Below are 56,554 nucleotides of genomic sequence, written 5' to 3'. Positions count from 1 at the left end.
AAAATACCATGCCAGAGGGGATCCTGATTATACTGTTCAATCAAGGCCAAAAGTTCTTCCTGACTGGTAGACTCCGCTAGACGAACCACTTCACTTCGAAAACCTGCTGCAAGAGCTGAACGCTCCTTATTACGGACATAAACCTGACTGGCAGGATTTTCCCCTACTAGAATAACCACCAAACCAGGCACCTGTCCCGTCTTTTCTCTTAAACGAGCTGTCTTTTCCGCCAATTCTTCTTGTAACTTTAGCGCTAAGGCTTTCCCATCAATTACTCTCGTCATCTCTTTCTCTTTTCTATTCCATATTCTCTCCATTATAACAGATTTACCAAGTTCGGCCTAACATTTCTTGAATAGAACACCCTATAGTTATAAGCTATACCATGATCGATTGTAGCAAAAAAGAGACTAGATGCTCTAGACTCTTGATTGGTACTTCTTAGTACAATAATTCATAGATTTCCATAGCGATCAAGTCAATGCTATCGAATGTATAGGTCTCACGAGCTTCTACATCACGAAGAGTAAATACTGATCCATTTTCTTCATCATAGTTGTAAGCCACTTCAGCAACTACAACTCCTTCACGTTCAAAATTACGTTTTAAGTTTCCACCATCTTTCGTCATCGCTTCTAGACGATTGATAATTCGTACCAAATGTGATTCCATTTTGATTCTCCTATTTACTTTCTACTCTCCTATTTTATCATAAAAGAAGGAGGAAATTCCAATAAAAATCTTACTTTTCCACTATTTTAGCCCTTTTTCCGCTTTTCAAGACAGCATCCATAGTAAATTCTTGCAAACTTTTAGAATACTGATATAATGAAACTATAAAAGTTTGACTATTTTTGACCAATAGCCTAGACGCTTTTTATCCTAGAAGAAAGAGGGAAGAGAATGCTTTGTCAAAACTGTAAAATCAATGAATCAACGATTCACCTCTATACCAATGTGAATGGCCACCAACAGCAAGTGGACCTTTGTCAAAACTGCTATCAAATTATGAAAACCGATCCTAACAATAGTCTTCTTGGAGGATTAAACCAACAAAATCGAGGAGGGCGGGATCCTTTTGAAGATTTCTTTAATCAACTAGGAAACTTCCAAGCTCCGCAAGAACCTCAAACGCCTCCGACCCAATCTGGAGGGGGCTATGGTGGTGGAAATGGCTACGGTTCAAATGGGAACGGTCGAGCTTCAGGATCAAGCAGACCCCAAGCCAAGCAACAGCCCAAAGGCCTCTTAGAAGAGTTTGGGATTAATGTTACTGAAATCGCTCGCCGTGGGGATATCGATCCAGTCATTGGTCGTGACGACGAAATCCTTCGAGTTATTGAAATCCTAAACCGTCGAACTAAGAATAACCCTGTCCTGATTGGAGAACCCGGTGTTGGGAAAACAGCTGTCGTAGAAGGACTAGCTCAAAAGATTGTCGATGGAGATGTTCCTCACAAATTGCAAGGTAAGGAAGTCATTCGTTTAGACGTTGTTAGCCTCGTTCAAGGGACTGGGATCCGAGGCCAATTTGAAGAACGCATGCAACAATTGATGGAAGAAATCCGTCGTCGTGAAGATGTGATTTTGTTCATCGATGAAATTCACGAAATCGTAGGAGCAGGTTCTGCTGGAGATGGTAACATGGATGCCGGAAATATCCTCAAACCAGCCCTAGCTCGTGGTGAATTGCAATTAGTCGGTGCGACGACACTCAACGAGTATCGTATTATCGAAAAAGATGCGGCACTTGAACGCCGGATGCAGCCAGTCAAGGTGGATGAGCCAACGGTTGAAGAAACCATCACCATCCTCAAAGGGATTCAAAAGAAATACGAAGACTACCACCACGTCCACTATACAGACGGTGCGATCGAAGCTGCGGCTCTCCTTTCTAATCGCTATATCCAAGACCGCTTCTTACCAGACAAGGCCATTGACCTCTTGGATGAAGCAGGCTCTAAGATGAATTTGACCCTTAATTTTGTCGATCCCAAAGTCATCGACCAACGCTTAATTGAAGCCGAAAATCTCAAGGCTCAAGCGACGCGTGATGAAGACTTTGAAAAAGCTGCCTACTTCCGCGACCAAATCGCTAAGTACAAAGAAATGCAAGGGCAACAGGTCACTGACCAAGATACGCCTGTCATTAGCGAAAAGACCATCGAACACATCGTCGAGCAAAAGACCAATATTCCAGTTGGCGATTTGAAAGAAAAAGAACAATCCCAATTGATCAACTTGGCAGCTGACTTGAAGGCTCATGTCATTGGCCAAGATGAGGCTGTTGAAAAAATTGCTAAGGCCATCCGTCGCAATCGGGTTGGTCTTGGAACGCCAAACCGTCCAATCGGAAGCTTCCTCTTTGTTGGTCCGACTGGTGTCGGGAAGACCGAGTTGTCCAAGCAGTTGGCTATCGAACTCTTCGGTTCTGCTGACAGCATGATCCGCTTTGATATGAGCGAATACATGGAGAAACATGCCGTTGCCAAATTGGTCGGTGCTCCTCCAGGTTATGTCGGCTATGAAGAAGCTGGCCAGCTAACTGAAAAGGTGCGTCGCAACCCTTACTCTCTCATTCTTTTGGATGAGATAGAAAAGGCCCACCCAGATGTCATGCATATGTTCCTCCAAGTCTTAGACGATGGGCGCTTGACAGATGGACAAGGCCGAACGGTGAGCTTCAAAGATACCATTATCATCATGACTTCCAATGCAGGAACTGGAAAAGCGGAGGCTAATGTCGGCTTTGGTGCAGCTCGTGAAGGTCGTACCAATTCTATCCTAGGTGAACTGGGGAACTTCTTTAGTCCAGAATTCATGAACCGGTTTGACGGCATCATTGAATTCAAAGCCTTGTCTAAGGAAAACCTCCTTCAAATCGTCAACCTCATGCTAGAGGATGTCAACCAACGCCTGGCCCACAATGATATCCACCTGGATGTTACCGATAAGGTCAAGGAAAAATTAGTTGATTTAGGCTACGATCCGAAAATGGGAGCTCGTCCTCTTCGTCGCACCATTCAAGACTATATTGAAGATGCCATTACAGATTACTACCTAGAAAATCCTAGTGAAAAAGAGCTGAAGGCTGTCATGACTAGCAATGGTAAAATTTGCATCAAAGGAAAGAGTAAACCTGCTAACGAAGCAGAAAAAGTAACTGAATAATCGCATTTAAAGTGGCTGGGACAAAAGTCCTAGCCACTCAATTGTCTTTGGATTGTTGAGCAAGACGCAGTGGTTGAGTGGGCTCTACTACGCTGCTTTCATCAGCTTTTACAGCCCTACTCAACTGTGCGGAGGTGGGACGACGAAATCGAATTCTATCGAATTACCGATTTCTGTCCCACTCTCTTATTTTTATATCTTACTGCTTTTTATGTCCATCTATGTTATAATGATAAAAAAATAAGAATTGAGTATCATTATGACTGTTGCAACTTTTGGAATAAAAGAAGAAAATGTTGACTACGTCAATCGTTATGGCGTTTATGCGGTGATTCCAAATCCAACCAAGGATCAGATTATCCTTGTTCAAGCTCCCAATGGAGCCTGGTTCCTACCCGGAGGTGAAATCGAAGCAGGAGAGGATCATTTCTTGGCACTCGAGCGCGAACTGATCGAAGAATTAGGCTTCACTGCGACCATCGGCGAGTATTATGGCCAAGCCGATGAGTACTTCTACTCCAGTCACCGAGACACTCACTACTACAATCCTGCTTATATCTATGAAGTAACATCCTTTGTAGAAGCTCAAAAACCGCTAGAAGATTTTAATAAGCTTGCCTGGTTCCCAATCGACGAAGCCATTGAAAAGTTGAAAAGAGGAAGCCATAAATGGGGCATCAAAATGTGGAAATCTGCCCATAAAATCTAAGTGCCTTCTTTCACAAAATAGAAAAAAGTGCTATAATAAACCTAGCTAGAGCTTAGGAGGATCTCACATGAAGCTTATCAATACGACAAATAGTCATGCCAATCTCGTTAGAAGCCAATTAGAAAGTACCGATGCTACCCTTGTTGAGGTCTATTCAGCTGGTAACACCGATGTTATCTTCACCAAAGCTCCTACTCACTACGAACTGTTGATTAGTAATAAACACCGTTCTATTCGTGAAACAGAACTAGAAACTATTCGTGAGTTCTTTTTAAAACGGAAAATTAATATTGCGGAAGTTGACCAAGCCGCCATGCAAACTCTCCATTCAGACAATCTGATTGAGATTTCTTTTCCCATTACAAAGTAAGGCTCCCTAGCCTTATTTTTTCTTCCCTTTCATGTATTGAAAAATGATGAAAAAACCTTCCAGCTCGAGGATGAGATGGAAGGTTCTTTTATTTTGGATAGATCATTTTTACGTGAGGTGTGGAAGCCAGGATAAAGGGCTCGCTCACCGTTTGAAAACCTAGCTTTTCATACAAGCCAACCACCTGTTCTTGGGCCTCAATTTCAATGGTCCGACCGGGAAACTTCTGCTCGCAGACTTCTAAGATTTTCTCTACGATGGCCTTTCCTAATCCCTTTCCCCTACTGTCTTTTGCCACAGCCACTCGTCCAAAATGAACCGTCTGACCCCTTTCGAAGATGCGCGCATAGCCGTCTATATTTCCTTGCTCATCTTTTTGAAAAAGATGGATAGCTCTAAAGTCAACATCATCGAGATCATTGTAGATTCTTGTCTGTTCCACGACAAGGGTCTCCAGACGCAGATGGACAATTTGGTAAAAGTCTTTCAATTCTAGTTCCTTAAATCCCTTTTGATACCACATATCTTCCTCATTAGTGAAAAGTCGCAAGGAGATTGTCTCCCTGCGATTTTTCATATTCATTTTTCTTCAAATCCTTCTGCAACTGCCTCTGCAAAGTTTTCTTCCACAATGTTTGCACAGTGATCGCAGATGGTTGCGTTATAGCTACGTCCTGCTGTACTTGGATCAATGCGACGGCAACGGTCACAAACCTCACCAGCAGCCCGTTCAACAGTAAAGGCTACATCTTCGAAGGTCACTGCACCTTCTGGAGCTGGACCTTCTGCAATGGTCAATTCTGATACAATCAAGAGTTGAGCAACATTGCTGTTAACAGCCCCAAGAAGAGTCTTCACCACTTCATTAGGATAAACTGTCAAATGAGCTTCAAGAGATTTACCAATTACTTTTTCATTACGCGCTTCTTCCAAGGCTTTTTGAGCTTGACCACGGAAGTCCATAAAGGCTGCCCATGTGTCCAAGATTTCTTCTTGGTTAGGGAAGTTTTGTGCATCTGGTAACTCGGACAATTGAACAAAGTCCTCTGCTTCAAACTCGAGATAAGACCAGATTTCTTCCGCAGTGTGAGGAAGGATTGGTGTCAAGAGTTTGGTGATTTTGACAAGGATGTCATAGAAAACAGTCTGCATTTGACGGCGTTCGAGTGATTTAGCCCCTTCAATGTAAACAACATCTTTGGCAAAATCAAGGTAGAAGGCTGACAAGTCAACGTTGATAAAGTTCACTAGCGCCTTATAGATCGTCAAGAATTCGAAGTCAGCATAAGCATCACGAATCGTCTTAACAAGTTGGTTAAAGCGGATAGTCATGTACTTATCTACTGAACGTAATTCTTCGTAAGCTACTGCATCCTCAGCTGGGTTAAAGTCAGAAGTGTTGGCAATCAAGAAACGAAGAGTATTACGAATCTTACGGTAAGTCTCAGAAACTTGGCTCAAAATATCCATTGAGATACGTACGTCGTTGCTAGAGTCTACACTGGTCACCCAGAGACGCAAGATTTCAGCACCAAATTGTTTTTCAACATCGCTTGGAGCAATGGTGTTTCCAAGTGATTTTGACATTTTCTCACCTTTACCATCTAGGGCAAAACCTTGTGACAAGATTTGTTTGTATGGTGCTACTCCATGGTTAGCCACAGATGTGATGAGTGATGAGTTGAACCAACCACGGTATTGGTCAGAACCTTCTAGGTAAAGGTCTGCTGGGTATTTAAGTTCTGGACGGTTAACCACGACTCCATTCCAAGATGAACCTGAGTCGAACCATACGTCCATAATATCAGTTTCTTTCTTGAACTCACCGTTTGGTGAACCTGGATGGGTAAATCCTTCTGGCAAGAGGTCTTTGGCATCACGTTCCCACCAGATGAGAGAGCCATGCTCTTCAAAAAGTTGAGCCACGTGCTCGATGGTTTCCGCTGTCATGATTGGTGTGCCATCTTCAGCGTAGAAGATTGGAAGAGGAACTCCCCAAGCACGTTGACGAGAGATGACCCAGTCGCCACGGTCACGGATCATATTGTAAAGACGCACTTTACCCCATTCTGAGTGGAATTTCACTTTTTCAATTTCGTCCAAGATTTCTTGACGGAATTTAGAAACTGAGGCAAACCATTGTGGCACTGCACGCCAGATGATTGGTTTTTTGGTCCGCCAGTCAAATGGATATGAGTGAGAGATTTCTTCTTGGGCAAGGAGAAGATTACCAAGTTTCTCGATAACAGTTGGTACAACCTTGTCGTAGAATTGACCTTCGAACTCAGCACCTGCATTTGCCATCATAATACCGCGTTCATTAACCGTTACTGCAACTTCAAGACCATTGGCAACACCGACATTGTAGTCGTCCTCACCAAAACCAGGTGCTGTATGGACAATACCTGTACCAGAGTCAGTCGTAACATGGTCACCAAGGATCACCAGTTCATCTACTGCTGTATCCCATGGGTGCTCTGTCACAATTTGGTTCAATTCTGAACCACGGTAAGTAGCCAAAACTTGAACATCCGCCCAACCAAATTTCTCAGACAAGCTGTTCAACAATTCTGAAGCAACCACAAACTTACGAGATTCGCCAGCTGGTTGGACCAAGACGTAATCAATATCCGCACCAACAGTCAACCCACGAGAAGCTGTGATGGTAAATGGAGTTGTTGTCCAGACAACGATGTAAGTATCTGTATCTAGGACACCCTTGCCATCTTTAACCTTGTTGGCATAGTAAAGTGAAGTTGAAACCAAATCATGGTATTCAATTTCAGCTTCTGCAAGAGCAGACTCAGATGACCATGACCAGTAAACTGGCTTCGCACCACGGTAGATATAGCCTTTGTTGGCCATTTCACCAAAGACACGGATTTGAGCTGCTTCATAGTCTGGAGTCAAAGTCACATATGGATTTTCCCAGTCACCTGAAACACCCAAACGTTTAAAGTCTTCCCGTTGTTTATCAACTTGAGAAAGAGCGTAGTCACGGCAAAGTTTCAAGTACTCAACCAAGTCCATCTCTTTGCGTTTGACACCTTGTTTAGCTAAAACTTGTTCGATTGGCAGACCGTGAGTGTCCCAACCTGGAATATATGGTGCGTAAAATCCTGACATAGATTTGGAACGAACAATGATATCTTTTGAAATCTTGTTCATAGCATGGCCCACGTGGATGTTCCCATTTGCATATGGAGGGCCATCATGCAAGGTAAAATGCGGTTTGCCTTGGTTCAATTCCTGACGGCGTTGGTACAATTTTGCTTCATCCCATTCTTTTTGCCATACTGGTTCTTTTGTAGGAAGACCAGCACGCATTGGAAAAGCTGTCTTCCCTAAATTCAATGTATCTTTGAGTTTCATGGAGTCTCCTATTAAAAATATAATTACACAAAATAAAAGACCACGACCCCGCCAAAAAGGACGACAAGTCGTGGTACCACCTTTATTCAAGAAAGAGAATACTCTCTTTCTCCTCTTTTGTCGCTAACGCTGACTAGCGTTAGTGGTTACTTATTTCACCACTAAGATTTTGTAAAAGGATCAACTTTATAAAAGGAAGTGCAGGTCTTCCACCATCACCTGCTCGCTATAACTATTTTATAAGGTCACTGTTTTTACAGATTATAAAATTGAAACAGATTCACGTTGTTCTTCAACTGTGACAGTTGGAACTGGCTCCTCAACGTGGTTCTTTTCCGCTTCTTCTAAAGCTTCTTGAACTTTTTCATTCAGACCTTCAAAAGCTTGAGTAGCTGATAATTCACGGTTTACAGCTTCAATATGTTTTTGGAGCTCTTCAATTTCAGCGCGAGAGAATTGACGGGTCAAATCAATTGCTTCATCATCGTAATTGTGATGAACGGTCTCATCCAAAGCTTTTTCAACCACTTCACGGAAAGCTTCGTCACTTGTTTGAATGTACATAGCTGTTGGACGAAGGATTTCATCCCATTCAGGTGTATCAATGATACTCAATTGGCTTTCAATGGTTGATTTCAAACGTTGATGGAAGACACGAGTTTTGTTCTTCAATTCTTCTGTTTCTACTGCAACTTTTTTCGCATTATCAGTCGCATGACGAAGAATCTCATTTGCTTTCGCTTTTGCTTCTTCAACTAAGTGATGTGCATCTTGCTCGGCTTGTCGAACAATCGTTTCAGAACGTTCATTCGCAGCATGCTTCACACGTTCAGCTGTATCCTGAGCGATTAATACAGACTGGCTCAATGAATCCTTCATTTCGTCAAAATAATTTAACCGTTCAGCCATACCGCTGATTTTCACTTCTAATTCATGATTTTGACGAACCAAATCTTCATAATCACGGTATACGATATCTAGAAACTCTTCTACTTCGCTAGCGTCATAGCCTCTAAATTTTACTCCAAATTGTTTGTCTTTGATTTCTAAAGCTGTAAGTGCCATAGTTACTCCTTATTTTTTACTGGAAAACACTTCGACAGTTAATTTATGTTTCCCATTTTTTGAAAGGCCATTTTCTGATACCATCTTGAAGCGGCCATATTTACGAACACTAATCAAATCTTCTAATTGGATCACCCGACTAGGATTATCGATTGTAGTATAATTCACCTTCACTTGTCCAGCTTGAATCAGTTGACTAGCTACTGACCGGGACAATTGAAACGTCGCTGCTACTAATTTATCCAATCGAATACTTGTGACAAGCAAATCCTTGAATTTCGACTTTTCTTCGACCATTAGCCGTTTCGAATAGTCTACCTCACGAACCTTAACAGAAACTTTTGCAATTTTTTTCAGGTTATTTTGGAAATAACTTGAAAATCGTTGTTCCACAAATAGGTGAACTTTCCCATCGCCCATAAGGATATCCCCAAAAGATTTCCGTTCAATTCCCAACTGGTGAAGAACAGTCCCCAAGACCTGTGAATGAGTCAAGGTATAAAATTTTGCTGGATAAGTCACTTCTAACAAGCTAATCTCAAAATCTGCTTCCTCTAATATATAATAACTAGGAGCTAGAATAGCCCTGGCATATTCCGATGGGAGGATTTTAGCACTAGAAAATACTTGCAGACCATGATGAGCACCAATTTGACGTAAAATATCAATCTGGTGTGGATTGAGAAAGGAAGTGAGTTCAAAGCTATACCTTTCCTCTACCCTAGCAATCAATTCCAAGGCTCGATCGATAAAAGGATGATCTTCTCGGTTATAATGTTGATAAAATCCCTTGGTCATAGAAATTGTGCCAAAACTTGTAATACAAACCTTTGCAGTCCAGATAAAACTAACAGAGCTACAAGTACTGTGAAATCTAACCCGCCAACTTGCAGAGGTAATTTACGAAATAGGCCCAAAAATGGTTCGACAATTCGTTGAACCATTTTACCTAATCCTGATTCTGGTGCATTTGGAAACCAACTAAGCAAGGCATAGATGATTAGCAACAATTCAAAAACATAGAAGAGATTATATACTAATTGAAGAATAAACATTTTAACGACTGCGTTTCATATCAAAGTCATACTCAGTGACTTCCACATCATTTGGAAGACGAATATCTTCGATGTTAACGACTACTCCAATTGGGGTCAACAAATACATGGTACTGGCTACCCGACGGAGATCACCAGCTAAGACATAGCGAGCACCATCCAAGTAATCCAAACATCTTCTTGCTTGAACCTCTGTCATGTATTGGAAGTCAATCAAGATGCTTTCATTTACCAACAGTAAATTCACAATCTCAGTTGCTTCTTCATACTTACGAGGATATCGAACATCAATCGTAATTTTTTCTTCAGCTACGGAGCGATTCCTCGCCAATTCTTGCTGACGTTCGTGCAGACGTGTGATGTTCTCAGAAGATGATTTTTGTGATGGAGCAGACTCAGCCACGGAGCTAGAAGCTTTTTGTGGACGAGGCGTTGCAACTGGAGTTGGTTTTTGTTCTTTCACAGCTACCACAGTTTGTTGACGCGGTTTCGATGATTGTTGAACTGGTTTAGCAGGCTGTACAGGGTGGCTTTCTCCTACCGCTTTGGCAGGGGCTTCTTGTACCTCATACTCCTCTCCATCCTCAGTAAAATAATCTATAAATTTACCAAATTTATCTTTTAATGACATAGTTCTTTCCTATTTGAAAAATGATGTCCCAATGCGAACAAAAGTCGATCCATTTGCGATAGCCACATCATAATCACGACTCATTCCCATACTCAACTCAGTAAAGGGCATATTTTTCAACTGTTTCTTTTGTAATTCTGTTTGAAGTTGGTGGGTTGCAGCAAAAATTTTCTGCAATTCGTCCTGACTTGCCTCAAAAGGAGCCATCGTCATTAAGCCAACAATCTGTAGTTTATCCAAGTTTTCAATTTCAGGTAAGACAGCATCTAACTCCTCAGGCGCAAATCCATGCTTGCTTTCTTCTCCTGAAATATTAACTTGTAAAAAACATTTAATCGGATGAGTAGCTCTTTTTTGAATTTCCTGAGCCAACTTTACCGAATCCAAAGCGTGGAAGTAGTCAACAAAGTTAATCACATCCTTCACTTTGCGTCGTTGGAGACTCCCGATCAAATGCCAGGTTAGTCTCTCTTCTTTAAGAGCTTGATATTTTTCAAGAAATTTATCAACTCGATTTTCACCAATATGACCAACTCCAGCCCTTACTAAGGCTAAAGCCTGGTCAACACCCACATACTTTGTGACAGCAATCACTTGAACACTGTCTGTGCGGCTTGCCTGCTCCATTGCATGAGCAACCTGAGAAAATACTCGCTCTTTATTCTCTTTTACATTCATTCTTAACGATTACGGAAAAATGGTGGTGTTTCCAATTCATCATCATCTGATGATGAATCCACGTAACGGTCAACTTGACGTCCTGCATTGGTGTCAGATTGACGAACAATGTTTTCACGACGAATATCCCAATCTCCAAAAGCAGAACCACGAGGTGTCTCTTGTTGAGAACGTTGTTGTGGAGCTGGCATTTCGATTTCTTGTTTCAAATCAAAGTCACGATCAAATTGTGGTGATTGTGGCCGTTGTTCGCGAGGGCCGGTTTGATAGAAGCGACCAGAACTTGGTGTATGAGAAGTCATACCACTTACTCTTTCCACTTTATCTTGGCGGACACCAGTCGCAACAACTGTTACACGAATTTCGTCTTTCATTGTCTCATCAATTGATGTACCGAGCCAGATATTCACACCATGTCCTGCTGCTTGGTTAACGATTTCAGAAGCTTCTTCCGCTTCAATCAAGGTCATATCCAAACCACCAGTAACGTTAACGATCACATCTTCTGCACCATCGATAGTTGTTTCAAGGAGAGGTGAGTAGATAGCTTTACGAGCCGCTTCAATCACGCGCTCTTCACCAGTTCCTACCCCAATCCCCATCAAGGCATTTCCTTTGTTTTCCATAACAGTCTTCACGTCTGCGAAGTCAAGGTTAATCAATCCTGGGCTTGTGATCAAGTCAGTGATCCCTTGAACCCCTTGGCGAAGAACGTTGTCTGCTTCACTCAAAGCTTCAAGAAGTGGTGTCTTCTTATCTACAATTTCCAACAAGTTATTGTTAGAAATAATCAACAAGGTATCTACATGCTCACGAAGTTCATTGATCCCTTCGATAGCAAAATTTCCACGTTTTGTTCCTTCAAATCCAAATGGACGAGTAACTACAGCAACGGTTAAAGCACCTACAGATTTTGCAATGCGAGCAATAACGGGAGCAGCACCTGTACCAGATCCACCACCCATTCCTGCTGTAATGAAGACCATGTCAGCACCTTGCAAGGCTTCTGTCAATACTTCTTCACTTTCTTCTGCTGCCTTACGGCCAACTTCAGGTTGACCTCCAGCACCCAACCCACGAGTCAATTTTGGACCCAATTGGATAACAGTTTCAGCTTTAGCACTTGAAAGTGCTTGAACATCCGTATTGGCTGCGATGAATTCTACACCTGCAACGCCTTCGTCAATCATGCGATTGATGGCGTTGCCACCACCACCACCGACACCGATTACTTTAATGACTGCACCTTGTGCTGCCGCTGTGTCAAATGAAAATGTCATAAATACTTACACTCCTTAATCAAACATAGTACCGATAAGATTCTTCATTCGGTCTGTAAAGGTAGTTTTTTCTTGTCCATGTTGTTCGTCTACTGGATGCTCCGCTTCAACATTAATCGCTGGCTCAATCTGATCTTGAACATAGGTTGGGACCGGCTGAGGAGCTGGAGTAGGTTGTTGAACTGGACGATCAAATTGAACAGGTTGCTGGCGAAGACGTTGATCTCCGTGCACAGCTGCCTGGGCAATAATATCCACATCTGTTAGATTTCCTGCATACTCAGACAAGCTAATCACATGAGCAAATGCTGGGTTGCGGATTCCAATTTGATTTGGCACATAGAGTTTGACATTTACACCAAACTGTTCTTGAGCCAATTCTTCAATACCAGGGAGAATAGCACCACCACCGATGATGACAATTCCACCAGGCAAATCAAGCAAGTGTCTTCTTTCAAGATCTTGTTTGATTTGATCAAAGATGTGTTTAATTCGTGCTGAAATAATTTCTGCCAAGTACTTTTCAGTTACTTGAACAGGTTCGATTTCACCAATCACTTCAACATGGAAGACTTCGTCTCCAACTGCAGGGACATACGCTTCTCCATAGTTAAATTTCAATCCTTCTGCCAACTTCTGAGAAGTTTTCAAGACTTTAGAAATATCTTTCGTGACATAATCGCCACCTTCTTGATAGATATTTGTGAATTGAAGTTCTTGATTACGGACAGATGCTACGGTTGTTTGGCCTCCGCCTAAATCAATGACGGTTGCACCAAATTCACGTTCGCCTTCGTTTAACACTGACTTAATCATTGCCAGTGGAGAAATGATAATGTTCTCAACTTGAAGACCTGCGCGCTCAACGGTTTTGCGAAGATTGTGGAGAACTGTTCGAGGACCTGTATACAGAAGGCCTCGCATTTCTAGACGAATCCCCATCATTCCTCGAGGGTCACGAATCCCTTGGAAACCATCCACTGTAAATTCTTCAGGAATAAAGGTAATGACTTCACGATCAGGTGTCATACTCTTCGTCAAGGCAGATTTGACAACATTTTCAACATCTGCATCTGTAATTTCCTTGGAATCACTGGTTACAGGAATCATCCCTTGTGTTGCTTCAATCTGAAGGAGATTCGCTGGTAATCCAACGTTTACAAGATTTATTGAAATCCCTGCTTTTTCTTCAGCTTGACTGACTGCAGTTTTGATTGCATTCGAAGCAGCTTCAATATCGACAATAATTCCATCTTTGACACCAGCACTCTTAGCATTGCTGACTCCAATTACATTCATTTCTCCATTGACATGTTCTGCCACCAATACTTTAATTGAACTAGTACCGATATCTAAACCTGTAAAAAAGCCGTTTCTAGCCATTACACCAGTCCTCTCTCTTTTGTTTTCCTATACATCAATTAATAGCCCCATTTAGTTAGAACTATCCAAATTTCATTATAACACAAATATGCCCATAGTGGGCATATTTTTCTTTATTTATTTCAGATAATTTATGGGGCACTACTCAGTTGGAAGTGTTTCTTGGCCTTCAAGAGGGGCCACACTTTGCTCTGATTCTGTCGAGCTTTCTTCGGATTCTTCCCCTTCTTCCGTTTTCATGGACTTTTCCTCTTGTTCCTTCTCTTTTTTCTCTTGAGCTAAGGTCGCCATCGTTTCGGAATTATAACTATAAATCCCTGCCTCCATATCAATGACACTACCATCTTCTACCAATTTTCGGATCTGGTGGTAATAGGGAAGTTTTCGTTTGATTTGTGAAATAGGTACGAGTACCTTTGTTCCATCTTTCATCGTTAAGGTCACTAAATCCTTGGTAACCTTACTTGGAGTTAGGTCAACTGTTTCAATCTCCTCTTTAATGGACGCTGAAACTTTCCCCATTTGTTTGACAAACTGCCTCACCAAATCACGATCAGAAAATCGGACGATTAAATAGGTAGAAGCTAATTGATCAGAGGCGACTTGGCTTTCCACGACTTCTCCATTTTCTAAGATGGGGTAATGGTCTTCTTCCGTCACATAATAACCAAATACTTGGTACTCAGTGACCTGAACCTTAAAAGTCGTTGGGAAGGCATAATGCATTGAAATATCCTTAATCCATGGACTAGCCGCCTTCATATTAGCCAGATAAATCTCACTATTCAGGAAAGTTGTCAAGGTATAATCTTTGTCCTTGATCTGGCTTTTTTTGAAGAGAAGGTTTTGATCTACATTATTATTCCCAGAAAACTCGATCACCTTTTGCTTAGCTATAGGGGTCATGAGATAAGTAGAGAAGATAGCAACCAAGGTGCTGATGACTAAGATTGGAAGAGCACGATATATATGGCGCTTTGCAATGAGGCGCTCTTTTTTGGATTTTTTAGCAACCTCTTCTTCACTACTTTCCTCAGGAATCTCAGAAATATAAATGATTTTTTCTTCTACTCCCTCTTCTTCCTCAGCTTCTGAAGTCTCCTCATCATCTTGATCAGCCAACTCAACATGCTCAGAATCATCATCAGTTTCTTCAGTCTGATCTTCTGGATCTTCCATTCCGAGAGCAACTTCGTCTATTTCCTGCTCTTCAGAAATAGCTTTTTCTTTTAGAAGTTCCTGTCTTTCCTTCTCTTCTTGTGCCTTCTTTTCTTTTTCTTCTTGCTCTTCTAATTGTTTTTTCTTTTGATACTCCTGATTTCGTCTCTGCCATTCGGACAACTTAGTTACCTCTTTAGGAGTATTCTGTTTCTTTTTATCCGTCATTTTTTCCTTTTATTTATTTCTTGATGGACCAAACTATAAAAGTCATCCAAAGAAAGGAGCTCTTTCGAAGCTTTCATGGCTTGATGATACCGACCCGATTCTTGGAACATTTTTTCTATCGTTTCTTGTAAACGATTCATGCTCAGATTTGGTTCAGCAATAGCTTGCGCATAGCCTTTTTCAACAAAATATTGGGCATTTTCGATTTGGTCTCCACGGCTAGCTTCTTTCCCTAGAGGAACGATGATATGCAGTTTATTCATAGCCAAGAGTTCAAAAATCGTATTGGCACCACCACGAGTCACCACTAGGTCTGCCTTTTGGAGCAAAGGAAGGTAGTGATCCGTCACGTAATCCACGCGATAAAGATGGGGAGCTTGCTCATTCAAGGAGGAATTCCCTGTCAAATTAATGACATTGTAGCTTGCCAGCAAAGCTTCTCGATTATTTGTGACAAACTCATTGAAAACACGCGCACCAGCAGACCCGCCCACAAAAAGAAGGGTTGGTAACTGTGGATCAAATTGAGCAAAAACGGTTTCCAATTCAACTGGGATTGGAACTTGTTCCTGATTGACCTTGGTGACAGCTCCCACATGTTGGGCTTTCACTAGGCCTTTCGCTTGCTCAAAGGTCGTGAACATTTTCGTCGCAAACTTGTAGGCAATTTTATTGGCCAAGCCCATGGAACGATCTGATTCATGCACCAGTACAGGAACGTGACAAAGTCGTGCAGCCACTACAGGAGGAACCGAAACGAAGCCTCCTTTAGAAAACAAAACCTGTGGCCGTATACGAAGCATGATCCAAATCGATTGGAGAATTCCCCAGAAGACCTTGAAGATATCCAACATGTTTTGCCAAGAGAAATAACGGCGGAGCTTGCCTGTCGCAATCGAATGGAAATGGATGTCCAAGCCAGACTTCAAAATCTCTTGGTGCTCAATCCCCTTCTTGTCCCCAATATAATGAACTTCCCAACCATCCTCAATAAAGCGAGGGATGAGGAGAAGGTTCAAGGTCACATGCCCAACTGTGCCTCCCCCTGTGAATACTATTTTTTTCATATTATTTTTTCAACTCTTCTACTGTTTTAAGGAACTCATCGCCCCGCACTTCAAAATTCGCGTACATATCCCAGCTGGCATTGGCTGGACTGAGCAGGACGATATCGCCTGACTCTGCTAATTCAAAGGCTTTACGCGTTGCGTCTGCCACATCCGTCGCATCTAGATAGGCCACACCCGCTTGATCCGCTGCTCGTTTCACCCGTTCAGCAGACTCTCCAAGGATGACCATCCTTTTAAGACCAGTAATATCTGGCACCAATTCATCAAACTCATTGCCTCGGTCCAAGCCACCAGCGATTAAGATGACATGAGCGTTATCAAAGCCAGATAAGGCTTTTTGAGTAGCTAAAATGTTGGTGGACTTACTATCATTGTAGAACTTCACCCCTTCAATCTCAGCTACATACTGCAAGCGGTGCTTCACTCCACCAAAGGCTGATAAGGTTTCCTGGATAGTTTGATTGTCAATGCCACGAAGTTTAGCCACTGCAATAGTAGCTAAAGCATTTTCTACATTGTGGCTACCTGGTACTCCGATTTGATCTGCTCGCATAACGGCTTCACCTCGGAAGTAAAGGACACCATCCTCTAAATAAGCTCCGTCTACCTTTTCTTGGGTTGAAAATGGTACCACAGTAGCCTGTGTTTGCTGAGACAAGTCTTTGGCTAGATCCTGATTAAAGTTTAGCACCACAAAATCCTTGGCCGTCATATTCTTTTGAATCGCCCATTTGGCAGCTACATAACCTTCGAAGGATCCATGGTAATCCAAGTGGGTTGGCATGAGATTGGTGATGACTGCGATTTCTGGATGAAAGGCTTCGATCCCCATCAATTGGAAGGAAGATAATTCCATCACCAATGTGTCTTTAGCTGTCGCTGTCTGAGCGACTTGACTAGCTGGAAACCCAATATTCCCAGACAAGAGACCATTTTGTCCAGCAGCAGTCAATACTTCTCCAATCATGGTAGTGGTAGTTGTTTTCCCATTTGAACCAGTGATTCCGATAATGGGCGCTTCTGAAATGAGGTAGGCCAATTCAACTTCGGTCAAAACAGGGATGCCTTTTTCAAGAGCCCGTTCAACCATAGGATTATTGTAAGGAATTCCAGGGTTCTTCACCATCACCGCAAAGTCTTCATCCAAGAGTTCCAGAGGATGTCCTCCTGTTACGACTTTGATCCCTTCTTCCAGCAAGCTTTGAGCAGCCGGATTTTCTTCAAAGGCTTTTCCATCATTGACGGTTACGATAGCTCCCAGACGATCCAATAGACGGGCAGCAGATTCTCCAGACTTAGCCAAACCCAAGACAAGAACCTTTTTATTTTTAAATGTTTCAATAGTCTTCATTGTTTTTTACTCCAATTTGTTCACCTTCTATTTTACCCTTTTTTAGACAATTTAAAAAGCCCCAAGACAGTAAAAGAAACAACAACTGATCAAATCCCTACAACTGATGTTATTTCGAATTCGTATACCTCTACCTATTCTCCTAACCGTCTAGGAAGCCTTCCTAGCTTCATTCTTGGTTTGTTACTGGGTTCTTTTATTTATAGAACTCTACTCCTCTACCATCCCATCGACCTTGATTATTAAAGGAAACGATGCAATCCAAGGAGCGAATCATTTCATGCGCTTAGGTAGGTGAGCCTCAATCATCATAAGGCTCGATCAATAAAGAAAACGTCTGCCATCACCATTGGCTTCGACTCCTACAGTACGAGTCAAAAAACACCCACCGAAAAGCAATAAGTAATCACTTACCGGTAGGTGTTGTCTTTATTGGGAAAAGAAAGTTAAAGATTCATCTACTTGAACCAGGCTTTCTTTTCTGTATTTCTTAGCAAAAAATTTTAGGGATGATCAATGAGAAGCAAATCAGTGGAATCCGTCTTCCATTCTGTTTTTTCAGAGAGGGGAATGGTGATTCGTTTTTTCACCTCTAAGGTTTCAGCATCAAACTCGACAATGATCCCCACTTCTTTGGTGGAAGCTTTTGCTGGAGTTGCTAGGACTACGACCTTATCATTCGTATAACGTACTTCTTGGACTGTTAGACTTGTGTCACTATAAAGGTTGACAAAATCAGTATCGGATAAATCTTTTTCAGAAATCAGTCTTAAGTCACTTGTGTATTCTAGCAATCGATGATCTGATGTCACAAAGCGAAAGTGATTTTTAATAGGATAGGCAGTGAGGACTCTCTCGGCTTCAAAGATCTCTTCTTTTACTTCTAAGCTAGTTGGGTCAATACTTGTCAGGCTAACTTTATTTTTCTTTTCCTCTCGCTTCTCCTCATCATCAAAGCGACTAAAATGAGGATTCCCAATGGTTATCACTTTCCCGTCTACCAATAAGAGTTCCTGGAAGTCAGACTGAGACGGATCCTGCAACTCAATAAACTCAAATTCGTTCTTTTCCTCATCTAGGTAGAGAAAACTCATATCATCATCAACTAAATCAAATCCTGTAACAAAAATTTTTGAGTTGACTTCGATCCCTTTACCAAGGCTCAGATTAACCTCTGGTGACAGTACCTGCTTGTTTTTAGAGTTAGTGTAGCGAATGCGACTTCTCAACACACCTACCCTCCCATCCTCCACAGATAATCCTTCAATCGACCCTTTCTGTCCCTTTGAAACAAATCGAACAGGATAGTTAGTAAAATCCATAAAGGAAAATTGACTTGGATAAACGGAATAAGTAGAAGGGGACTTGAACACCAAATGAGGTCTAGCTCCAAAAGAGTAGGCATAAATTTCATTTCCTTCTTGGAAAAGCGTACCAACATTATACCCCTTTAGAGAATATTCTTTTTGTTCTCCTTTTTTGTCAATGAAAAAGAGCTTCGTTAGAATATCCCCTTTGCCCTTTGGGCGATAGGAATAGAAGCTAACAGCATATTCATACTGGGAAAAGTCGCCAGAAGATTTTTTAGGGATGGAGTTCCCACTACAAGATCCCAAGAGTAAGACACTGATCCCAGCAAAAATTAGAAACAAATTTCGAATCATTTTTGATTTCATCACTATTCCCTCCTTATTGCTTTCTTTTATTATACCCTTACTACAATCAATTAGCAAACCGACAAAGATGCCCCACTTCTTTCATCATTTGATTATTTATTTGACTCTTGCTAAGCAAAAAAGAGCTACAAAAGAGAAGACTTCCCCTTTTACAGCTCTAAAACTTTAAATCTTTATTAATCTTCTATTGTCTCAGTTTTTTTGACTTGGTTGGTAATCTTGAAATATCTACCAAAGCTAGGTAGCCCACGAAGGACAAGAAAGCTCCAACAAAAAATTCTGATGGCAATTGGAAAATTTGGAAAATCGCTAAGCAGAGTAGAATCACCAAAGAGACCAATAATACGACCAAGGTTACTACATTCAGAGTTCCTCTAATACTCTTTGGAGCTGCAAAAAGGTAAAAAAGGAGGATCAAAATACCTATAATTAAATAAACCATTTTGTCACTCCTTTCTTATTTCTTATTCAGCTGCAGCTGATTTTTTCTTTTTGTTTGCTTTTTCGCGCTCTGCCTTGTTGAGGATTTGCTTACGCAAACGGATAGATTCAGGCGTTACTTCCATGTATTCATCATCGTTCAAGAACTCAAGTGATTCTTCAAGTGTCAAGATACGAGGAGTCTTGATCACAGCTGTTTGATCCTTGGTCGCTGAACGAACGTTGGTCATTTGTTTTGCTTTAGTGATATTAACTGTCAAGTCATTCTCGCGAGAGTTTTCCCCGATGATCATCCCTTCATAAACCTCAGTACCAGGGTTGACAAAGATGGTTCCACGTTCTTCAATCGACATGATTGAGTAAGTTGTTGCCTTACCAGCATCGATAGAAACGAGGGCACCACGGTGACGTCCACCAATTTCACCTGGAATTAATGGCAAGTATTGATCAAAGGTGTGGTTCATAATTCCATACCCACGAGTCATTGATAGGAACTCAGTTGAGTAACCAATCAACCCACGCGCAGGAACAAGGAAGACCAAACGAGTTTGACCGTTTCCAGTTGCAACCATATCCAACATCTCACCCTTGCGCTCTGACAAGGTTTGGATAACCGAACCTTGGTACTCTTCAGGTGTATCGATTTGCACACGCTCAAATGGTTCGCATTTGACTCCATCAATTTCTTTGATAATCACTTCTGGACGAGACACTTGAAGCTCATAACCTTCACGACGCATGGTTTCAATGAGGATAGACAAGTGCAATTCCCCACGACCTGAAACTGTCCATTTATCTGGTGAGTCAGTCGGATCTACACGAAGAGAAACGTCTGTCTGCAACTCAGCTTGCAAGCGTTCTTCAACCTTACGGGAAGTCACCCATTTTCCTTCCCGACCAGCAAATGGTGAGTTATTGACCAAGAAGGTCATTTGAAGGGTTGGCTCATCGATGTGAAGGACTGGCAGAGCTTCAACAGCATCTGTCGGAGTAATGGTTTCACCAACAAAGATGTCTTCCATACCGGATACGGCAATCAAGTCACCAGCCTTAGCTTCTTGGATTTCACGACGTTCCAAACCAAAGAAACCAAAGAGTTTCGTCACACGGAAGTTCTTGGTTGTACCGTCTAGTTTAGAAAGGGTAACTTGGTCCCCAACCTTGACAGTACCACGGAAGACACGTCCGATACCGATACGACCAACGAAGTCATTGTAGTCAAGAAGAGACACTTGGAATTGAAGGGGCTCATCTGAGTTATCAACTGGAGCTGGGATGTGGTCTATAATGGTATCAAAGATTGGCGCCATGGTCTTTTCTTGGTCTGCTGGATCATCCGACAAGGAAGAAGTACCATTGATAGCTGATGCATAGACTACCGGGAAGTCAAGCTGGTCATCGTCTGCACCAAGTTCGATGAAGAGTTCTAAGACTTCGTCCACTACTTCAGCTGGACGAGCAGATGGCTTGTCGATTTTGTTGACTACAACAATTGGCACAAGGTCTTGTTCCAAGGCTTTTTTCAATACGAAACGAGTCTGTGGCATGGTTCCTTCGTAGGCATCTACGACGAGGACCACCCCATCCACCATTTTCATGATCCGCTCAACTTCTCCACCGAAGTCCGCGTGTCCTGGTGTATCCATGATATTGATACGAGTTCCGTTATAGGCAACTGCGGTATTTTTCGCAAGGATGGTGATTCCACGCTCTTTTTCGATATCGTTTGAGTCCATAGCACGCTCTGCCAACTCTGTACGTGCGTCAAGAGTTTCAGATTGTTTCAATAATTCGTCAACGAGGGTTGTTTTTCCGTGGTCAACGTGGGCGATAATAGCTACGTTACGGATATCTTCTCTTAATTTTGTCATGACTTCCTCTTATTTCATTCCTATTTATTTCTAACTGAACAATTATACCACAGTCTTTCCCAAAATACACGGCAAACCCTAGTGTAAATGTTTTCATGGTTTCTTTCGAAAAAGTCAGTTCTCATTCTCAAATTCAACCAGTCCATTCATGAAAATTTTTCAACCCTTTGAGCAAGGTTTGTCAGTTGTTTCGAGGCTTGTCATTCTCTTCGTTTCATGCTATCCTGTTTTTTATGAGATTAGATCAATTACTGGCCCACTACCAAATTCCTCGTAAGGAAATCAAACAATGCCTGGCCAAAAGGCAGATTCTGGTCGATGGGCTTGTTGCAACAAAGTTATCCCAAAATGTAGATACAGGTCTCCAAGAAGTTCGCTGGAAGGATCGGATCCTTACCGACTGTTCCCATCACTATTTTCTTCTTCATAAACCTCAAGGACTGGTGACCGCTACCAAGGATGCCCAACATCCTACAGTGTTGGACCTCCTCCGAACAGAAGACCGGACCCCCAAGACCTATCCTATCGGTCGACTGGATCGGGATACAACTGGCCTCCTCTTACTCACAGACAATGGACCTCTAGGTTTCCAACTCCTTCATCCCCAATACCATATCGAAAAAGAATACGCGGCAACAGTCAATGGCCCTCTCGAACCCGCTCATATAGAGGAATTTCAAGAAGGAATCACCTTCTTAGATGGGAGAAAATGCAAGCCCGCTAAACTCGAAATCCTTAGCTCTAGCCTTACCGAAAGCCAGGCCCTTATCACCCTGTCTGAAGGGAAATTTCATCAGGTAAAAAAGATGTTTTTAGCTATTGGGGTCAAAGTTACTGCCTTAAAACGAGTTCAGTTCGGGGATTTTACATTAGATTCAGAGCTAGCAGAGGGTCAATACCGCCCTTTGAACCAAGATGAATTACAGATTATTAAAAACTATTTAGAAAACAGTTGATAAAACAAAAAAAGCTTTAGTTTTAAAGCTTTTTTTGTTTTAATTAATTCCCGAAAGTTGTGAGATGAATATAAGACAGAAAATTACAGAAAGCACAATCCCTATAATAGAGAGAATTTTTTCTGTCGTATAGTCTAGTCCAGACTCGTTTTGATTTAAAATAGCCAAGGCCAAACCTAAAATACCAAAAATAATACTTAACAATGGAAATATAAAGGCAAGAATAATAGATATGATACCCATAACAAATGAGGAATTGTTCTTTTCTTGCAATTTCTAGAACCCCCTTAACATTAATATCATTATATTATGATACATCAAGCATCTTTAGCAACATTTTCCTTGATCTTAATTCGTCTTGACTTTTCCATCCCAAGAATCCAAACCATAGGACAAGATATAGATATCTTTGTAACCCTGTTTTTTCAAGAAGAGGGCCGCATTGGTCACACGGGAACCACGACTGTTTTCATAGAGCAAGACCGGTTTATCCTTTCGAAGGGCAGCCAGGCTCACTTTTAATTGGTTGGATGGAATATTCCGAGCTCCTAAAATATGCTTAGCGTGGAATTCATTCGGATCACGCAGGTCCACTAATTGGCCTTTGCGAATCAATTCTTCAAACTCTACATTGTCCACAATTTTTGCTGCCCGACGGATACGGAAGTAATTGTAGCCCATCCAGCCGAACATACCAAATACAACTAACCAACCCAAAACATTTAATAGACTCACTTTTCTTTATCCTCTTCTAAATAACGTAATTCCTGTGTGTGTTCTCTACGTAAGACGGCTTCTGCTTCTAGATAATCCAATTTTTCCATCAGCCCAGCGTCATAGATCCTTTTCAATTCAATCTTCATCAATTCAATGTCGTAAAGTCGTTTTCCGATATAAATAATGATTCCAAATTTTTTCAGAAATTGTTGAACATCGTACAGGGTTTTCATGTGCTTATTCTATCAAATCTTTCAAGTATTTTCAAGATGGTCCCTGTTTTATTTACAGGAAAAATCTCCTCCAAAAAACGAGCCCCCCAAGCAAGGAAGGCTCGTTTGTTTAGTTTCAGATTACAAACCTGGTGCTTGTCCTAATTCAGCGGCAATCATCCAGATATGTTTTTCCAATTCAGCTTTTGCACCAACAAAGATATCGTTGGTCACGTCATCTCCTTCAGCATCTGTGATATCCAAGGCTTTTTGATAAAGACTTACCAAGTAGCGGAAGATAGAAAGGACACGTCCCAAACTTTCTTCCATAGAGCGTTCGAATGAACCTTTTTCTTCTTGGATGTTGCTATGTTCCAAGAACTCAACCATGCTAGCGTATGGGGCACCACCCAAGGTAATCAAGCGTTCACTCACTTCATCAAGAGTCGCATCCAAGCTTTCCATGTACTCATCCATTTTTGGATGCCATACGAGGAAGCCACGACCACGCATATACCAGTGTACTTGGTGCAAGGCAATATGAGCGACATAAAGGTCTGCCACCACTTGATTCAAAACCGCTTTTGTATCGGTTAAGCTCTTGCTTACTTCGCTAATAGTTGCAAATGTTGCTACGTCTTTTGCTGCTTCTTTTTTGATTGTTGTCATAAATGATTTCTCCTTTTTTAGAATTATTCTAATTTAGTTATATTATAATCCTTCTAATTAAGAAATGCAAGAGAAAATGCTCAAATAAGAAAAGTTAGAAAATTGTTTCATTTCTAATCCTCATTAGTCATCTTTTTTACGAATACTATAAGTATGATCAACTTCTATTTTTTTACAGTCGGCGCCTGTATGGCCTCCTTTTTAGGTCTCGTCATCGACCGTTTTCCAGAAAGCTCCATCATTCGTCCAAGAAGCCATTGCGACCAATGTCAACAGACCTTGGGATTTCTAGACTTGATCCCTATTCTTTCGCAATGCCTTTTTCAATTCCGTTGCCGCTACTGCCAGAGTTCCCTTCCTTACTGGTATACTCTTTTTGAAGCCTGGAGTGGTCTCCTCTTTTTGCTGTGCTACCAGGGTCTTCTTCCCATTCCTCATCTCCTGGTTCTTCTTGGCAGTTGCGTTTTAGCCATCTATGATTTGCGATCCATGGAGTACCCTCTCCTCCTCTGGCTAGTGCTTCACGCCCTTTGCCTGTTTTTCACCAGTCCTACCCTCTTGATGGGAGTCTTTCTCTTCTTAGGAGTCCTGTCAGCTGTTTACTCCATCGGCATTGGAGCAGGGGATTTTCTCTTGCTGGCTACTTTTTCTTTGACCCTCTCGGCCGTCCAAGTCCTCCTAGTCATGCAAGGGGCTTCCCTCATTGGCCTCCTAGTCTTTGTCTTTAAAAAAGAAAAAGACCGGATTCCTTTCGTTCCCTGTCTTTTTCTGAGTTATCATGCCTTACTGTTTTTTACAATGTTTAGCAGATAAGATTGCTTATTTTGTAGCTTTCGCTTCTAAATAATCGGCAATAGCAGCTACATCCTTGTCCCCACGTCCAGAAACATTGATGATGATAATCTTGTCTTTATCCAATTGTGGAGCACGTTTGACAGCTTCTGCAATCGCATGTGAACTTTCAATAGCTGGGAGGATCCCTTCTGTCTTACTGAGGAGAAGAAGAGCTTGAACCGCTTCATCATCTGTCGCTGCCACATATTCGACGCGACCAGAATCTTTAAAGAAGGCATGTTCTGGTCCAACTCCTGGGTAGTCCAAACCAGCAGAAATCGAGTAAACCGGCGCTACTTTTCCATCTTCGCCAAAGACAGCGTAGGTCTTCATCCCATCGACAACTCCTACAGTCCCCTTGGTCATGGTCGCTGCGTGCTGGTCTGTGTCCAAGCCATGACCAGCTGCTTCAACACCGACCAATTTGACTTCCTCATCGCCTACATATTGGGAGAAGGCACCGATGGCATTGGATCCACCACCGACACAGGCAATCACATAGTCTGGCAAACGGCCTTCTTTTTCCAAGATTTGACGTTTAGACTCTTCACTGATCACTTTTTGAAATTCATGCACAATGGTTGGGTAAGGGTGAGGGCCAACAGCAGAACCCAAGACATAAAAAGCATCTAAATCTGCCATCCATGCTCCAAAAGCAGCATCTACAGCGTCTTTCAAGGTCTTAGTACCTGTTTCAACCGCATGGACGGTTGCCCCCATCATTTCCATGCGGAAGACATTGAGACGTTGGCGCTCCACGTCTTCTGCCCCCATGTAGACATCACAGGCCATACCAAACTTAGCTGCCGCAGCTGCTGTAGCCACACCATGTTGACCAGCTCCTGTTTCAGCAATCACGCGTGTTTTGCCCATGCGTTTAGCCAAGAGAATTTGCCCCAAGACGTTATTCAATTTATGAGAACCTAGGTGATTCAAGTCTTCGCGCTTCAAATAAATTTTCGCCCCACCTAAATGATCTGTCAAACTTTCCGCAAAGTAGAGCGGTGTTTCCCGTCCAGAATAATCTTTCAGATAATGTTTGTATTCTGCGATAAATTCTGGGTCATTTTTATACTGTTCAAAAGTTGCCTCTAATTGATCGAGCAAGTTTTGAATAGGTTCTGGTACGAAAGATCCACCAAATTGTCCGAAATAGCCTTTTGTTTCTGTCATGATTGTGTCCTCTTTTCTATATCTTCAATCCTGTTTATGATCTTTTTTCTCTCTCGCTGGCCCTTTGAGCTGCAGTCTCACAGGGTCCTTTTGAGATACAAAAAAACTCACACAGAAAAATCTGTGTGAGGACGATTCGATACCGCGGTGCCACCTCCATTGTAGGAAAATAGTCTTTCCCCTACATCTCTGACCTGTCTAACAACAGGGTGCACGATAAGGTGTGCTCACCGAATTTTTATTGTTTCAAATTCATCATCATAAACGCATCAGCCCATTTCAAGATTCACCACTGCTTGTTCACAATCACCACAAGCTCCCTGGAAGTGAGAAAATCCCTACTTTTCTGATGTCTTGAAGCTATTATAGCTTCCTGCCTACAGTTTGTCAACCCAAAATTTGAAATCGTCTTCAATCGTTCGGATTTTGTACCAAACTAAGATAGGTTGTCCTTACTTATAGAAGCTTGCAGCCATTTAAAACACAGATAGGCTAGGTAGCCTCCCAGGGTATTGGTCCACAGATCATCTATCTCAAACACCCGATTGAAATCAAATAAAAGGTCTAGGACAATCTGACTGAGCTCAATCCACAAACTCATCCCTAGACTAAAGAAAAGGACGCGTTTCCGAGTGCCTAGCCAAGGCCAGAGCCAAAGCAGTTGAAAGACCAAAGGGGATAAAAGAAAGATGTTGGCTATATTCTGTACAAACACCTTGATCAGCTGGAGTAAACTGGTCACTTGACCTAGGTTGATGAGGGAATTAAAGGGGACCAATAAGACGACTACTCGCCCAAAATGTTGGATCCCAGGTGTTTCCATCCCTGGTTCAGGCTGTTGAGGGAGAAAACACATGAGGCAGAGCAGGACAAAATAGAAGAAACTGCCACCTAGTAGCAGTTGTCTTCCTTTATTTGTTAATTGCCCTTCTTCTAGCAGCCAGTTGTTACGGTTGAGCTTCTTCAACAATGGCTTTCTCCCGATCTCTCTTCATCGTATTGGAACGCAATTGGCCACAAGCGGCATCGATATCCGTACCATGCTCTTGACGAACCACGCAGTTGACTCCGTTTTTCTTCAAGGTGTCATAAAAGGCCATCACGCGCTCTCTTGGACTCCGGCTATATTGGTCATGCTCACTAACTGGGTTGTAAGGAATCAAGTTGACATAAGATAGCTTCTTGATCTTTTTAAGAAGTTCTGCCAATTCCAAGGCTTGTTCGACACCATCATTGACTTCATTGAGCATGATGTACTCGAAGGTTACCCGGCGGTTGGTCGTTTCGATATAGTACTCAATCGCCGCAAACAGTTTCTCGATTGGGAAGGCGCGGTTGATTTTCATGATGCTAGAACGCAAGTCATTGTTTGGAGCATGCAGGGATACTGCCAAATTGACCTGAACCCCTTCATTAGCAAAATCACGAATCTTATGGGCTAAGCCAGACGTTGAAACGGTAATGTGGCGCGCACCGATAGCCAGTCCCTTGTCATCATTCACCGTACGGACAAAGCTCAAGACATTCTTGTAGTTATCAAACGGCTCACCAATTCCCATCACAACGATATGGCTGACGCGTTCATCTTGTCCACGTTCGTCAAAGTATTTTTGAACCAACATGATTTGGGCAACGATTTCCCCACTGTTCAAATCGCGTTGCTTCTTGATTAAACCAGATGCACAGAAGGTACAGCCGATGTTGCAACCTACCTGAGTGGTGACACAGACTGACAAGCCATAGTGTTGGCGCATCAATACTGTCTCAATCAACATGCCATCTGGCAATTCAAAAAGGTATTTGACGGTTCCGTCTGCCGACTCTTGCACGATTCGTTGTTTCAAAGGATTGATCACGAACTGGTCGTTCAAGGTTTCAATCAAGTCCTTCGATAGGTTAGTCATTTCTTCAAATGACTGAACGCGTTTCCGATAGAGCCATTCCCAGATTTGGGTAGCTCGGAATTTCTTTTCACCATTTTCTTCTGCCCACTCGATCAGTTCTTGTCGAGTCAGGCCATAAATTGAAGGTTTCATCTTATCTCTTTTCTCTCTTTACTTTTGACGGATGACAAAGTGGCGTTCTTGCTCACCCTGTGCATCTTTTTTTCTAGACCGCTGACGGTTCTTTTTCTTTGGTTGAGAAGTCTTTTGTTTTTGCTCTTGTTCACGTTCTCGTGGCTGATTCTTAGAATGATTTCGGCGATTTTGACGACCGCCACGCTTAGCAGAACGGTTGCCCTCTTCCTGTTGTTTTGGAGAAGATTTTTTGTCAAAGGATGCTCGACGGGGTTCTGCATTTTCTAGGACAAAATAAGCACAGCCATAGCTACAGTATTCTAGTAAATAATCTTCCAGACGGCTGATTTTCTCTGCATCTGTGACCGGACGATCGTCCTTATAGAAGCCACGTAGACGCAACTGTTCATTGCTCCAATCACCGACAATATAATCAAATTTGGTTAAAACCTCTGAAAAACGCTGACCAAAGACCGTCGCATCAAAGGCATCATTTTGGTTCTCAACCAGTTCAAATGTCAATTGTTCTGCTAGCACTTGATTGCCAACCAGACGAAATTCCGGTCCAGGATATTTATTGTAATTAAATAATTCAGGGGATATTTCTTTGCGCATAGCTTTCCTTTATTCATACCTTTAGTTGTAACACTTTATTTTATCATAAATCCCTATCTTTAGATAGAATTTCAACGGAAAAGAGAAAATCTGTAAAAAATCTGACGATTTAATTTACCTCTTCTTCCTGTTTCATCTGGATAATTTCACCTAACGTCCGTACTCACCTAAGGAAAGTTTTTTAGAAGACTCTATTTTCATTTTGAAGGTAAAAAGGAGGCTGGGACAAAAGTCCTAGCCTCTCAATTGTCTTTGGATTATCGAGCAAGACGCAGTGATTGAATGGGCTCTACTACGCTGATTTCATCAGCTTTTACAGCCTACTCAACTGTGCGGAGGTGGGACGACGAAATCGAATTCTAACGAATTACCGATTTCTGTCCCTCTCTCTATGAATGTTCATCATGTGATGTGAGGGGTAAATGAAGAGTGATTTTCGTATAGCTATTAAGCTTAGAATCAATCTCCATATGATAGCTAGCTCCAAACTGTAACCGCAAGCGTTGATCCACATTTTGCAAACCAACGCCTCCTAGCCGAAGAAGGGTTTGGTCTGTCAACTCAGACAAGGCAAAGCCTCGTCCATTATCGTAAATCGTCAGGACCACTTGTTCTTCTCTGATTTCCGAAGTGACTCGTACCATGCCCGGTCGATCCATCTCCTTGATGCCGTGATAGATGGCATTTTCCACTAAGGGTTGTAGAACCAGTTTTGGAAGCTGATAATCTCCCAACGTCCCCTCTTCAAAAATTTCATAATTCAACTTATCTCCATAGCGTTGTTTCTGAATGAAGAGATAGTGGCGCACATGGTCTATTTCGTCCTGAAGCCTAATTTGTTCTTGTCCTTGATTGAGAGCAAGGCGGAAATATTTGGCTAGGGACTTAGTCAAGTCAACCACGCGCTGACCATCATTAAACTCAGCCATCCAGACAATGGTATCCAAGGTGTTATATAGGAAATGAGGATTGATTTGGGCTGAAAGAGCTCGCAGTTCATAACGTCGTGCGTTTTGTTCCTCTTCTTTAACCAATTGCATAAGGTTTTCAATTTGATCCAACATACGGTTAAAGGCTTGAGCAAGATCTACCAATTCGGGCGATCCCTTGGTAGTTGCCCGCAAGTGGGAATCACCAGCTCCTATTTTCAAAATGACAGCCTGTAAGTCTTGTAGGGGTTTAATCCACAAGCGCAGAATGAACCAGATTCCCATCCAGCACATGATGAGGACGAGAACTCCTAAACCTATAAAGGAATAGAGCATTTGCGACTGAAGCATCTGGAGACCTTCCAGAGAAGCCACTCCAATTAAGGTCCAATCACTCTCTGGTATAGCAATTTGGTAGACAAAGTTCTGCCCCTTTTGGGCATAGCCATCCTTGACAGCAATATAGGGTTGCATGGCCTGCATTTCCCGACTGGAAGAATAGACTGTCTTTTTAGGATGGTAGACAAATTCATGCTTCTGATTGACGATGAAACTAAAGCCTTTTTTGCCTAGTTGGAGATGATCCAGATAAGCCTCTAGGCTCTGATAACCAATATCTAGGCGCAAAACTCCTAGATTTTGACCAGAAGCATCCACCACTTCCTGGGTGATAGAAATCACCCACTTGTCCTTCTCTGAAGACAAGGATTCCTTCCGGGCCGGCGTCAAGACTGGAATGGCCCTCTCCTTGATAGCTTCCTGATACCATCTTTCGTTCATCATATCCGATGATGTTTGCATGCTAATTTGAGAATCCGTAGCAACGAGGCGTCCATCCTTAGTCACCAAGACAGCCGAAACCAGATCTGGATCTGTCTCAATAATCGTTCGCATCAGACTTTGAACGGCTTCTGGACCCACCTCCTTGTCTTGAGCAAACTGACGAACGGTCTCTTCTTTACTAAGGACCGAGGTGGTCTGCTTCAATTTTTTCAGATAGGAGGTGATAAACTGACTACTCTGGTCGATACTATTGCGGGTTGTCCGCTCTGTCAGTTGGCTAATGGTTGCTGAGCTAGTTTGATAGTATAGACTACCGACCAAACCCAAGAGTAAGAGAATGAAGACAAATACATAGACGATCAGCTGAATCAGCAAAGGGTATCGTTTCATTCATGCTCTCCTTTTTTGTATTGTCTTGGGGTTACACCGACTACTTGTTTAAAGCGTTGAGAAAAATAGTTCATATCCTCAAAACCAACCCGATCTGCAATCTCATAAATCTTGAGATCCGTCGTCAAGAGTAAAAGTTTGGCCTTTTTCATCCGTTCTTGGATCAAGTATTCTTGAAAAGGGAGACCCAATTTTTTCTTGATTAGAACACTCAGATAAGAGGGACTAAAACCCAGTTGAGAAGCCAAGTCCTTGAGGGTCAATTGGGAATCCGCTAAGCGGGAATGAATAGCCTCTTCCAACTCTGTCGAATGACCCTGATCCACCAAGGTTTCAACCTGGGCTTTCTTTCGTTCCTCGTCTAGCTTATTCTTGACTTTCCCCAACATCTCTTCAATATCTGCTTTTGAAAAGGGCTTGAGGAGATAGTCATCTGCTCCGAGTCGAATGGCTTTCCGAGCAAACTCAAAATCATCATAGCCTGTTAGAAAGATGATATGGCAGGAAGGAGCTTTCTCTCGGACCAGTTGGGCCAAATCTAAGCCATTCATCTGTGGCATATTGATATCAGTCAAGAGAAGATCAGCTGGTTGTGCTTGAAATTTTTCCCAAGCTATTCGCCCATTCTCCGCTTGGTCAATGACTTTCATCCCAAACTGTTCATAATTCACTAGAGAAGTAAGTCCCTGCCGAACTAGCTCTTCGTCTTCTACAATCATGATTGAATACATGTGTTTCACCTACTTACCCTTATTATACTCATTATATCAAAGTAGGTTGCAAAAAGTCTCAGACATAGTCCAACAAATAGCCGTAGCCCTTTTCCACCATCTCTGCTTTAGGGATGAATTTGATTGACAAGCTATTGATGCAGTAACGAAGGCCACCTTTTTCCTTAGGTCCATCAGTAAAGACGTGGCCTAGATGGGAGTTTCCTACTCGACTCCGAACCTCTGTCCGAGTCATATTGAAACTCTTATCTTCCTTGTAGGTTGCCACATCCGGACTGATCGGTCGGCTAAAGCTTGGCCAACCACAACCAGAATCAAATTTATCTTTTGAGGAGAAGAGAGGCTCTCCTGTTACGACATCCACATAGATGCCCGCTTCAAACTTATCCCAATAGCGGTTAGAAAAAGCACGCTCTGTATCATTCTCTTGCGTCACTGCATATTCTTCGGGCGATAACTTCTTCTTGATCTCTTCATCGCTCGGTTTTGGATAGCGACTAGCGTCAATAACCGGATAAGAAGCTTGATTCACATCAATGTGACAATAGCCATTCGGATGTTTCTGTAGATAGTCCTGATGGTAGTCTTCCGCCTTGATATAATTAGCAAGTTCTTCTTTTTCTACAGCCAAAGGCTTATCATACTTCTTCGCCACCTCTTCAAACACTTGGTTTATGGTTGGCAAATCTGCTTCATCAGTGTAATAAACTCCTGTCCGATATTGACTGCCCTCATCATTTCCCTGACGGTTTTTTGATGTTGGATCAATAATCCGGAAATAGTGTAGAAGCAGTTCTTTCAAGGAAACCTTCTTGACATTATAGGTGATATGTACCGTTTCAGCATGCCCTGTTTGCTTGACCAGTTCATACTTGGTGGTATCCCCTTTTCCATTGGCATAACCTGATTCGGCATCAATGACACCCGGAACACGGGAAAAATACTCTTCCACACCCCAGAAGCAACCACCAGCTAGATAGATTTCTCGTTGGTCTTCTGGATTGACTTTTTCTTCCTTCTTTTTGTTTGCTACTGGTGTCTGACTCATGGACGCTTTTTTGATCTGCTCAGTCGTCGCATCTGATGTATCCAAGGCCATGGATCCTTTGATAAGGAAAAAGAATCCAAAACAAAATAGCCCCACTAAAAGAATGGAAATGAGTTTCCATTTTGTTTCCATTTTATGTCCTCCTTACTTCATTTCTTTTAGAGTCTGGACGATGTCTTCCTTGCTCATATAACCGATATGGGTCTTAGCGAGAGTTCCATCACTCGCAATAAAGAGAGCAGATGGATAAGAGCGAATCCCATACTCTTTGAGCAAGTCGCCCTTACTGTCCATCAAGACCGGGAAATCCTTGTAATCCAAAGACTGGTACCAGTTTTTGAAATCTGCTTCCGATTTTTCACCATTAAAGGTTGGAGCTACAACGGATAAGACCACATAATCCTTACCCTCCTCTGCCTTTGCTAAATCATTTGTGTCGCCTAATGTTGAAAGACAGATTGAGCACCAGGAAGCCCAAAATTTGAGGTAAACTTTCTTCCCTTTGTAATCTGATAAGCGGTAGCTCTTACCGTCTACTCCTTGCAGGTTAAACTCTTGAACCTTCTTTCCAGCTTGCTCTGAAGGTCCCATTGTGGATGTCTGCTTAGTCTCACTTTTGTTGGATGATTCCATTCCTTGGTTAGAGCAAGCCCCTAACAATCCTACACACAAAAGTCCTGTCGCTACTAAGGCTATTTTTTTCATGTCTTCCTCCTCTTTAATAAATAGGGAGAAAGTCGCCCAAGCAGACGACTTCCTCTTCCTACTGTCCTTTATTGGTCTGATTTCATATCAGATGATTCACTCTTTTCGTCTTTCATTTCTGAATCACTGGATTTCATCTCATCCTTTTTCATATCGTCCTTCATTTCAGAACTGCTGTCAGACATCATAGATGAATCTTTCATGTCTTCTTTTTTCATTTTATCATCGGACATAGATGAATCCTTCATGTCATCCTTCTTCATATCGTCCTTCTTCATATCGTCCTTCTTCATCATACTACTATCATCCGTTTTTTTCATGTCTGAATCTGATTTCTGTCCAGAACAAGCTGCTAAAGTGACAAGGCTAAGCGTAGCAATGGTAAGTGTAAGAATTTTTTTCATGATTTTTCTCCTTTAATCATTCAAGATTAGTGAAACAGGGATGCTAGGCTATTAAGATTTCCTAGCATCAGCAAGATGCCCATCAAGATGATGAGGGCACCACCAATTTTTTTCAAGGTTCCCATGTGGGGCTTGAGTTTAGCAAAATGTTGTAGAACCCAGCTAGAAGCTAGAGCCAAGACTAAGAAGGGTAGCGCCAAGCCTAATGTATAGACCAGCATCAGGAGAGCACCCTGTAAAGCCCCATCTCCTCCAGAAGCGGCAATGGCTAAAACAGAGCTCAAAACTGGTCCGACACAAGGGGTCCAACCAAAACTGAAGGTGACCCCTATCAGAAAAGCATTGAAGAATTCATTGCGTTTTTCGTCCTTCTTCAGTTGGATACTCTTTTGTTTTTGGAGTTGCTGAAGATTGATGAGGCCCATCTGATGGATTCCCAATAAGATGACAATCCCTCCTAATAGGTAACGGAACCAGGGAGCATAGAGTACCTGACCAAGGGCCCCTGCACCATAACCTAGGATGAGAAATACGGTTGATAGACCAGCAATAAAACAGAGGGTCTTGACCAAACCATACCAAGAAATATCTCTTCCAAAAATACGCACCGTTTTTTCATGCTCAGAATCTAATAAGATCCCTACATAGACTGGCATCAGTGGCAAAATACACGGGGAGAAAAAGGATAGAACTCCCGCTAAAAATACTGAAATGGAAAACAAACTGGTTTGAATCATTTCACTACCTCCCTTTCTTTCTGACACTAGTATAAAAAAAAAATCTCTCTAAAAATAGAGAGATTGATATGCAAAAACTTGAATTTGATTGGAAGATGAATATTCCGATCTACCAACATCAGCTCATACTTTCAAGTACAAACTATGTCGAGCAAGCTACTTTAATTCTTTTTCAAATAGTCGATGGCATCCTGCAAGGTTTTGACAGGAACAATTTTCATCTTGGTCTTAATTTTCTTAGCTGTTTCTACCGCTTCGTCGTAGTTGCTCTTGGCATTCGGATTGTTCTTTTTAACTTCCTCTGTCACCGGATTATCAGGGGCAAAGAAGATTTCAGCACCAGCACGATCTGCTGCTACGACTTTTTTATCCACTCCACCGATATCTCCGACAGTCCCATCATGGTTAATAGTCCCTGTCCCCGCGATATGGCGTCCCTGACGAAGGTCTGGATCCGCTACTTGGGTATAGATGGACAAACTAAACATCATCCCGGCACTTGGACCACCGATGCCAGCTGTCGCAAACTCAATCGGCACGTCACTCTTCACTTCTGTCCGGTCAATCAAGCTAATCCCAATCCCATTCTTGCCATTGACCAACTTAATAATCTTTCCTTCAGCTATCTTGGTCTGACCATCTTCTGTGTAGGTCACTGAGACCTTGTCCCCAATTTTTTGGGAACCAACATACTCGATGAGCTCTTTTGAGCTCTTGAATGTTTTGTCATTCACGGCCGTAACCGTGTCCGCAATATTTAGAACGCCTTTGAAGGTAGAGTCTTCTGCTACTTGCATGACATAAACACCTAAGAATTCCATCTCTGTCTCTTTTCCAGCAGTCTTTAATCCTTGGTATTTGGCAGTATTTTGAGAGGTTTCCATATAAAATTGATTAATCCGGAAAAATTCCTCACTGGAACTGCCACCAGTCATTTCTTGTTCAGAGTGGATATCTGTAAAAGGAGTCACCCAGGCATAGACTATATCCGAGAAGGTCGCTTGCTTGACGGCAACAGTGACAAAATCATACGAACCGGATGCTTCATCATTTTTCTGGTTGATGCGCATCACTTGGCGAATATCTTCTGAACTCCCAGGCATTTCCAGATAGTAAGGCAGGGGAACAAAGAAAGCTAGCAAGGCCAAAATCAGAAGCAAGGTCCCAATAAGGGGCCAGCGATAGGTCCGCCACACACTATCTTTTTTGCGTACAGGTTCAAATGGGCTTTCTGGTAGCTGAGCCCTTTGTTTCTCAAATTCATTCATTCCTTTTATTTCATCTCCTTTATAACACTCTCTGGGACATAGGCACTGACATCCTGCTGGAAGGTCAGCAACTCGCGAATTCTCGTCGAGCTCAAGGCCTGGTATTGGGGCTGGGCACAGAGATAGATGGTCTCAAGCTCTGGAGCCAGCTGGTGATTGAAGTAGTCCATATTGCTTTCATATAGGAAGTCCTGACTATTGCGTAAACCGCGAACCAAGCTCGTCACCCCATACCGTCTAGCCACTTCTACAGCCAACTCTGCCTCTGAGGTGATGACTCTTACATTGGACAAATGAGCCACTGCCTCTGTCACCATGGCTTCCCTTTGCTCAATGGTAAAATAGCCCTTCTTCTCATGATTAAAGAAGATGCCTACATACAAGCAATCAAACAAGCGACTAGCTCGCTCTATCAAATCCAAGTGTCCCAAGGTCATTGGGTCAAATGAACCTGTAAATAATCCGATTTTATCTGACATAAACCGTCACCTTACTAATTCCGTAGATTTTTTCTTTCCAGATTCCTAGACAAGCAATCTCCTCAGGCAAGTCCACTGCCTTGTCTGTCTCACAGACGACCATGACCTCTTCTCCCAGCAAGTCTCGTTCAGCCAGCGCCTCAATATCGGCTACGATCTGCTCCTTGGCATAGGGAGGATCTAAGAAGACAAGGTCAAAAGTCCCCTGCAATTGACTGAGAGCTTGGTGAGCCTCCATCTTCAGCAATTGAAACTTATGACTTTCCTTGGTCATTTGGATATTGCTAGCAATAATCCCTTGGGCTCTGCGATCTTTCTCGACCAAGACAGCCTGCTCCATCCCCCGAGACACCGCCTCGATGGACAGACCGCCTGACCCAGCATATAAATCCAAGACCCGCCCCCCATCAAAATAAGGACCGATCATATTAAACATAGCCCCTCTGACCTTATCTGAAGTAGGCCTCGTTGTCTTTCCTTCGAGCGTCTTAAGAGGACGCCCTCCATAGGTACCTGATACAATCTTCATAGAGATTATTATATCAAAATTTGGATAAAAGATACAAAAACACCCACCTCTCCTATCTGAGATCCGCTTAGGTTAAATCTCTTTCGCTGCTAAAGAAAAATCCTCTCACTTTTCTCTTGAAGTCCGAATTTTTTTTTGCTATACTATACGTAACTTTTAAAACGTTACATAGGAGAATGCAGATGTTTGATGCAAAAAAATTAAAAGACCGGCGACTTGAGCTGGGCCTGACCCAAGCTCAGGTCTACGAATCCTTAGAGATTAGTCGCAAGACCTACTCTAGTTGGGAGAATGGCTTAGCAGAGCCGCACGATAAAAATCTCAGGAGGTTGGCCAAGCGCCTCTCCGTTAAAGAGGACTACTTTGTCGACAAGAGCTCAGCGCTTTTCACCTACCCTTTACTAACTCCACCCCATCAGAAAAAAGTCGATCTCTTGGCTAGCCAACTCTTAGCAGAGCAAGAAAAGGTCGTCTCTTTGGTCCCTTACCGTGTCCTCTCTATCGACTTGGCAGCTGGACATGGTCATACCTTTTATGACAATGAGACTGACTACGAGACCGTCTATTTTGACCAAGAGATCCAACACGACTTTGCCTCTTGGGTGTCTGGAGATTCTATGGAACCAAGCTATCCAAACGGTTCCGTTGCCTTGATGAAACAGACCGGATTTGACTATGATGGAGCAGTCTACGCCCTCATGTGGAATGGAAAGACCTATATCAAAAAAGTCTATCGAGAAGAGGAGGGCCTCCGCCTAGAATCCATCAACCCAGCCTATGACGACCTCTTTGCCCCCTACGAAGATGAACCAAAAATCGTCGGTATCGTGGTCGGCCACTTCCTCCCTCTGGAGGTCTAGACATGCTCTTTGATTATTCACGTGAGCCCAGGTCTGATATTGCTTTTGTGGATATGAAAAGTTTCTATGCCAGCTGTGAATGCGTCCGCCTCGGGCTCAACCCTTTGACTACTTCTCTTTGTGTCATGAGTCGAAGCGACAATTCTGCTGGCCTCATCTTAGCCAGTTCCCCCGTTTTCAAGCAGGTCTTTGGGAAGAAAAATGTCGGGCGGAGCTATGATCTGCCCTTCGATCTCAAGACGAGGAAATTCAATTACTACCTGGCCCGTAAGCAAGGCCTGCCTACAGATCCAGCCTTTGTCCACTATATCGAAAGTTGGGCCAAGCGCACCTTTATCGTGCCCCCTCGCATGAATGCCTATATTCAGGTCAACATGGAAATCCAGCAAGTCTTTCAAGAATTTGCGGCTCCAGATGACATCTACCCCTATTCCATTGATGAGGGCTTTATTGATTTGACCAGCTCTCTCAACTACTTTATTCCCGATCCTCAGCTAGACCGACGCTCCAAGCTGGACCTCCTTTCTGCTCGGATCCAAAAGCGTATTTGGCAGCAAACTGGGATCTACGCTACTGTCGGGATGAGCAATGCCAATCCACTCCTGGCCAAACTGGCCCTGGACAACGAAGCCAAGCACCAGAAAACCATGCGGGCCAACTGGTCTTACGAAGACGTCCCCAGTCGAGTCTGGCAGATAAAAAAACTGACCGATTTTTGGGGGATCGGCCAGCGAACAGAAAAACGCCTGAACAAACTAGGCATTCACTCCATCTATGAACTAGCCCAGGCCAATCCAGACCAGCTCAAAAAAGAATTTGGAGTCATGGGCGTCCAGCTCTGGTTTCATGCCCATGGGATCGATGAAAGCAATGTCCATCGTCCCTATCGACCAAAGTCTCACGGTCTAGGAAATTCGCAAATCCTTCCCCGTGACTACCACCGCCAAAGCGATATTGAACTGGTCTTTCGAGAGATGGCTGAGCAGGTCGCTATCCGCTTGCGTCGGGAAAAGAAAAAGACACAACTGGTTTCCATCCACGCCAGCTACTCCAAGCAGGAACAGCTTCCCTCCATCCACTGCCAGCGAAAGATTGATCCGACCAACTCTACCTCTCAATTAGCCAAGGAAGTCATCCAGCTCTTTCGCTCCCACTACCAGGGAGGAGCCATCCGGCAGATCGGAGTCTTTTATGGGAAGCTCGTAGAGGAGAGCTTCCAGCTGATCTCCCTATTTGATGACCCTGAGCAAACCCAAAGAGAAGAAGCCCTCCAAGAGACCATTGACCACATCCGTGACCGGTTTGGCTTTGCTTCTCTACAAAAGGGCTCTGCCCTATTAGAAAATTCGCGCGCTCTGGCTCGAAGCAAACTGACCGGAGGCCACTCTGCAGGAGGTTTAGATGGCTTAGCATGATTGATCGTTCTTATCTCCCCTATCAGTCGGCACGCGACTTCCAAGACCGGGGCATGGCCAAGTGGGCCGGATTCTTCCTCTCTGAGCATTCGACGGCCTTACAAACAAACCAGCTCTCTCTCGAAGAGCTTCGCCTCCTCTCAAACCAAGAAATCCGTCACCTCCTCGAGCAGGCTTATCAGCAAGAGACTCCCCTCTCCCTCTCTACCCTCCAGGACAATCAAGTCGCCGTTTACTACGGCCAGGTCTATACCTTAAGCCCTTCCGAGGTCCTCATAAAAAATAGCCACCACTACCACTCTCTCCTTCTTTCGACTATTTTTTCTATTGAACCAGGAGATTCTAGCTATGAAACCAGCCCTGAATAAACACGAACTCCAATTCGATTATTTTTCAGACAATTACCAGCAGTTCGAGCATGATTTTTACCGATTGGCAACGACTGCGACCCCCTTGGTCTTTTTAGAAGATGACCTGCTGAGATCCATGTCGACAGGCCAGCGCAACTATTTCAGACTCCACCATACCCAGAGTCGCGACCACCGTGACCACTACTTTCACTTTCGCGTCTCCACCCATCCCCAATCTCCACTGACACGGATTTATACCTACCTAGGCCATAGCCCCACTACAGAATACAAAGAACCTCCTAGATAAACTAGGAGGTTCTTTTATTGTGTGGATGAAGAAGCTTTCGCAACCCAACCAATCGCATCTGCAGGAGGATTGTCCACATCGATCCAGATGAATTCCATACCAATTTCACCGTTTTTGAATTTGGAAAGACGGATACTGTTAATTTCTAACTGAGACAATTTCTTACCCGTTAGGATCTCTCTGTCTTTTAACTGAAAGACTCCACGAAGAATCCAATTGCCAAGGATTTCTTGCTTATCAGTTGATTGAATGGCCTTCCCAGCTTCTTGGTTGATATAGGCAGTAATCACATCACTTGATGATAAAAATCGTAACTTAAAGGTCCGTTCTTCTTTCGGGAGGGCAAGTTTACTCGTACCTAGCTCAAACCTTCCAATCCCTTTACCAAAAAAGTCCGGACGCTCTTCATGGAAATGTTTGGAGTCTGGAAGAGGGATATATACTTCACTGACCGGACGATACACCAGCTGTTCAATTTCTTTGACTAATTTTTCATTTCCCGTCTCGTGTACAAAATGAATCAGGTCCTCGCGAATGGACTTCATCTGAGCTTTTTCTTCCTTGGTAGACCATTTTTTCAAGAGAATTTCTTCCAAAGAAAAGGTCACAAAAGCTAGTTCTTCTGGAGCCAGACTGTCTTTAAATGTTTCCTGAATCTTTAAAATCCGTGGCAAGCGATCTTTTTTGGCCAATTTTGATCCACCATTAAAGGCATTAAAGCCAGAATTTTCTTCTACATTTCCATGCTTGTCTGTGATCACCCACGACACCGTCTCAAGAACCTCAGTATCACTTTTTTCTGAGGTCAATAAGTGAAGGTGTTCAAAGAGATAAAAGGGATCTTCGACATAATTCACATCCCAAGTATCAACCACAATCTCCTTATTCCTAAAGGTCATATGGAGCTGACTATCTGCAGCCGTATATTTGTAGTCATGCTGACCGTCCGTAAAACGGAAATTTGTCGGATTGTTCTTAGTCGTTGAGCCTAGAATTTTGAGATTATCTAGGTCAACCGGCAGATAAGTCGTCTCTCCTACATGGATCTGAGGCTTGTGTCCTTTCGAAGTTGGCATCAAGACATGATAAACGGCTTCTACGTGACTAGAATCAGAATGAAATCCCTTAATGAGAGCTTTTGAGGATTCAATCCGTTGATTTCGTAAGGTCGCAATCTCCCTAGCCAGTTTTTCATAGCGAGCACGATTTTCTTTATCAGCTGTTTCCTTGTCCAGTGAAATCTCAGCATGAAATCGAATTTCACTCAACAACTCATTCCAAGACTGTGAATCTTTCTTGAACTGAGCAATTTTTTGATCCCCTGAATCCAAACCAAAGGATTTAATCCCAACCAAATACTTATGTTGCTCATCAACGACAACCGAAGCATCGTAAGAAGTATTGGCAATATCCTCCCCAACCGCATGAAAAGCCTTTTGGAAAACAGTCTCTTGGAATTTTGAATTAACAATCGGAGCAACATAGCTTTCTCGATCATCAGAATCTTCACCCTCTGCTTTTTGAGAAAAGGCTTCACTCAGACTAGCAAAATTGGTAATGAGCGTCTTGTATTTATCCTTTTGTTCTTGTTTTAGGTGTTCCCACATCATTCAATCCTCACTTCTTATTTAAGTATATCAAAAGAAGACTAGATTTTCACTAGTCCCCTTACTTATATAATTCGTTAAATAATGCTGTAAAATTCAAAATTTCCACGTTTTTTTACCAATCTGAAATAATCTTCGTCTGATAAAATGGCAAGACCATCCTCATAGGAGGCAATCTTCTTTTCTGCTTCCTCATAAGTGGATACAAAATCTTTCACATAAGACTGGCCTTCAAACTGACCATTCATCTTGGTATAGATAATCGCAAATTTTCCTGAACGATCCAGTTGAGACGGGCCATTGCTCTCATTAAGGGCAAAAGCAATCCGCTCTGCGATGCGTTTAATTACAGGGACGACCACACTATTTCCAGCTTGTTTGTAGAGTTGACCATTGGAAACACCCTCAGGCAACTTAAAGGTCTTTGGATAACCTTGTACATTGAAGGTTTCTTTTGGTGTTAACTTACGAATTTCCCCAGTGTCAGTCAAAATCAACGGAACATTATGCCCGCCTGTTCCCATATTGGCCGTTAAGGTTGGAACAACGCCGTTTTTATTCTCACGAACGTATTGACGACGCCACTGGTAGACCGTGTCTTGACTGTTCACATTGGCCTTGAGATCAGCGTAGAAATTCTGCTTCCCTTCTCGATAATAGTAGGCCTCATCTGGCTTGGCACCAAAATCAATGACATCACTCAAAGTCGTTGTCAGCTTAATTTCCTCAGGGAACTCAAATAAGTCATAGGCTTCTTTGGTATCAAAACCAACGATGTAGATCCGCTCACGGTTTTGAGGGATATTTCCATAGTCTTTCCCGTTGAGAACCTTCCACTTGATGAAGTAGTTGTTCTCGGTCAAGGCTTCACGAATCACCTTGAAGGTATTCCCATGGTCATGACCGACCATGTTTTTGACATTTTCAATGAAAATCGCACGAGGTTTGCATCCCTCAATCATGCGAAGCAATTCGAAAAAAAGATCGCCACGATCATCATCAAAGCCCTTGCGATAACCCGCAATACTAAAGGCCTGACATGGGAAACCTCCCATAATCACATCCACGCGCTCAGCTGGAATATCCTCTGGCTGAACGTCGTGAATGTCACGACCATCCAAATGCGTATTTGGATAATTTAAACGATAAGTCTGACGCGCATACTTATCAAATTCATTGGCATACACCACTCTGAACTCGTTGGTCTGTTCAAATCCCAACTCAATTCCCCCAACACCTGAGAAGAAAGCTGCAATGTTGTACTTCTCAGGTCGGTTCGAACTTACAGAATTTGTCATGTAGTAACCTGCTTTCTAAAATATTTGGTCTTCATGGCGTGAAATTTTATCAACTAATAATGCTTTCAGTAATTTTTGATATTTTATCAAATCAAAAACTTTGAGAATTCACCAATTCACAAAAATTATTTATACAACTATAAATATGGTCTCTATATTTTTCTATATCAGCCACTGTCAAGTCTTTGCCATTATCTTCAAAAGAAATGTTTCCATGTGCTAAACTATTTCTCATATCTTTAATAGACTTTAACGAACCACCATAATCTGAAAACTGTGATTCTTCGAAACGTACTCCATGTTTATGTAAGATTTCCTTTATAGTTCGTACATCAGCATTTCCAGATAAGGAAAAATCTTTCTCAAAATCTAATGAAATAAAAAATTCTTGACTAATAGAATTTTCAATCATTTCAAATACATCCGCAACAATAGTATTTTCTTTAATATCTTTAATCTTGCTTGAAATCCACAATTTTCTTAACTCTAGAATCACTTCAGAATATGAGGACGCTGATGTATTGAATTTATTGTAAAAGTCACTCATAGTTTTCCTAACAGTAGCCTCTACATAATTATATAGCATGATTACGACATTTGATTTCATAGATTTAAAAACAGCTTCAGCTTCACTATGTTGAATAATCTCAACTTTAAAACTATGGCATTCATCAAAAGGAACTCCAACAAACGTTCTTTCAATACTCTTTAAAAAAATAATAAAACGATCTACCTCAATTTTTAAATTATCCATATTAATTATTCTGAAGTGAAATTTCCTGTTAATAGGAAATTTTTAACACCATAAATCCGATCTATAACTTTACTTCTGTTATTTGCTGCATCTGTTGTTGTCCATCTAACAAAGTTATCGCTAGATAACATCTCTATTATTTTATCTCTGGTAATAACATTTTCTAACTCAGGATTATCTCTCAAGGCAAGATTAACACCCACTGCTATAGCTTCAAATCTCACACGAGGTGTTTGTTTTCTATCTTCTTTTTGAAATCCTCTATCAAAATAATTCTGAACGAATTGCATTGTATTGTTAAATTCAGTTTTGAAATGTTCTTCCTTGATTTCATCCCAAGCTTTACCTTCTTTAGCAATGTAACGATCAACAAAATTTGTCACATGACCATCATATGAGTTTAGATCATTGCTATATGCAAAAAAACGACTGATTAATTCGATATCCATTTTCCTATTAATTGCACTTATTGAAAGGTTAGTATTTGCTATAAATATCGGATCACTCTTAAGTTCTTTTATAAGCCTCATCAACGGATTATCACTTTCTCTACCTGCTCTAACTTCACTTGAATTTGCACGAAGAGAACTTGTGTTTAATCTATCAAATAAATCTTTACGAACTTCATTTGGGGTAGATTCTTTTAAAACAATAATTCTTAATGATTTAGCCCTTAACCTATTTTTTTCTGAATTTGGTAAATCTTCAAAAGAACAATTATTCAGTTTTGTAAGTTTTTTAAGATGTTCCAATTCAAAATCATCATTTAAAAATTCAGTTAATGTTGAAATTCGTTGTAAACCATCAATAATTTCTAATTTACCTTCAGGAGTATCAGCTAAAAAAATTAGAGGAATAGGATAATCTAAAATCAATGACTCAATAAATCGTGATTTGTACAAAATACTCCAAAGTGATTCTTCACGTTGATAATCAGGCGTAAATATTCTTGAATCATTTTCGTATAGCGAAACAATAAATTCAACTGGATAATCTCGGGTATCATAATTCAAATCGTTTTTTAGTTCTAAAATTTGTTTTTCAATTTCTTTTTTATTTTCTTCATTAAATAAATCAAGTTGTTTTTTCATAATACACTTCCAAATGTTTCATTATACTTGTTCCAATTACTTCACCTAACTTTGGAGGTACAGCATTGCCAATTTGTGTTGCAATTCTTTGATTGGAGAATGAGTCTAAATTATTGATAAATTGATAGGTTCGTGGAAAACTTTGTAAAATAGCTCCTTCTCTAAGGCTAAGTGCCCTATCTTGTTCTGGATGCCCAAATCTACCATTTCCATAACCGGGGAATTGTGTTGTTATTGTAGAGGATGGTTTATCCCACTCTAATCTACCATATACGGAACCATAAGTTGCGCCACTCTCTTTTTTAAAACATTCCGGTAATAAAGAATCATCCCAGTCTCTCCACGTCCCTCCTGGCTTAGAACTACGAATTCGACTTAAATTAATGTTAGATAAATTTCGAGCTGTATGCAACACATCTAAAGGGTCGGTCTCTCCAGCATTTAACTTTGGCAGATCCCCTATAGCCTGTCTAATAGTCGGGTAATCCTTTGTAGACAACTCTTCTATAAAGGAAATTTCTCCAAATTTAGATGCTAGAAGTAATAAACGTTTTCTATTTTGGGGAATGCCGTAAGCAGGGGCAAAAGCAATTTTCCAATTTACTTTATATCCTTCAGTTTCTAGTAATGTTAAAAAATTGTTAAAAACAGTTTCTTTAGCTAATTGTGGTACATTTTCCATTGAAACAATATCTGGCTTTACCAGTCTAACTTGCTTTCCAAAGTAGTCTAGTAAATCCATCTTTTGAATTGTATTTTTATTGTTTTTATATTTGTGACTATATGTCGAAAAAGGTTGACAGGGAGCACATCCAATCAGTACTTTTATGTCAGTATCTGATGGATATAATCCTAATATTTCATCGTCTTCAATTTCCTTAACATCTTTTAAAATAAATTTAGCATTATTGTTGTGCTCGTACGCAAATTTGCTTTTTTCATCAATATCATAACCAGCAACAACATTGATACCCGCCTGTTGAATACCATACGTTAGACCGCCTACACCACAAAATAAATCAACTGCATTTATTTTCATATCGGCCTCCTATTGCTTTTTGTTTTATTCTTATATTTTACCATAAAACAACTAAAAAAGCAGTTCTGATATTAGTTCAACTTATCAGAATCTGCTTAATCTATGTTTATTTCACCAATTTCTTCATCTCATCGATACGTGCGACGGTCGCATCGTATTTAGCTTGGTAGTCGGCTTGTTTGTCGCGTTCTTTTTGGACGACTTCTGGTTTGGCGTTGGCTACGAAGCGTTCGTTAGAGAGTTTCTTGCCGACCATGTCCAGTTCTTTTTGCCATTTAGCTAGTTCCTTGTCGAGACGAGTCAGTTCTTCTTCGACATTGAGGAGGTCTGCCAGTGGCAAGTAGATTTCTGCTCCTGTGATGACGCTTGACATAGCGAGTTCAGGTGCAGGGATGGTTGATGCGATTTCCAAGTGTTCTGGATTTGTGAAGCGTTTGATGTAGTTGACATTGCTGTTAAAGAAGGTTTCCAAGTCGCTATCGCTGGTCTTAACAAGGATGGTGATTGGCTTGCTTGGAGCAACGTTTACTTCTGCACGCGCATTACGAACAGCACGGATCAAGTCTTTGAGGCTTTCCACACCAGTGTGGGCAGCAAGGTCTTCAAAGGCTGGGTTAACAGTTGGGTATTCTGCTGTAACGATAGAGCCTTCTGAGATTTGTCCAAAGATTTCCTCTGTCACGAAAGGCATGATTGGGTGAAGAAGACGAAGGATCTTGTCCAAAGTGTAAAGGAGAACAGAACGTGTGATGACTTTCTCTTCTTCATTATCGCTATAAAGGACTTCCTTGGTCAACTCAACGTACCAGTCTGCAAATTCGTCCCAGATGAAATTGTAGAGGATGTGACCAGCCACACCGAATTCAAATTTGTCAAAGTTAGCCGTTGCTTTTCCGATAGTTTCGTTGAGGTTGTGAAGAATCCAGCGGTCAGTAACGTTTCCAGCCTCCTTGTTAACAACTTTTTCCACATTAGCAGTTGCTTGCTCAAGGGTCAAGCCTTCATTGTTCATGAGGATGTAACGAGAGATGTTCCAGATCTTGTTAATGAAGTTCCATGAAGCATCCATTTTCTCGTAAGAGAAGCGCACGTCTTGCCCTGGTGCAGAACCGTTTGAAAGGAACCAACGAAGGGCATCGGCACCGTATTTCTCGATAACATCCATTGGGTCGATCCCGTTACCAAGTGACTTAGACATCTTGCGTCCTTGCTCGTCACGAATAAGACCGTGGATAAGGACGTTTTGGAATGGCTGACGGCCAGTGAATTCCAAAGATTGGAAGATCATACGAGACACCCAGAAGAAGATGATGTCATAACCTGTTACCAAGGTTGAAGTTGGGAAGTAGCGTTTGAAGTCTTCAGAGTCGACATCCGGCCAGCCCATGGTTGAGAATGGCCAAAGGGCAGAACTGAACCACGTATCCAAGACGTCTTCGTCCTGAGTCCATCCGTCACCTTCTGGCGCTTCTTCACCGACGTACATTTCACCCTCAGCATTGTACCAAGCAGGGATTTGGTGACCCCACCAGAGCTGACGAGAGATTACCCAGTCATGGACATTTTCCATCCATTGGAGGAAGGTATCGTTGAAACGAGGCGGGTAGAATTCTACCTTGTCCTCAGTGTCTTGGTTGGCAATGGCATTTTTAGCCAATTGGTCCATCTTAACGAACCATTGCGTAGACAAGCGTGGCTCAACTACAACACCTGTACGTTCTGAGTGACCAACACTGTGGACACGTTTTTCGATTTTAACGAGGGCACCGATTTCTTCCAACTTAGCAACGACTGCCTTACGAGCCTCAAAACGGTCCATACCTGCAAATTCAAAGGCCAAGTCATTCATAGTTCCGTCATCGTTCATGACGTTAACTTGTGGCAAGTTATGGCGTTGACCAACCAAGAAGTCGTTTGGATCGTGGGCAGGCGTGATTTTCACGACACCAGTACCAAATTCAGGATCTGCGTGTTCGTCCCCAACGATTGGGATGAGTTTATTAGCGATTGGAAGGGTGACATTTTTACCAATCAAGTCCTTGTAGCGTGGGTCTTCTGGATTGACCGCAACAGCAACGTCCCCAAACATAGTCTCAGGACGAGTGGTTGCCACTTCAAGGGCGCATGAGCCGTCTTCCAGCATGTAGTTCATGTGGTAGAAGGCACCTTCAACATCCTTATGGATCACCTCGATATCAGAAAGGGCTGTGCGAGCTGCTGGGTCCCAGTTGATGATAAACTCACCACGATAGATCCAGCCTTTCTTGTAAAGGTCCACAAAGACCTTACGAACAGCTTTTGACAAGCCTTCGTCAAGCGTAAAACGCTCACGAGAGTAGTCTACAGAGAGCCCCATCTTGCCCCATTGTTCCTTGATAGTAGTGGCATACTCGTCTTTCCATTCCCAGACTTTCTCAAGGAATTTCTCACGACCGAGGTCATAACGGCTGATGCCCTCGCCACGCAAGCGCTCCTCAACCTTAGCCTGAGTCGCAATCCCCGCGTGGTCCATCCCTGGAAGCCAAAGCGTATCAAAACCTTGCATGCGTTTTTGACGGATAATGATATCTTGCAAAGTTGTATCCCAAGCGTGACCAAGGTGGAGTTTACCAGTTACGTTTGGTGGTGGAATCACGATAGAATAAGGCTTAGCCTTTTTATCGCCTGAAGGCTTGAAAACATCTTCGTCAAGCCATTTTTGGTAACGACCAGCCTCAACCTCGGCTGGATTGTATTTAGGTGAAAGTTCTTTAGACATGTGTGTGTCCTTTCTCTATTGTTTTCATTTTTTCTTGAATCTGCTTTGCGACTTCTTCTGCAGACAGATTCGTATTATCAATTTTCAGGTAGTGGTGAAGACCACTCGGTTGCTTTTGAGAATTAAGTTGATCTGTTTTATCAGTCTCTAAAATTTCTCTTTCAGATATCTCAAAATTCCGTTTCAAGGGTTTGTATTTCAACCGATTCTCCGTCCGATTGCGACGTAAGCGCTCCTCAAGAGACGTTTCTAATTCAACAAAGAGAATCTCTTGATGATACTCATTTAATAAATCTTGAATATCCTTCAAATACATCAGATGATATTGATTTGAAAAATCAGTTACACCTGTTAAAATTACCGACCGATGATGCCTGGCGCTTGTTCCAAGAAAAGAAAAGTTAACGCTACGAACAAATTCCCACATTTCTTCCGTAAAATCCTGATAGATTTCGAGTGCGAAATCAATTGGTTGATGGTTGAAAAAGAGAGTCGCACCAGTGAGTTTCGAAAGTTCCTGACCAATGGTCATTTTCCCTGCAGCTGGAGCCCCAATGATGAAAACATGCATCAATCCACCTCCCACTCACTCTTCAGCAAGCCATATCTCAAATCATCACAGCGGTTGCCTTGGGCATCTTTGCGATCTCTTATGCGAGCTTCAAGGGTAAAGCCAAGTTTTTCCGCGACTCGTTGACTTTGAAGGTTGTAACCAAAGCAAGACAGTTCTATCTTGTGAAGGTTAAGTTCTTTAAAAGCTAAATCAATCAAAGCACGCGCTGCTTCAGGCACATAGCCTCGCCCCCAATAGTCTGGGTGCAAGGTATAGCCAATCTCCAGCACATCGTCTTCGTGGCGATGGTTGAAGTCGACAGAACCAATGATTGTATCCGTCCCTTTGACCATAATTCCATAGCCAGCTGGGAGATTGTCCTTTTGATTACGCTCAGGAAGGATATGCTCTAGATAATAAATCTCATCTTCCAAGGTCTTGACGGGTGGAAAACCTGCTGGGTAAGAGACTTCTGGACGACTAGCATAGTCAAAGATATCCTCGGCATCCGCCACGGTACGGACTCGTAAGATCAGTCGCTCGGTTTCGATTCGTTCTGGCAACTCTGCTCTTGTCATCCTTCTCCCTCTCTTTCTACAAAAAATCGCCCCTGCCATCTACATGACAGGGACGAATGTATTAATCCGCGGTACCACCCAATTTCGGGCAGAGCCCGCAACTTTGTTTATTTCATTTTCATCCATTAGCAACTAGTTTTGACACATTTGTGGACTTCTCAGCACCGCCACTTTCTGTAAAATGTGGGACTCAAAACACCTCTAACAGCTTCATTTTATCAAGTTTTCCTGGAAATAGCAAGAAATCACAAAAGTGATTATTTAAACTTGACACCAAGTTCTTGCAATTTTTTGATAGTAGCTGGGCCGATTCCTTTAAGGGCCAACAACTCTTTCTCTGTCCAGTTTGCGAAGTCCGCAACAGAGCGAATACCTTCATCATAGAATGTTTGCGCACGATCTAGTGCTACACCTTCCAAGCTTGCAGCGAATTCTTCTACTGAAGAAGCTGCTTGTTTCACTTCTTTCGCTACTGCTTTTGCTGCTTTCTCAACTTTCTTAGGCGCTTCTTTAACAGCTGCTCCTACAGTTGCGACAGCTTTTTTCAAAAGATGTCTATTTTGATGTTTGTATTGTTTCGCACGGTTAACGTTCTTCTTTGCCATTTTTCCTCCTACGTATCCAGTGATCAATCCCTAAGGCAACAAGGTTTCATCACCAATATTACTTTCGATAATTCGTTGATGTCTGTTCAACTTTTTTATTGTAACACAATCCCTCGAAAAATCAAGTCATTGCACTATTTTCAGCCAAATCCAGCTAGTCAAAGGCCTTCACAGAAATCCTTTAATAGGTTCTCTCTCCAAACAAGCCATCTGGAAGATCGTGGAAGCCTTTCCCCTCGTGGTAGTTGGTAAACTTCCCTTGAAGGAATTGATAGGCATCCAAGCGACTCTCATAGCGGATCATAGCTTCCTTGGCCCGCTCGTCCTGATCTTCTTCATAGACCTTCTTGCTTTCTGTCAGGGCCATCTCATTGATCATGACTTGGGTCTTGATCCACTCCTCAAAATCCTTCATAAACTCTGTTTCGTAACTCATCTTTACTCCATTTCTCTATAAAAATCCGTATCGATCTCTCGATAAGGTTGAATATCTTGAACATATTCCAAGACCCCTTGAAAGTCTCCAGCATCATCACGCACTGCTGCATAGGTGACATGGACAAATTTCCCACGCGATTCGGATTTGAACCACATTTCATACTTGTCTTTTTTCCCTTCTCGAAGCCCCTGCATAATCGCTTTGACTTTCTCCAAGTATTTTGGTGGGTGACACAATTCGACATTGCGTCCTACCTGCGACGGCGTCCGTTTGAAAATCATCTCCTCAAAAGGCGCTGCATCATTGTAATACTGGAAGATATCATCCTTATTGACAAAAGTGATCTCCATCGGCAGATGGTTCAAGATCAAGTTGGCCTGCTCTACAGAGAGAAAGCCATGCCCAAAAGCTTGTTGCTGTTGGCGATCGAAACTCTCTTCTTTTTTCTTAGGCCTGAAGGTAATCGTAAACTGACCCTCAGGAGTCTCAATGACCTGACGCCGCTCGCCTCCTTCTGAAGAAGTAAGGGTATCACCTGAACCTTCTGATTCTGCTGTTCCTTCTTCCTTGAAGTCCACGCGTTTCGGCACCCATTTCTCACTCGGAATGATAATGGCATAGCCATAGGCATCACTTTCTTCCGCAATGGAGAGCCAATCATCCTGGCTAAAGGCCTCCAGTAAAATCATCAAGAGGATGGACTCTTCCTTGAAAATCATAGCCTCAAACTCTTGCGCAAAGGCTTCAAAGCGCTTTTTAACTTCTGAAATGGCAGAATCAGGCAGGGCTTTGGCCACATCCAGAGTTTTCGCAAAGAGGTTTCGAATCTGGTCATCTACCCCCCACATGACTTTAGGAGGAGAATCATGGCCATAGCGCTCCATAATCGGAAACATCAACTCTTCCTTCCGGCGGTAATGCCGGTCAAATTGACCCACCAAGCCCAGCTGACGCAACAAGCCTTTCTGAATCTCCTGGATCATCTCAGGATCATCCGTCGTCTCATAATTATCCAGCAAACGGCGGACCCGCATCATAGCGGCCCGAAGGGCCAAGTTCTCCTGTTTAAAGATCTGAACCGGGTGACCTGGATGGTCTGTATCTGCCACTTCGACCCCTTGTACAGCGTTCTTAAAGAGATTAGCATGGACATCGCACAGCTCCATGACATCCTCAAAGGTGATGCCTGCATCGGAGTTCATCAGCTCATGCTCCATGAGGGAAATCTCAATCGCAGACACCCCGCTAAAGGTCGCATCAAAGCGCTCTTGGACCGACTCAGGAGAAGCTCCATGATGAAGGTCTAATAAGATGTCTCTCAAGACATGAATTCGTTCATCGCTCATTGGTCTAGCCCCACAACTTCATAGCCGTTAGCCTCTAGCGTTCGCACAATCTTGTCCATAGGAGTGCCTTCTAATTTTGATCCTTGTTTTAAGGAAACCTTGCGCCCAACTGTATTGCGCATGATTGGATTGGCTAAGGGTTTAAAGCCCAACTCCACCAACAAGTCCAATACTTCCGGATGTTGATCAATGACTTGAGCAACCGGAATCGATACATCAATTTTATTATCCATTTCTCACTCTCACATTCTTCTCTCATCTAAGCTCCTAGGAAACTAACGCTCCTCCTGGGAAAGCTCCTCATCCCTCTGATTGGCCTTTTCATACATGATTTGCCAAATATCCATTGTTGATCCCTATTTGATTAAGCTTTCTTGACTAACTTGACGACAGCCTCTGTCCGAGCTGTATGGGGAAACATATCCACTGACTGGATGTAGACGACATCATACACCTTGGTCAAGTCCACGAGATCCCGCGCCAGGGTGGAAACATTGCAAGAAACGTAAACCATCTTTTGAGGGGCATAGCGCAACAAGGTGTCAATCAATTGAACCCCCAGTCCTGTTCGTGGTGGATCCACAATGACTGCATCTGCCCGATAGCCTTCCTTGTACCAACGAGGAATAATTTCCTCAGCCGTCCCAGCTTCATAGTGGGTGTTAGCAAATCCCATCTGCTTAGCATTGTACTTGGCATCCTCAATCGCTTCAGGGATAATGTCCATCCCCCGGACACTCTTGACCTTGTCCGCAAAGGCAAAACCAATGGTCCCAACCCCGCAGTAGGCATCAATCAAATGATCCTCTGGTGATACATCCAAGGCCTTGACAGCTTCACTATAGAGGACTTCTGTCTGCTCAGGATTTAACTGATAAAAGGCACGAGGAGACAAGGAAAATTCATAATCCAAGACCCCTTCTCGAATGGTCTCCTGTCCCCAAATAATCTGTGTCTTCTCTCCATAGATCTCGCTGGATTTGGAGGTATTCAGATTGACTGCCACCGTCACAATTTCAGGGTGTTTTTCTACCAAATCCGCGACCAAGTCTGTTAAATTAATCTGCCGACTCGTCACCACGATCATTTGGACCTGTCCAGTCTTACGAGCCCGGCGCACCATGATGGTTCGAACTCCCAATTGCTTCCGATCATCTGAAATCGGAATCTGGTAGTAGGTCAATAACTCCGCTACATGGTTAGCGATTTCCTGAATGATTGGATCCTGGACCAGACACTCCCTTAATTCCACCAAATAATGGGAATTTTGGGCGTACAAACCAGCCTTGACCTGCCCCTTAAATTTACGCGTCTGAAATTGAAGTTTGGCCCGATAATACTGTGGTTTTTCCATCCCAAGCGTCGGACGGATCAGATAATTTTCATACCCCTCAGGAGCATATTTTTTCAAGGCCTGCTGCAGCAAGTCCGTTTTGAACTCCAACTGCTTGCTGTACTTCAGATGCATGATCTGGCAGCCCCCACAGGTCTCATAGATATCACAGGTTGGCGTTACCCGATACTTGGAAGCCTTGTTGACAGACAAGAGCTTGGCTTCTGCAAAGTTCTTCCGAATCGCAGTAATTTGGCAAAAGACATCTTCACCCTTTAAAGCCCCAGGCACGAAGACCAAGGTTTTCTTGTAAAAGCCAATCCCTTCTCCATTAATTCCCATTCGCTTGATTTTCAAAGGAATTCTTTGTTTAACTTTTAGATTCATATGTCTATTATACCATGTAGTTTCTCATTCGTTTAGAATATGATAAAATTGAAAAGAAAAACAAGGAATTACAGGCCATTTCTCAATAAGAATACGAATAATATAGAGAGAAAGACTGATTATTTATGCAATAAAACTCAAACGAAACAGGAATCCTATGAAAATCACCAAATTAGAAAAGAAAAAACGTCTCTACTTTCTAGAGCTGGATCAAGCCCACTCCCTCTACATTACAGAAGACACCATCGTCCGCTTCATGCTCTCACGAGACAAGGAAATTAGCCAGGAAGAACTCAAGGAAATCCAAACCTTTGCCCAGCTCTCCCATGCTAAAAATTTAGCCCTCTACCACCTTTCCTTTAAAGCCCGAACAGCTCGCGAAGTTCGCGACTACTTAGCCAAGCATGAAATTGACGAATCTACCATTGAAACCGTCATGAACACCCTAAAAGAAGACAAATGGATCGATGACTTGGCCTATACTCGCGCCATCTTTCAATCCAATCAACTCTCAGGTGACAAGGGACCCTATCTCCTCAAGCAAAAGCTCATTCAAAAAGGTGTCTCTTCCCACTATACTGATCAGATTACCTCAGAAATTGATTTTTCCGAAGTAGCTCAACGAACTGCCCAAAAACTAGCTAAGCAATACATTAAAAAACTTCCACCAAGAGCCTTAAAAGATAAAATCACACAAACTCTCATCAATAAAGGCTTTAGTTATGAAGTTGCTAAAGAAGCCTACCACCAATTAGACATCGAGCAAGATGAAGAACAAACTCTCGACCTCATTATGAAGGAAGTGGAAAAACAGTATCAGAAATACTCACGAAAATATGAGGGCTACGAACTCAAACAACGCCTCACCCAAGCTCTTGCTCGCAAAGGGTATGACTACTCTGACATTTCTACAGCTCTTCGCGAATTCCTTTAAATAAAAATACATGAAAATCCCTTATTTTCATGAAAATATGATACAATATAGGGGATGTACTTAGATTGTAGAAAGTTGGTAAGTTATGAAACTACCTAAAGAAGGCGACTTTATTACAATTCAAAGTTATAAACATGATGGAAGTCTCCACCGAACTTGGCGGGACACCATGGTACTAAAAACTACGGAAAACGCACTTATCGGCGTCAACGATCATACTCTCGTCACAGAGAGGGATGGTAGAAGATGGATTACAAGAGAGCCAGCAATTGTCTACTTTCATAAGAAGTACTGGTTCAATATCATCGCTATGATACGAGGTAATGAAGTATCCTATTATTGTAATCTTGCCAGTCCATATTATATGGACCAAGAAGCACTAAAGTATATAGATTATGATCTTGATGTCAAAGTCTTCCCAGATGGTGATAAGAAACTGCTGGACGTAGAAGAATACGAACAGCACAAACGCAAAATGAATTATTCAGATGACATTGACTTTATCCTAAAAGAAAATGTCAAAATCCTTGTAGATTGGATCAACAATCAATTAGGTCCATTCTCTGAGGAATACATTAAAATTTGGTACAACCGTTATGTTGAACTGCGAAATAAATAAAGTTGGAAAGAGCGAAAGCTCTTTTTTTCGAACTTAATACTTGCAATATCCAAGTAAAACAAGTACTATGTACTTAAAAAAATAGGAAGGGAGACACTATGGCGTTTACAAATACAAGAGGTCGCTATGCAAGTTTTGGAGTCATGACCAGCTTACCAGATGATATTATAGATAGTTTCTGGTATGTCATTGATAACTATCTCAAACACGTTTACCCCTTAAATTCTGTTTTAAAATTTGAACTGATCAATCGCAAAGGAAAAACAACCCTTCGCTTCAGTCAAAAAGACTTCCCCTTAGAAATCGCTATTGATTTCCTTATTCCTTTCGACCCTTACTACCCAAGGCAAGTCAGAATCGTTGATAACAAAGGTCGAGAAACGATTATGCTGATTGACGAATATCAGTTGCTATAGAAAAAGGCTCTATAATTTCTGTAGTGGGTAAAACCACCATAGGAATTATGAAGCCTATTTTGTTGTAGAAAATGGTGAAAAGAGTAAACAAAAAAAGGCCAAAAGACCTTTTTCATATTTATCGGGAAGACAGGATTCGAACCTGCGACACCTTGGTCCCAAACCAAGTACTCTACCAAGCTGAGCTACTTCCCGAACTAAAGCTTACGCTTTATGCACCCTAGAGGAGTCGAACCTCTAACCGCCTGATTCGTAGTCAGGTACTCTATCCAGTTGAGCTAAGGGTGCTCATTTCTATTCAATTGCTACATAGTCTTGCGACCATGCACCCTAGAGGAGTCGAACCTCTAACCGCCTGATTCGTAGTCAGGTACTCTATCCAGTTGAGCTAAGGGTGCTTCTTCTTCAACCTAAGTCTATGCCGAGGACCGGAATCGAACCGGTACGATCGTTACCAATCGCAGGATTTTAAGTCCTGTGCGTCTGCCAGTTCCGCCACCCCGGCCTCCTCAAGCGAACGACGGGATTCGAACCCGCGACCCCCACCTTGGCAAGGTGGTGTTCTACCACTGAACTACGTTCGCATCTGTTTCTTTATATAAAAAAATGCCGGCTACATGACTTGAACACGCGACCCTCTGATTACAAATCAGATGCTCTACCAACTGAGCTAAGCCGGCTCATTATTATTCTTCTATGCGGGTTAAGGGACTTGAACCCCCACGCCGTAAAGCGCCAGATCCTAAATCTGGTGCGTCTGCCAATTCCGCCAAACCCGCTATAATGACCCGTACTGGGCTCGAACCAGTGACCCATTGATTAAAAGTCAATTGCTCTACCAACTGAGCTAACGAGTCGTATCATTATCTTCTAGAAACTTCGTTCCTACGGTCCCGACGGGAATCGAACCCGCGATCTTCGCCGTGACAGGGCGACGTGATAACCGCTACACTACGGGACCTATGGGAGTTAACGGGATCGAACCGCTGACCCTCTGCTTGTAAGGCAGATGCTCTCCCAGCTGAGCTAAACTCCCAAAAAAGGAAGTCTTCTAACTTCCTATCTTGCTAAGCGACTACCATATCTCACAGGGGGCAACCCCCAACTACTTCCGGCGTTCTAGGGCTTAACTGCTGTGTTCGGCATGGGTACAGGTGTA

General features: G+C 42.4%; 59 protein-coding genes, 10 tRNA genes, 1 rRNA gene and 2 other annotated features (1 of these 72 cut by a window edge). Of the genes, 12 read left to right on the top strand and 58 right to left on the bottom strand.

Annotated features, from left to right (window positions below; all coding sequences use genetic code 11):
• Both E5S68_RS00360 and E5S68_RS00355 read right to left on the bottom strand, forming a co-directional pair.
• On the bottom strand, positions 1-284 hold the 5' portion of the coding sequence (locus tag E5S68_RS00360) for a bifunctional methylenetetrahydrofolate dehydrogenase/methenyltetrahydrofolate cyclohydrolase (RefSeq protein WP_167470815.1). The gene continues 571 nt to the left of window position 1, outside the view; 284 of the gene's 855 nt are visible here — the first part of the coding sequence; it begins with the start codon at positions 282-284; its stop codon lies beyond the left edge, outside the window.
• Between the two features lie 157 nt (positions 285-441).
• Positions 442-672, bottom strand: a complete 231-nt coding sequence (locus E5S68_RS00355; RefSeq protein WP_135781877.1) for a DUF1797 family protein — start codon at positions 670-672, stop codon at positions 442-444.
• Positions 673-903: 231 nt separating this feature from the next.
• Here E5S68_RS00355 and E5S68_RS00350 point away from each other — a divergent pair, with 231 nt between their 5' ends.
• The 3 genes from E5S68_RS00350 (at position 904) to E5S68_RS00335 (ending at position 4,250) form a co-directional block, all read left to right on the top strand.
• Positions 904-3,171, top strand: coding sequence for an ATP-dependent Clp protease ATP-binding subunit (locus E5S68_RS00350; RefSeq protein ID WP_135781876.1), 2,268 nt, complete (start codon positions 904-906; stop codon positions 3,169-3,171).
• Positions 3,172-3,430: 259 nt separating this feature from the next.
• Entirely contained in the window at positions 3,431-3,880 is a 450-nt protein-coding gene (locus E5S68_RS00340; protein WP_135781875.1) for an NUDIX hydrolase, read from the top strand.
• Between the two features lie 67 nt (positions 3,881-3,947).
• Entirely contained in the window at positions 3,948-4,250 is a 303-nt protein-coding gene (locus E5S68_RS00335; protein ID WP_135781874.1) for a DUF1827 family protein, read from the top strand.
• An 88-nt stretch (positions 4,251-4,338) separates the two neighbouring features.
• Here E5S68_RS00335 and E5S68_RS00330 read toward each other — a convergent pair whose 3' ends face one another.
• The 15 genes from E5S68_RS00330 to typA all read right to left on the bottom strand — a co-directional run bounded on the left by E5S68_RS00330 (position 4,339) and on the right by typA (position 21,509).
• Positions 4,339-4,773: a GNAT family N-acetyltransferase gene (locus E5S68_RS00330; RefSeq protein WP_135781873.1), complete on the bottom strand. Its 435-nt coding sequence runs from the start codon at positions 4,771-4,773 to the stop codon at positions 4,339-4,341.
• Positions 4,774-4,829: 56 nt separating this feature from the next.
• Complete coding sequence (gene ileS / locus E5S68_RS00325; RefSeq protein WP_135781872.1) at positions 4,830-7,622, bottom strand: isoleucine--tRNA ligase; 2,793 nt, start codon at positions 7,620-7,622, stop codon at positions 4,830-4,832.
• Positions 7,623-7,675: 53 nt separating this feature from the next.
• Positions 7,676-7,893: a binding site (T-box leader), on the bottom strand.
• Entirely contained in the window at positions 7,884-8,687 is an 804-nt protein-coding gene (locus E5S68_RS00320) for a DivIVA domain-containing protein (RefSeq protein WP_135781871.1), read from the bottom strand. Its footprint overlaps the feature before it by 10 nt.
• Before the next feature lie 9 nt (positions 8,688-8,696).
• Positions 8,697-9,485: a YlmH family RNA-binding protein gene (locus E5S68_RS00315; RefSeq protein WP_135781870.1), complete on the bottom strand. Its 789-nt coding sequence runs from the start codon at positions 9,483-9,485 to the stop codon at positions 8,697-8,699.
• Entirely contained in the window at positions 9,482-9,742 is a 261-nt protein-coding gene (locus tag E5S68_RS00310; protein WP_135781869.1) for a YggT family protein, read from the bottom strand. The genes E5S68_RS00315 and E5S68_RS00310 overlap by 4 nt, the downstream gene beginning before the upstream one ends.
• A gap of 1 nt (position 9,743) precedes the next feature.
• The gene (locus E5S68_RS00305) at positions 9,744-10,373 is read right to left on the bottom strand and encodes a cell division protein SepF (RefSeq protein WP_135781868.1); all 630 of its coding nucleotides are present in this window, start codon (positions 10,371-10,373) and stop codon (positions 9,744-9,746) included.
• 9 nt (positions 10,374-10,382) lie between these two features.
• Entirely contained in the window at positions 10,383-11,051 is a 669-nt protein-coding gene (locus E5S68_RS00300) for a YggS family pyridoxal phosphate-dependent enzyme (protein WP_135781867.1), read from the bottom strand.
• A gap of 2 nt (positions 11,052-11,053) precedes the next feature.
• Positions 11,054-12,331 (bottom strand): cell division protein FtsZ, encoded by a 1,278-nt coding sequence (ftsZ, locus tag E5S68_RS00295; protein WP_135781866.1) that lies wholly within the window; start codon positions 12,329-12,331, stop codon positions 11,054-11,056.
• A gap of 15 nt (positions 12,332-12,346) precedes the next feature.
• Positions 12,347-13,714 carry a cell division protein FtsA gene (gene ftsA / locus E5S68_RS00290; protein ID WP_135781865.1) on the bottom strand — a complete coding sequence of 456 codons (1,368 nt, stop codon included), beginning with the start codon at positions 13,712-13,714 and terminating at the stop codon, positions 12,347-12,349.
• A 141-nt stretch (positions 13,715-13,855) separates the two neighbouring features.
• Positions 13,856-15,100, bottom strand: coding sequence for a cell division protein FtsQ/DivIB (locus E5S68_RS00285; RefSeq protein WP_135781864.1), 1,245 nt, complete (start codon positions 15,098-15,100; stop codon positions 13,856-13,858).
• A complete protein-coding gene (locus tag E5S68_RS00280; RefSeq protein WP_135781863.1) occupies positions 15,097-16,167 on the bottom strand; it encodes a UDP-N-acetylglucosamine--N-acetylmuramyl-(pentapeptide) pyrophosphoryl-undecaprenol N-acetylglucosamine transferase in 1,071 nt (356 codons plus the stop codon). The genes E5S68_RS00285 and E5S68_RS00280 overlap by 4 nt, the downstream gene beginning before the upstream one ends.
• 1 nt (position 16,168) lies before the next feature.
• Positions 16,169-17,521, bottom strand: a complete 1,353-nt coding sequence (murD, locus tag E5S68_RS00275; RefSeq protein ID WP_135781862.1) for a UDP-N-acetylmuramoyl-L-alanine--D-glutamate ligase — start codon at positions 17,519-17,521, stop codon at positions 16,169-16,171.
• 503 nt (positions 17,522-18,024) lie between these two features.
• Complete coding sequence (locus tag E5S68_RS00270) at positions 18,025-19,197, bottom strand: hypothetical protein (protein ID WP_135781861.1); 1,173 nt, start codon at positions 19,195-19,197, stop codon at positions 18,025-18,027.
• Positions 19,198-19,381: 184 nt separating this feature from the next.
• A complete protein-coding gene (locus E5S68_RS00265; RefSeq protein ID WP_135781860.1) occupies positions 19,382-19,639 on the bottom strand; it encodes a DUF3165 family protein in 258 nt (85 codons plus the stop codon).
• A 22-nt stretch (positions 19,640-19,661) separates the two neighbouring features.
• Entirely contained in the window at positions 19,662-21,509 is a 1,848-nt protein-coding gene (gene typA, locus E5S68_RS00260; protein ID WP_135781859.1) for a translational GTPase TypA, read from the bottom strand.
• Positions 21,510-21,742: 233 nt separating this feature from the next.
• Between typA and E5S68_RS00255 the strand changes: the two genes are divergently transcribed.
• Positions 21,743-22,465, top strand: coding sequence for a pseudouridine synthase (locus E5S68_RS00255; protein WP_135781858.1), 723 nt, complete (start codon positions 21,743-21,745; stop codon positions 22,463-22,465).
• A gap of 39 nt (positions 22,466-22,504) precedes the next feature.
• Here E5S68_RS00255 and E5S68_RS10630 read toward each other — a convergent pair whose 3' ends face one another.
• The 4 genes from E5S68_RS10630 to E5S68_RS00235 form a co-directional block, all read right to left on the bottom strand.
• A complete protein-coding gene (locus E5S68_RS10630; protein WP_135781857.1) occupies positions 22,505-22,738 on the bottom strand; it encodes a hypothetical protein in 234 nt (77 codons plus the stop codon).
• 75 nt (positions 22,739-22,813) lie between these two features.
• The gene (locus E5S68_RS00245; RefSeq protein WP_048687808.1) at positions 22,814-23,158 is read right to left on the bottom strand and encodes a rhodanese-like domain-containing protein; all 345 of its coding nucleotides are present in this window, start codon (positions 23,156-23,158) and stop codon (positions 22,814-22,816) included.
• Between the two features lie 38 nt (positions 23,159-23,196).
• Positions 23,197-23,415 carry a YqgQ family protein gene (locus E5S68_RS00240; RefSeq protein WP_135781856.1) on the bottom strand — a complete coding sequence of 73 codons (219 nt, stop codon included), beginning with the start codon at positions 23,413-23,415 and terminating at the stop codon, positions 23,197-23,199.
• A gap of 120 nt (positions 23,416-23,535) precedes the next feature.
• Positions 23,536-24,063, bottom strand: a complete 528-nt coding sequence (locus tag E5S68_RS00235) for a Dps family protein (RefSeq protein WP_129268598.1) — start codon at positions 24,061-24,063, stop codon at positions 23,536-23,538.
• 153 nt (positions 24,064-24,216) lie between these two features.
• On the opposite strand from E5S68_RS00235, the gene E5S68_RS00230 reads away from it, so the two are divergent.
• Positions 24,217-24,876, top strand: coding sequence for a prepilin peptidase (locus tag E5S68_RS00230; RefSeq protein WP_061563669.1), 660 nt, complete (start codon positions 24,217-24,219; stop codon positions 24,874-24,876).
• A gap of 6 nt (positions 24,877-24,882) precedes the next feature.
• Here E5S68_RS00230 and trpB read toward each other — a convergent pair whose 3' ends face one another.
• The 13 genes from trpB to rsmD form a co-directional block, all read right to left on the bottom strand.
• A complete protein-coding gene (trpB, locus tag E5S68_RS00225; RefSeq protein WP_048687733.1) occupies positions 24,883-26,070 on the bottom strand; it encodes a tryptophan synthase subunit beta in 1,188 nt (395 codons plus the stop codon).
• Positions 26,071-26,194: 124 nt separating this feature from the next.
• Positions 26,195-26,429, bottom strand: a binding site (T-box leader).
• Positions 26,430-26,506: 77 nt separating this feature from the next.
• Entirely contained in the window at positions 26,507-27,040 is a 534-nt protein-coding gene (locus E5S68_RS00220; RefSeq protein ID WP_200773506.1) for a VanZ family protein, read from the bottom strand.
• Positions 27,018-28,106, bottom strand: coding sequence for a dual-specificity RNA methyltransferase RlmN (gene rlmN / locus E5S68_RS00215; RefSeq protein WP_006596799.1), 1,089 nt, complete (start codon positions 28,104-28,106; stop codon positions 27,018-27,020). The genes E5S68_RS00220 and rlmN overlap by 23 nt, the downstream gene beginning before the upstream one ends.
• A gap of 18 nt (positions 28,107-28,124) precedes the next feature.
• Entirely contained in the window at positions 28,125-28,703 is a 579-nt protein-coding gene (locus tag E5S68_RS00210; protein ID WP_135781855.1) for a YutD family protein, read from the bottom strand.
• A 389-nt stretch (positions 28,704-29,092) separates the two neighbouring features.
• A complete protein-coding gene (locus E5S68_RS00200) occupies positions 29,093-30,805 on the bottom strand; it encodes a cache domain-containing sensor histidine kinase (RefSeq protein ID WP_135781854.1) in 1,713 nt (570 codons plus the stop codon).
• Positions 30,802-31,536 carry a response regulator transcription factor gene (locus E5S68_RS00195; protein ID WP_135781853.1) on the bottom strand — a complete coding sequence of 245 codons (735 nt, stop codon included), beginning with the start codon at positions 31,534-31,536 and terminating at the stop codon, positions 30,802-30,804. The genes E5S68_RS00200 and E5S68_RS00195 overlap by 4 nt, the downstream gene beginning before the upstream one ends.
• Positions 31,537-31,594: 58 nt before the next feature.
• Complete coding sequence (gene msrB / locus E5S68_RS00190) at positions 31,595-32,716, bottom strand: peptide-methionine (R)-S-oxide reductase MsrB (RefSeq protein ID WP_135781852.1); 1,122 nt, start codon at positions 32,714-32,716, stop codon at positions 31,595-31,597.
• 12 nt (positions 32,717-32,728) lie between these two features.
• Positions 32,729-33,289, bottom strand: coding sequence for a redoxin family protein (locus tag E5S68_RS00185; protein WP_135781851.1), 561 nt, complete (start codon positions 33,287-33,289; stop codon positions 32,729-32,731).
• Positions 33,290-33,357: 68 nt separating this feature from the next.
• Complete coding sequence (locus E5S68_RS00180; protein ID WP_135781850.1) at positions 33,358-33,693, bottom strand: hypothetical protein; 336 nt, start codon at positions 33,691-33,693, stop codon at positions 33,358-33,360.
• 26 nt (positions 33,694-33,719) lie between these two features.
• Positions 33,720-34,430, bottom strand: a complete 711-nt coding sequence (ccdA2, locus tag E5S68_RS00175; RefSeq protein ID WP_135781849.1) for a thiol-disulfide oxidoreductase-associated membrane protein CcdA2 — start codon at positions 34,428-34,430, stop codon at positions 33,720-33,722.
• Positions 34,431-34,591: 161 nt separating this feature from the next.
• The gene (locus E5S68_RS00170; RefSeq protein WP_135781848.1) at positions 34,592-35,698 is read right to left on the bottom strand and encodes a SepM family pheromone-processing serine protease; all 1,107 of its coding nucleotides are present in this window, start codon (positions 35,696-35,698) and stop codon (positions 34,592-34,594) included.
• Between the two features lie 5 nt (positions 35,699-35,703).
• A complete protein-coding gene (gene coaD, locus E5S68_RS00165; protein ID WP_135781847.1) occupies positions 35,704-36,177 on the bottom strand; it encodes a pantetheine-phosphate adenylyltransferase in 474 nt (157 codons plus the stop codon).
• Positions 36,167-36,706, bottom strand: coding sequence for a 16S rRNA (guanine(966)-N(2))-methyltransferase RsmD (gene rsmD / locus E5S68_RS00160; protein ID WP_006596810.1), 540 nt, complete (start codon positions 36,704-36,706; stop codon positions 36,167-36,169). Before rsmD ends, coaD begins: the two co-directional genes overlap by 11 nt.
• 182 nt (positions 36,707-36,888) lie before the next feature.
• On the opposite strand from rsmD, the gene E5S68_RS00155 reads away from it, so the two are divergent.
• Genes E5S68_RS00155 through E5S68_RS00140 form a run of 4 tightly spaced genes read left to right on the top strand, consistent with a single transcriptional unit; the run spans position 36,889 to position 39,638 of the window.
• Positions 36,889-37,566, top strand: a complete 678-nt coding sequence (locus E5S68_RS00155) for a helix-turn-helix domain-containing protein (RefSeq protein WP_135781846.1) — start codon at positions 36,889-36,891, stop codon at positions 37,564-37,566.
• A gap of 2 nt (positions 37,567-37,568) precedes the next feature.
• The gene (locus tag E5S68_RS00150; protein ID WP_135781845.1) at positions 37,569-38,981 is read left to right on the top strand and encodes a Y-family DNA polymerase; all 1,413 of its coding nucleotides are present in this window, start codon (positions 37,569-37,571) and stop codon (positions 38,979-38,981) included.
• On the top strand, positions 38,978-39,349 hold the full coding sequence (locus tag E5S68_RS00145; RefSeq protein WP_135781844.1) for a hypothetical protein: 372 nt from the start codon (positions 38,978-38,980) through the stop codon (positions 39,347-39,349). The genes E5S68_RS00150 and E5S68_RS00145 overlap by 4 nt, the downstream gene beginning before the upstream one ends.
• Positions 39,330-39,638 carry a DUF5960 family protein gene (locus tag E5S68_RS00140; RefSeq protein WP_135781843.1) on the top strand — a complete coding sequence of 103 codons (309 nt, stop codon included), beginning with the start codon at positions 39,330-39,332 and terminating at the stop codon, positions 39,636-39,638. The genes E5S68_RS00145 and E5S68_RS00140 overlap by 20 nt, the downstream gene beginning before the upstream one ends.
• Before the next feature lie 14 nt (positions 39,639-39,652).
• Here the strand turns inward: E5S68_RS00140 and E5S68_RS00135 are convergent, their stop codons facing one another.
• The 13 genes from E5S68_RS00135 to rlmD all read right to left on the bottom strand — a co-directional run bounded on the left by E5S68_RS00135 (position 39,653) and on the right by rlmD (position 53,426).
• A complete protein-coding gene (locus E5S68_RS00135) occupies positions 39,653-41,245 on the bottom strand; it encodes a hypothetical protein (RefSeq protein ID WP_135781842.1) in 1,593 nt (530 codons plus the stop codon).
• Between the two features lie 77 nt (positions 41,246-41,322).
• On the bottom strand, positions 41,323-42,543 hold the full coding sequence (locus tag E5S68_RS00130; RefSeq protein WP_135781841.1) for a DNA cytosine methyltransferase: 1,221 nt from the start codon (positions 42,541-42,543) through the stop codon (positions 41,323-41,325).
• A 91-nt stretch (positions 42,544-42,634) separates the two neighbouring features.
• Positions 42,635-43,297, bottom strand: a complete 663-nt coding sequence (locus E5S68_RS00125; RefSeq protein WP_135781840.1) for an MAE_28990/MAE_18760 family HEPN-like nuclease — start codon at positions 43,295-43,297, stop codon at positions 42,635-42,637.
• 5 nt (positions 43,298-43,302) lie between these two features.
• Complete coding sequence (locus tag E5S68_RS00120; protein WP_135781839.1) at positions 43,303-44,388, bottom strand: DUF262 domain-containing protein; 1,086 nt, start codon at positions 44,386-44,388, stop codon at positions 43,303-43,305.
• Positions 44,372-45,427, bottom strand: coding sequence for a DNA cytosine methyltransferase (locus tag E5S68_RS00115; protein ID WP_135781838.1), 1,056 nt, complete (start codon positions 45,425-45,427; stop codon positions 44,372-44,374). Before E5S68_RS00115 ends, E5S68_RS00120 begins: the two co-directional genes overlap by 17 nt.
• Positions 45,428-45,533: 106 nt before the next feature.
• Complete coding sequence (locus E5S68_RS00110; RefSeq protein ID WP_135781837.1) at positions 45,534-48,185, bottom strand: valine--tRNA ligase; 2,652 nt, start codon at positions 48,183-48,185, stop codon at positions 45,534-45,536.
• Positions 48,178-48,756 (bottom strand): ATP-binding protein, encoded by a 579-nt coding sequence (locus E5S68_RS00105; protein ID WP_135781836.1) that lies wholly within the window; start codon positions 48,754-48,756, stop codon positions 48,178-48,180. The genes E5S68_RS00110 and E5S68_RS00105 overlap by 8 nt, the downstream gene beginning before the upstream one ends.
• Entirely contained in the window at positions 48,756-49,316 is a 561-nt protein-coding gene (locus E5S68_RS00100; RefSeq protein WP_135781835.1) for a GNAT family N-acetyltransferase, read from the bottom strand. The genes E5S68_RS00105 and E5S68_RS00100 overlap by 1 nt, the downstream gene beginning before the upstream one ends.
• Before the next feature lie 257 nt (positions 49,317-49,573).
• Positions 49,574-49,921 carry a helix-hairpin-helix domain-containing protein gene (locus E5S68_RS00095; RefSeq protein WP_048715836.1) on the bottom strand — a complete coding sequence of 116 codons (348 nt, stop codon included), beginning with the start codon at positions 49,919-49,921 and terminating at the stop codon, positions 49,574-49,576.
• A 181-nt stretch (positions 49,922-50,102) separates the two neighbouring features.
• Positions 50,103-50,357, bottom strand: a complete 255-nt coding sequence (locus E5S68_RS00090; RefSeq protein WP_135781834.1) for a DUF1912 family protein — start codon at positions 50,355-50,357, stop codon at positions 50,103-50,105.
• Positions 50,358-50,359: 2 nt separating this feature from the next.
• The gene (locus E5S68_RS00085; protein ID WP_135781833.1) at positions 50,360-51,706 is read right to left on the bottom strand and encodes a DUF438 domain-containing protein; all 1,347 of its coding nucleotides are present in this window, start codon (positions 51,704-51,706) and stop codon (positions 50,360-50,362) included.
• Positions 51,703-51,939, bottom strand: a complete 237-nt coding sequence (locus E5S68_RS00080) for a DUF1858 domain-containing protein (RefSeq protein WP_135781832.1) — start codon at positions 51,937-51,939, stop codon at positions 51,703-51,705. The genes E5S68_RS00085 and E5S68_RS00080 overlap by 4 nt, the downstream gene beginning before the upstream one ends.
• Positions 51,940-52,070: 131 nt before the next feature.
• Positions 52,071-53,426, bottom strand: coding sequence for a 23S rRNA (uracil(1939)-C(5))-methyltransferase RlmD (gene rlmD, locus E5S68_RS00075; RefSeq protein WP_135781831.1), 1,356 nt, complete (start codon positions 53,424-53,426; stop codon positions 52,071-52,073).
• Positions 53,427-53,583: 157 nt separating this feature from the next.
• Between rlmD and recX the strand changes: the two genes are divergently transcribed.
• The 3 genes from recX to E5S68_RS00060 all read left to right on the top strand — a co-directional run bounded on the left by recX (position 53,584) and on the right by E5S68_RS00060 (position 55,395).
• Positions 53,584-54,360 (top strand): recombination regulator RecX, encoded by a 777-nt coding sequence (recX, locus tag E5S68_RS00070; RefSeq protein WP_135781830.1) that lies wholly within the window; start codon positions 53,584-53,586, stop codon positions 54,358-54,360.
• An 85-nt stretch (positions 54,361-54,445) separates the two neighbouring features.
• Positions 54,446-54,979 (top strand): nucleoside tri-diphosphate phosphatase, encoded by a 534-nt coding sequence (gene ntdP / locus E5S68_RS00065; RefSeq protein WP_135781829.1) that lies wholly within the window; start codon positions 54,446-54,448, stop codon positions 54,977-54,979.
• Positions 54,980-55,077: 98 nt separating this feature from the next.
• Positions 55,078-55,395 (top strand): DUF960 domain-containing protein, encoded by a 318-nt coding sequence (locus E5S68_RS00060; protein ID WP_135781828.1) that lies wholly within the window; start codon positions 55,078-55,080, stop codon positions 55,393-55,395.
• 121 nt (positions 55,396-55,516) lie between these two features.
• On the opposite strand, the gene E5S68_RS00055 is transcribed toward E5S68_RS00060, so the two are convergent.
• The 11 genes from E5S68_RS00055 to rrf all read right to left on the bottom strand — a co-directional run.
• Positions 55,517-55,590 (bottom strand) — tRNA-Pro (locus E5S68_RS00055).
• Positions 55,591-55,609: 19 nt separating this feature from the next.
• A tRNA-Arg gene (locus E5S68_RS00050) sits at positions 55,610-55,683 on the bottom strand.
• A gap of 36 nt (positions 55,684-55,719) precedes the next feature.
• Positions 55,720-55,793 (bottom strand) — tRNA-Arg (locus E5S68_RS00045).
• A gap of 21 nt (positions 55,794-55,814) precedes the next feature.
• Positions 55,815-55,900: transfer RNA gene (locus tag E5S68_RS00040), tRNA-Leu, on the bottom strand.
• Between the two features lie 7 nt (positions 55,901-55,907).
• Positions 55,908-55,979: transfer RNA gene (locus E5S68_RS00035), tRNA-Gly, on the bottom strand.
• A 23-nt stretch (positions 55,980-56,002) separates the two neighbouring features.
• Positions 56,003-56,075 (bottom strand) — tRNA-Thr (locus E5S68_RS00030).
• A 17-nt stretch (positions 56,076-56,092) separates the two neighbouring features.
• A tRNA-Leu gene (locus E5S68_RS00025) sits at positions 56,093-56,174 on the bottom strand.
• A 5-nt stretch (positions 56,175-56,179) separates the two neighbouring features.
• Positions 56,180-56,252, bottom strand: a tRNA-Lys gene (locus E5S68_RS00020).
• Between the two features lie 31 nt (positions 56,253-56,283).
• Positions 56,284-56,356: transfer RNA gene (locus E5S68_RS00015), tRNA-Asp, on the bottom strand.
• Between the two features lie 2 nt (positions 56,357-56,358).
• Positions 56,359-56,431: transfer RNA gene (locus E5S68_RS00010), tRNA-Val, on the bottom strand.
• Positions 56,432-56,461: 30 nt separating this feature from the next.
• A 5S ribosomal RNA gene (gene rrf / locus E5S68_RS00005) occupies positions 56,462-56,554 on the bottom strand; the annotation flags it as partial.

The sequence above is a fragment of the Streptococcus rubneri genome (genome assembly GCF_004785935.1).
Classification (GTDB): Bacteria; Bacillota; Bacilli; order Lactobacillales; family Streptococcaceae; genus Streptococcus; species Streptococcus rubneri.
This window is presented reverse-complemented; position numbering and strand designations above follow the sequence as displayed.

Bases quoted from the DNA above. Each gene is read 5' to 3' on its own strand.
- E5S68_RS00355 (WP_135781877.1), bottom strand. From the start codon at position 672: ATGGAATCACATTTGGTACGAATTATCAATCGTCTAGAAGCGATGACG.
- E5S68_RS00350 (WP_135781876.1), top strand. From the start codon at position 904: ATGCTTTGTCAAAACTGTAAAATCAATGAATCAACGATTCACCTCTAT.
- E5S68_RS00340 (WP_135781875.1), top strand. From the start codon at position 3,431: ATGACTGTTGCAACTTTTGGAATAAAAGAAGAAAATGTTGACTACGTC.
- E5S68_RS00335 (WP_135781874.1), top strand. From the start codon at position 3,948: ATGAAGCTTATCAATACGACAAATAGTCATGCCAATCTCGTTAGAAGC.
- E5S68_RS00330 (WP_135781873.1), bottom strand. From the start codon at position 4,773: ATGTGGTATCAAAAGGGATTTAAGGAACTAGAATTGAAAGACTTTTAC.
- ileS (WP_135781872.1), bottom strand. From the start codon at position 7,622: ATGAAACTCAAAGATACATTGAATTTAGGGAAGACAGCTTTTCCAATG.
- E5S68_RS00320 (WP_135781871.1), bottom strand. From the start codon at position 8,687: ATGGCACTTACAGCTTTAGAAATCAAAGACAAACAATTTGGAGTAAAA.
- E5S68_RS00315 (WP_135781870.1), bottom strand. From the start codon at position 9,485: ATGACCAAGGGATTTTATCAACATTATAACCGAGAAGATCATCCTTTT.
- E5S68_RS00310 (WP_135781869.1), bottom strand. From the start codon at position 9,742: ATGTTTATTCTTCAATTAGTATATAATCTCTTCTATGTTTTTGAATTG.
- E5S68_RS00305 (WP_135781868.1), bottom strand. From the start codon at position 10,373: ATGTCATTAAAAGATAAATTTGGTAAATTTATAGATTATTTTACTGAG.
- E5S68_RS00300 (WP_135781867.1), bottom strand. From the start codon at position 11,051: ATGAATGTAAAAGAGAATAAAGAGCGAGTATTTTCTCAGGTTGCTCAT.
- ftsZ (WP_135781866.1), bottom strand. From the start codon at position 12,331: ATGACATTTTCATTTGACACAGCGGCAGCACAAGGTGCAGTCATTAAA.
- ftsA (WP_135781865.1), bottom strand. From the start codon at position 13,714: ATGGCTAGAAACGGCTTTTTTACAGGTTTAGATATCGGTACTAGTTCA.
- E5S68_RS00285 (WP_135781864.1), bottom strand. From the start codon at position 15,100: ATGACGGATAAAAAGAAACAGAATACTCCTAAAGAGGTAACTAAGTTG.
- E5S68_RS00280 (WP_135781863.1), bottom strand. From the start codon at position 16,167: ATGAAAAAAATAGTATTCACAGGGGGAGGCACAGTTGGGCATGTGACC.
- murD (WP_135781862.1), bottom strand. From the start codon at position 17,521: ATGAAGACTATTGAAACATTTAAAAATAAAAAGGTTCTTGTCTTGGGT.
- E5S68_RS00270 (WP_135781861.1), bottom strand. From the start codon at position 19,197: ATGAAATCAAAAATGATTCGAAATTTGTTTCTAATTTTTGCTGGGATC.
- E5S68_RS00265 (WP_135781860.1), bottom strand. From the start codon at position 19,639: ATGGTTTATTTAATTATAGGTATTTTGATCCTCCTTTTTTACCTTTTT.
- typA (WP_135781859.1), bottom strand. From the start codon at position 21,509: ATGACAAAATTAAGAGAAGATATCCGTAACGTAGCTATTATCGCCCAC.
- E5S68_RS00255 (WP_135781858.1), top strand. From the start codon at position 21,743: ATGAGATTAGATCAATTACTGGCCCACTACCAAATTCCTCGTAAGGAA.
- E5S68_RS00245 (WP_048687808.1), bottom strand. From the start codon at position 23,158: ATGTTCGGCTGGATGGGCTACAATTACTTCCGTATCCGTCGGGCAGCA.
- E5S68_RS00240 (WP_135781856.1), bottom strand. From the start codon at position 23,415: ATGAAAACCCTGTACGATGTTCAACAATTTCTGAAAAAATTTGGAATC.
- E5S68_RS00235 (WP_129268598.1), bottom strand. From the start codon at position 24,063: ATGACAACAATCAAAAAAGAAGCAGCAAAAGACGTAGCAACATTTGCA.
- E5S68_RS00230 (WP_061563669.1), top strand. From the start codon at position 24,217: ATGATCAACTTCTATTTTTTTACAGTCGGCGCCTGTATGGCCTCCTTT.
- trpB (WP_048687733.1), bottom strand. From the start codon at position 26,070: ATGACAGAAACAAAAGGCTATTTCGGACAATTTGGTGGATCTTTCGTA.
- rlmN (WP_006596799.1), bottom strand. From the start codon at position 28,106: ATGAAACCTTCAATTTATGGCCTGACTCGACAAGAACTGATCGAGTGG.
- E5S68_RS00210 (WP_135781855.1), bottom strand. From the start codon at position 28,703: ATGCGCAAAGAAATATCCCCTGAATTATTTAATTACAATAAATATCCT.
- E5S68_RS00200 (WP_135781854.1), bottom strand. From the start codon at position 30,805: ATGAAACGATACCCTTTGCTGATTCAGCTGATCGTCTATGTATTTGTC.
- E5S68_RS00195 (WP_135781853.1), bottom strand. From the start codon at position 31,536: ATGTATTCAATCATGATTGTAGAAGACGAAGAGCTAGTTCGGCAGGGA.
- msrB (WP_135781852.1), bottom strand. From the start codon at position 32,716: ATGGAAACAAAATGGAAACTCATTTCCATTCTTTTAGTGGGGCTATTT.
- E5S68_RS00185 (WP_135781851.1), bottom strand. From the start codon at position 33,289: ATGAAAAAAATAGCCTTAGTAGCGACAGGACTTTTGTGTGTAGGATTG.
- E5S68_RS00180 (WP_135781850.1), bottom strand. From the start codon at position 33,693: ATGAAAAAAATTCTTACACTTACCATTGCTACGCTTAGCCTTGTCACT.
- ccdA2 (WP_135781849.1), bottom strand. From the start codon at position 34,430: ATGATTCAAACCAGTTTGTTTTCCATTTCAGTATTTTTAGCGGGAGTT.
- E5S68_RS00170 (WP_135781848.1), bottom strand. From the start codon at position 35,698: ATGAATGAATTTGAGAAACAAAGGGCTCAGCTACCAGAAAGCCCATTT.
- coaD (WP_135781847.1), bottom strand. From the start codon at position 36,177: ATGTCAGATAAAATCGGATTATTTACAGGTTCATTTGACCCAATGACC.
- rsmD (WP_006596810.1), bottom strand. From the start codon at position 36,706: ATGAAGATTGTATCAGGTACCTATGGAGGGCGTCCTCTTAAGACGCTC.
- E5S68_RS00155 (WP_135781846.1), top strand. From the start codon at position 36,889: ATGTTTGATGCAAAAAAATTAAAAGACCGGCGACTTGAGCTGGGCCTG.
- E5S68_RS00150 (WP_135781845.1), top strand. From the start codon at position 37,569: ATGCTCTTTGATTATTCACGTGAGCCCAGGTCTGATATTGCTTTTGTG.
- E5S68_RS00145 (WP_135781844.1), top strand. From the start codon at position 38,978: ATGATTGATCGTTCTTATCTCCCCTATCAGTCGGCACGCGACTTCCAA.
- E5S68_RS00140 (WP_135781843.1), top strand. From the start codon at position 39,330: ATGAAACCAGCCCTGAATAAACACGAACTCCAATTCGATTATTTTTCA.
- E5S68_RS00135 (WP_135781842.1), bottom strand. From the start codon at position 41,245: ATGTGGGAACACCTAAAACAAGAACAAAAGGATAAATACAAGACGCTC.
- E5S68_RS00130 (WP_135781841.1), bottom strand. From the start codon at position 42,543: ATGACAAATTCTGTAAGTTCGAACCGACCTGAGAAGTACAACATTGCA.
- E5S68_RS00125 (WP_135781840.1), bottom strand. From the start codon at position 43,297: ATGGATAATTTAAAAATTGAGGTAGATCGTTTTATTATTTTTTTAAAG.
- E5S68_RS00120 (WP_135781839.1), bottom strand. From the start codon at position 44,388: ATGAAAAAACAACTTGATTTATTTAATGAAGAAAATAAAAAAGAAATT.
- E5S68_RS00115 (WP_135781838.1), bottom strand. From the start codon at position 45,427: ATGAAAATAAATGCAGTTGATTTATTTTGTGGTGTAGGCGGTCTAACG.
- E5S68_RS00110 (WP_135781837.1), bottom strand. From the start codon at position 48,185: ATGTCTAAAGAACTTTCACCTAAATACAATCCAGCCGAGGTTGAGGCT.
- E5S68_RS00105 (WP_135781836.1), bottom strand. From the start codon at position 48,756: ATGCATGTTTTCATCATTGGGGCTCCAGCTGCAGGGAAAATGACCATT.
- E5S68_RS00100 (WP_135781835.1), bottom strand. From the start codon at position 49,316: ATGACAAGAGCAGAGTTGCCAGAACGAATCGAAACCGAGCGACTGATC.
- E5S68_RS00095 (WP_048715836.1), bottom strand. From the start codon at position 49,921: ATGGCAAAGAAGAACGTTAACCGTGCGAAACAATACAAACATCAAAAT.
- E5S68_RS00090 (WP_135781834.1), bottom strand. From the start codon at position 50,357: ATGAGTTACGAAACAGAGTTTATGAAGGATTTTGAGGAGTGGATCAAG.
- E5S68_RS00085 (WP_135781833.1), bottom strand. From the start codon at position 51,706: ATGAGCGATGAACGAATTCATGTCTTGAGAGACATCTTATTAGACCTT.
- E5S68_RS00080 (WP_135781832.1), bottom strand. From the start codon at position 51,939: ATGGATAATAAAATTGATGTATCGATTCCGGTTGCTCAAGTCATTGAT.
- rlmD (WP_135781831.1), bottom strand. From the start codon at position 53,426: ATGAATCTAAAAGTTAAACAAAGAATTCCTTTGAAAATCAAGCGAATG.
- recX (WP_135781830.1), top strand. From the start codon at position 53,584: ATGAAAATCACCAAATTAGAAAAGAAAAAACGTCTCTACTTTCTAGAG.
- ntdP (WP_135781829.1), top strand. From the start codon at position 54,446: ATGAAACTACCTAAAGAAGGCGACTTTATTACAATTCAAAGTTATAAA.
- E5S68_RS00060 (WP_135781828.1), top strand. From the start codon at position 55,078: ATGGCGTTTACAAATACAAGAGGTCGCTATGCAAGTTTTGGAGTCATG.